The following is a 56,279-nucleotide window of genomic DNA, read 5'->3' on the forward strand; positions in this document are numbered from 1 at the left end:
GTTGGCTCCCGGCGCACGGCCGCGGTGGTCGGCGTCGCGCGCCAGGGCACGCCCGCCGGGGTAGCCCTGCTCGATGACGTCACGCTGTCCAACGCCGGGCTGCGCGAGGATGCGACGGTGGTGGTCTCCCCCGCGACCGTCTACGGCGCGAGACAGATCACGGTGAGCGGTTCGGTGCACGCCACCCGCACGATCCCGGCCGCGACACTGCGGCAGGCGCTGCTGGGGAAGGTCGTCACCGTCGGTGACGCCGTCTCCCTGCTGCCGCGCGATCTCGGCCCCGACATCAGCTCCACGGCGGCCACCCAGGCACTGTCGCGCACCTTCGGCATCGCCTGGACCACGGAATTGCTCACCGTCACCGGCACCGATCCGCGCGGACCGGTGAGCGTGCAACCGAATACCGCGGTGAGCTGGGGCGCGGGCGCGGTCGCCGCGCGGGACGCCGCCGATCTGGCCTGGGCCGGAACCCCGATCCCGGTGGGCGAGGCCTCGCGGGCCGCCACCGAAGCCGCCGCGTTCGACACGGCCGCGGGTAACAACGGCGCCGCGATGGTCCGGGCCACGGCGGCCGTCGACATGCAGAGCGTCTCGGTCGAAGTCCTGGCGGGCGGGCGCAGCCAGGCCGCGAAGCTCGAGGAGTGGCTCAGCCTGGCGTTGGACGAGCCCGAGCTGTTGCGCACGCTGGGCGCACGACCTCATCTCGGCGTGCTGATCACCGGCCCGGCCGGCGTCGGCAAAGCCACGCTGGCACGTGCGGTCGCGGGATCGCGGCGACTGGTGGAGCTGGACGGCCCCAGCATCGGCGCGGCCGAGAGCGGTGCGCGACTGCGCGAGGTCGCCGAGGCGGTGGCCGATATCGGCTGCGGCAGGGGCGGCGTCCTGCTGATCACCGACATCGACGCGCTGCTGCCCGCCGACCCCGAACCCGTCGCCACACTCATCCTCGACCAGCTGCGCGCCGCGATCGCGGGTCCCTGCGTCGCGTTCCTGGCGACCACCGCGCACCCGGCAGGCGTCGACCAGCGCCTGCGCGCCCCCGACCTGTGCGATCGCGAACTCGCGCTGCCGCTGCCCACCGCGGGCGTGCGCAAGGCGCTGCTGGAGTACCTGCTGCGCCGGGTGCCGACCGCGGAGCTGGAACTCGACGAGATCGCCTCGCGCACACCCGGATTCGTGGTGTCCGATCTGGCGGCGCTGTGCCGGGAGGCGGCGTTGCGCGCGGCGTCGCGGGCCAGAGAGCACGGCGAGCCGCAACTCACCCAATCCGACCTGCTCGGCGCGCTCGAGGTCATCCGGCCGCTGTCACGCTCGGGCATGGAGGAACTCGCCATCGGCAGCCTGAGCCTCGATGACGTCGGCGATATGGCGGAAACCAAGCAGGCGCTCACCGAGGCGGTGCTGTGGCCGCTGAAGCACCCGGACTCCTTCGCCCGCCTCGGCATCGAGCCGCCGCGCGGGGTGCTGCTCTACGGCCCGCCCGGCTGCGGCAAGACCTTCCTGGTGCGCGCGCTGGCCGGTACCGGTCAGCTCAGCGTGCACGCGGTCAAGGGCGCCGAACTGCTGGACCGATGGGTCGGCTCGTCGGAGCGCGCGGTGCGCGAATTGTTCCAGCGGGCGCGGGATTCCGCACCCTCGCTGATCTTCCTCGATGAGGTGGACGCGCTGGCCCCGCGCCGCGGCCAGAGCGCCGACGCGGGCGTGGGCGATCGGGTGGTCGCGGCACTGCTCACCGAACTCGACGGCGTGGAGCCGCTGCGCGACGTGGTGGTGCTGGGCGCGACCAACCGGCCGGAGCTGATCGATCCGGCGCTGCTGCGCCCGGGCAGGCTCGAACGGCTGGTGTTCGTGCCGCCGCCGGATGCCGCCGCCCGCCGGGAGATCCTGCGCACCGCGGGCCGCGCGGTGCCGCTGGCCGACGATGTCGACCTCGACGCGCTCGCGGAGGAACTGGACGGCTACTCCGCCGCCGACTGCGCCGCGCTGCTGCGCGAGTCCGCGCTCGCGGCGATGCGCCGGGACGTACACGCGGCCGACGTCACCGCCGCCGATGTGCTGGCCGCCAAGACGGTGGTGCGGCCCTCGCTGGATCCGTCGCAGATCGACACACTGCGCCGCTACGCCGACAGCCGCGGGTAGGTCGCGGGCGACCCGCTTCGGACAATCTCCGGCAAACCGGCTCTTGTTGCCTTTTTCGCACCGGAGACATTTTCGGGCGAATCGTCGGCAATCACAAGATCACGTCGCCACCACGGGTATGTTCGACAACCGTGCGCAGGGTCGGCGACATTGTCGACGCGACCACGGCCTTCACCGGAGCCGCGGTCGCGGGCGTGACGCTGTTCCTGCCGGTCACCGTCAACACACAGGGGCAAGCCACGTCGTACCGGATCGCCGGGCTGCTCAACAGCGTGCCGCGCAGCGCGGCACTGGGCGTGATCGTCGCCGTGGCGGTCGCCGTGCTGGTCGCCACCACCTCGCGACCGCTGACCGGGTGGGCGACGGCCACTGCCGCCGCGCTGGCGCAGCTGATCAACCACTTCACCGGACGCCACGTGGCCACGGCCGAGATACTGACCACGCAGAACTACATCGACTCGATCTGCGCCGCCGTGCTGCTCGGCGGGCTCGGCGCGGTGGTGCTGCGCAGACCCTTGCCCGCCGCGGCGTTCGCGGTGGGCGGCGTCGGCTTCTTCGGCTTCGGCGATCTCGCCGGCCTGCTGAACATCAACGCGGATCCGTACGCGGTCCTGGAGACCCCGACGCGCTGGATGATCGGCGTGAGCTTGATCCTGCTGATGATCAGCACCTTGCACAACTGGAAGCGAACCGAGGACGCGAAGGAGCCGCACATGGCGATCGCGCTGCCGGTGACGCCGATCCTCGCCGCCATGGTGCTCGCGCTGGTGGTCCTGGCCGGCACCGAATGGCTGGGCAGGCAGTACAGCAAACTGCCGGGGGAGAGTCACGCGGTCGAGATCGTCATCGTCGTCGCGGCGACGATCGTCAGCGCGACCGCGGCCGCCATGCTGCTGCCCGGCCGCGACGGCACCGGCGTGTACCTGGCCGTGAGCCTGACCGCGGCGGTCGACGCGGTCGGCTACGCGGTGCGGCCCGGCTGGACCGCGCCGGTGCTCATCGCGCTGACCGCGGCCGGACTCGTCATCGGCGCCCGGATGCCATCGACCGCCCTCGCCATCCTGCTGCTGCTGGGCATCACGGTCTTCGCCCTCGTCACCTCGACGTCCGCGAGCACCGTCGCGTTCGCCGTGATCAGCGGGGTCATCGCGTTGACGGCGGGATACTGCTGCGGCACCGCGCGGCCGCACTACGCGCCCAGCGGCGTACTCGCGCTCAGCGCGCTGTATCTGCCGTCGGCGGTCTCGGTGATGCCTGACCGCGTCAAGGACTGGCGCGAGGACGTGGCGGCGCACGACGCGACCCCGGGCGGCACCGCGCTCGCCATCGTCATCGGCAGCGCCGTCGGGCTCGTCATGCTGCGTAAATTACGGCCACGCAGCAGGCCGCAAACAAATGGGCAACCAGAGAGCGAATCATTAGCGGACATATAGCTTCGGTTCGGGCGGATGACGGACACCATACTCAGCCCTTCCACGGAAAAAGCACGCTTTCCGTAGGCTTGTGCCGGACACCCCGCCGCCCCTACCCGACGGAGTGAAGTTTGCTCGCAATCCTGCTCGCTCATGCCGCGGCCGCCCTGCTGGCTCCGCTGTGGGTGCGGGCACTGGGGCGCAACGCATTCTTTCTACTGGCTGTGGTCCCGCTCGGCGGCTTCGCCTGGGTGATCGCGAATTGGTCCGAGCCGCAGCGAGTTCGGCTGACCTGGGCGCCGAGCATCGCCCTGAACATCGATCTGCGCTTCGACACCCTCGCGGCGGTATTGTGCGCGCTCGTACTGGGCATCGGGGCGCTGGTGCTGATCTACTGCGCCCGGTACTTCGAGGATGACGAACCGCGGCTCGGGGTGTTCGCCGCCGAGCTGGTCGCGTTCGCCGGCGCCATGTTCGGGCTGGTCACCAGCGACAACATGCTCCTGCTCTATGTGTTCTGGGAAGCGACAACGGTGCTGTCGTTCTTGCTGATCGGTCACAACGCCGAGCAGGCGGCCAGCCGAAGGGCCGCGATCCAGGCGCTGCTGGTGACCGGAGCGGGCGGACTGGCGATGCTGACGGGCATCGTCGTGCTCGGCACCGTGAACGGCAGCTATCTGCTGTCGGATCTCCTTTCCGGGACCAACCCGAGCGGGACCGCGGTGAATGTCGCGGTGGCCCTGATCCTGGTGGGCGCGCTCACCAAATCCGCCGTGGTGCCCTTGCATTTCTGGCTGCCCGGCGCGATGGCCGCACCCACCCCGGTGAGCGCGTACTTGCATGCCGCGGCGATGGTGAAAGCCGGCGTGTACCTGATCGCGCGCCTGGCACCGGCGTTCGCGCAGAACCCCGTGTGGCATCCGCTGGTGCTGACCCTCGGCCTCGCCTCGATGCTGCTGGCCGGGCTGCGCTCGCTCCAGGTGGTGGATCTGAAACTGGTGCTGGCCTTCGGCACGGTGAGCCAGCTGGGATTCCTGATCGTGCTGGTCGGCATCGGCACACCCGATGCCGCGCTGGCCGGAGTCGCGCTGGTCGTCGCGCACGCGCTGTTCAAGGCGTGCCTGTTCCTGGTGGTCGGGATCATCGACCACGGTGCGGGCACGCGCGATCTGCGCCGCTTGTCCGGGCTCGGCCGTCGGGCTCCCGTGCTGTGCGCCACCGCGGTCCTGGCCGCGCTCAGCATGGCGGGCATACCGCCGCTGCTCGGCTTCGTCGGCAAAGAAAGCGCGCTGAACGCCGTACTGGACGCGGACGTGCTCACCGCGCCCGTACGCGGCGCGGTGTTCACCGGAGTGGTGCTCGGGTCGATGCTGACCGTCGGCTACAGCATCAGGTTCGTCTGGGGCGCTTTCGCGGACAAGGACCGCGAGCCGGAACCCGCGGCAGGCGCCACGCCCGTCGCACACCACCCGAGCGAAGTACCCGTCGCCGAAGATCAGCCGGAAGCCGAGCGTCGTCTCCGCTGGCATCCGCCGGGTGCTCTGTTCCTCGCGGCACCGGTGATCCTCGCCGTCGCGAGCCTCGCGGCCGGTCTCGCCCCGTCCTGGCTCGACGCACGATTGCGCCCCTACGCCGAAACGCTGGCCGCCGTTCCGTTTTCGCATCTGGCGCTGTGGCACGGTTTCGATGCCGCGCTCGCGTCGACACTGTTGATCGTCGCGGTCGGCGTCGTGTTGTGGCGGCTGCGCGGCCGCTTCGCCGAATCGGCGCACCCGCGCCTCGGCAACGCCGACCGCGCCTACGACGCCACGCTGCGCGCGATGGACACCCTCTCGCTGCGGATGACCGGCGCGGTGCAGCGCGGGTCGCTGCCGCTGAGCCAAGCCGCGATCCTGGTCACGCTCATCGTCCTGCCGACCGTCCTGCTCGCCCTCGGCACCCGCACCGGAGTCACGCTGCGGTTGTGGGACTCGCCGCTGCAAGCGGCCATCGGCGCGATCATGGCGGTGAGCGCGCTCGCCGCGACGGTGCTGCGCAACCGGCTCGCGAGCGTGCTGGTCGTCGGGGTGACCGGATACGGCAGCGGCGTGATCTTCGCGCTGCACGGCGCGCCCGACCTCGCGCTGACCCAATTCCTGGTGGAGACGCTCACGCTGGTCATCTTCGTGCTGGTGCTGCGCGCTTTCCCCGCGACGATCGAGCCGAGCCGGACGGCCGCGTTCAAGCTGCGCAGAGCGGTCCTGGCCGTCGGGACCGGGACGGTGGTCGCGGTCCTGGCCGGGTTCGCCGTGGCGGCCCGCACCGCCGAACCCATCTGGCTCAGAATTCCCGATGCCGCCTACGAATTCGGCGGGGGGAAGAACGCCGTCAACGTCCTGCTCGTCGACCTGCGGGCGTGGGACACCCTCGGTGAGATCTCGGTGCTCGTCGTCGCCGCGACGGGGGTGGCCTCTTTGGTGTTCCGCAGCAGGCGCTTCGGCAGCGCGCCGCGCGCGACGGACTCCCCCGACTACGATCCGGAGCTGGTCAGCTGGCTGCCCGCGGGCCGATTGGTGGCCCGGGCCGAACGCTCGATGGTCCTGCAGATCACCACGCGGCTGGTGTTCCCGACCATCATGGTGCTGTCGGTCTACTTCTTCTTCTCCGGCCACAACGCGCCCGGCGGCGGGTTCGCGGGCGGGCTCACCGCTGGGCTCGCGCTGACCCTGCGGTACCTCGCGGGCGGCCGCTACGAATTGGGTGAGGCACTGCCCGTCGACGCGGGCCACATCCTCGGCGCCGGCCTCACCTTGGCCGCGGGCACTGCCGTCTCGTCGCTGCTGCTCGGCGCGCCGCCGCTGTCCTCGGCGATCATCGAGGTTTCGCTGCCGGTGATCGGGCACGTCAAGGTGGTCACCGCGCTGCTGTTCGATCTCGGCGTCTACCTCATCGTGGTCGGCCTGGTGCTGGACGTGCTGCGCAGTCTCGGCGCGCGCCTGGACAGCGAGCTGGCCGACGCCGAGACCCCCTCGGCGAACGGAGGTTCCGCGACGTGACCGCGAATCTGACCCTATTGGTGGTGATCGGCATCCTCGTCGCGTGCGGGGTATACCTGCTCCTGGAACGCGCCGTGTCGAAGATGCTGCTCGGGCTGATCCTGTTCGGCAACGCGGTGAACCTGCTGATCCTCACCGCGGGCGGCGGTCGCGGCAAACCGCCCATCCGCGGCACGGCCGACACCGAGGAGATGGCCGACCCGCTCGCCCAGGCGATGGTGCTCACCGCCATCGTGATCACCATGGGCATCGCGGCATTCGTGCTCGCCCTCGCCTACCGCGCCTACATGCTCACCACCAGCGACGACGTCGCCAACGACCAAGAGGACGTGGATGTCGCCCGGCGTCGCGCCGGAGAGGACCCGGAGACGTGAACCTCTCGCCCGGCCTGCTGCCGGTTCTCACGCCGCTGCCGGTGCTCGTCCCCCTGCTCGGCGCGGCGGCCACGCTCGTCTTCGGGCGCAGGCCGCGCATCCAGAGCGCGGTCAGCGTCGGGGCGCTCACCGCTGTCGTGGTGATCTGCGGGTTGCTGCTTTTCCTGGTCGACCGGGACGGCACCACCGCGTTGCAGGTGGGCGACTGGGCAGCGCCGATCGGCATCACGCTGGTGGTGGACCGGCTGTCGGCGGCGATGCTGCTGGTCTCGTCCATCGTGCTGCTGTCGGTCAACCTCTACGGCGCGGGTCAGAACATCCGCGACGGCGACGAGCGGCAGCCCACCTCGATCTACCGGCCCACGTATCTGGTGCTCACCGCCGGTGTTTCGGCCGCGTTCCTGGCCGGTGACCTGTTCAACCTCTTCGTCGGCTTCGAGATCCTGCTCGCGGCGTCGTTCGTGCTGCTCACCGTGGGCGCGACCACCGAACGCATCCGCGCGGGCGTGGCCTACGTGATGGTCTCGTCGGTCTCGTCGCTGATCTTCCTCGCCGGCATCGGGCTCACCTACGCGGCCACCGGAACGCTGAATCTCGCCCAGCTCGCGGTCCGGTTCGGCGCCGTGCCGGAGGGCACGCGCACGGCGATCTTCGCAGTGCTGCTGGTGGCGTTCGGTATCAAGGCGGCCGTCTTCCCGCTGTCGAACTGGCTGCCCGACTCCTATCCGACCGCCCCGGCGCCGGTCACCGCCGTGTTCGCCGGTCTGCTCACCAAAGTCGGCGTGTACGCGATCATCCGGACCCACTCGCTGCTGTTCCCCGACGGCGGCTTCGACTCGGTGCTGCTGGTGGCGGGCCTGCTCACCATGCTCATCGGCATCCTCGGCGCCATCGCGCAGAGCGACATCCGCCGTCTGCTGTCGTTCACGCTGGTCAGTCACATCGGCTACATGGTGTTCGGCGTCGGCCTCGCCAACGCGGCCGGGCTGTCGGGCGCGGTGTTCTACGTGGCGCACCACATTCTGGTGCAGACCACGCTGTTCCTGGTGGCGGGACTGATCGAGCGGCAAGCCGGATCCACCTCGCTGCGCAGGCTGGGCGGGCTCGCCGCGGCCAGCCCCCTGCTGGCCGTGCTGTTCCTCGTCCCGGCGCTGAATCTCGGTGGGATACCGCCGTTCTCCGGGTTCATCGGCAAGGTCGCGCTGTTGCGGGCCGGCGCCGAACGCGGCAGCGTGCTGGCCTGGGTGCTGGTCGGCGGCGCCGTGCTCACCAGCCTGCTCACGCTTTACACCGTCGCCAGGGTATGGAGCAAAGCGTTCTGGCGGCCCCGCGAGGACGCGCCGGAGGGCCATCTCACCGCGGCCAGGCCGCCGACGCTGATCGAGGAAGCGACCGACGTGCACTACGACGAGCGCACCGATCCCGGCCGCATGCCGCCGCTGATGGTGCTGTCCACCGCGGCCCTGGTGACGGTGGGGCTGTGCCTGACGGTGCTGGCCGGGCCGATCCTCATGATCGCCGACCGCGCCGCGGTGGACCTGCGCGATCCCGGCGTGTACATCGGTGCGGTGCTGGGCGAATCGCCGGGAAGCCGACGATGAGCGCCGAGCGGGGCCCGGTGCGCGACACGACCGTCCGCGTCGGCATCCTCGTATGGCTCACCGTGGTCTGGCTCGCCCTGTGGGGCGATCTGAGCATCGCGAATGTACTGGGCGGGCTGGCGGTCGCCGCGCTGATCATGGTGGCACTGCCGCTGCCGCGCGTGCCGGTGTCCGGGCGGCTGAACCCGTTTCCCCTGCCCGAGCTGATCGTGGCGAGCGCGTATTACGCGCTGGAGTCGAGTCTTCAGGTCGCCTGGCTCGCGATCCGCCCCAAGCAGACCCCGGTGTCCGGCGTGTTGCGCGTGTACTCCGGCACGAGATCGGATCTGGTGCTGGTGCTGTGGGCCGACCTGCTCAACCTGATCCCCGGCACCATGGTGCTGGAGATCGACCGCAGGCGCTGCGTCGTCTACGTGCACGTTCTCGATGTCGGCAGCGATGCGGCGGTGGACAAGTTCTTCCGGACCACCCGGCGGCTGGAACGCCTGCTGATCGAAACGTTCGAACGCCCGACCGGATGGCCGTACTCCCGGCCGCCCTCTCCCCCGGAGGTGACATCGTGACCGTCGTCGCCGTCCTCGCCGCCGTCATCCTGACCGCGGCGGCACTGATCACCACGTATCGCGTCGTCATGGGGCCGAGCACGCTGGACCGGGTGGTCGGCATCGACTCGCTGATCGCCATCGCCGCCTCCGGGCTGGCCGTCTGGGCGGCCTACAGCGCCGACACCACCGTGGTGCCCGCGATCGTCGCGCTGGCGCTGGTCGGGTTCCTCGGCTCGGCCGCGGTGTCCCGATTCCGAGTGCGGGACGACACATGAACCTCTGGCACGTGCTCGCGGGCACCCTGATCCTGTTCGGCTCGACGCTGGCGCTCACGGCGGCGATCGGGATCGTGCGCTTTCCCGACACGCTGACCCGGATGCACGCCGCCACCAAGCCACAGGTCATCGGGCTGATCCTGGTGCTGGCGGGCGCCGCGATCCAGCTGGGCGGACACGGCAACGTCTGGGCGCTGGTGCTGGTCGGGCTGTTCACCCTGCTGACCGCCCCGGTGATCGCCCACCTGATCGGCCGCACCGCCTACCGCGAGCAGCGCCACCGCGACGGCCTGTTGCGCGTCAACGAGATGCGCGACGACGACGTCGATTAGCCGCGTGACCGGCCTCAGCGCGCGACGGGCTCGACCTCGCGGACGGCCTGCTCCGGCTGCCGCGCGGTCGCGAACCACGTCGCGTGGAACGCCGCGGCCAGTCCGGCCAGCAGTCCCAGCACGACCGTGCCCGCGAGCACCGGATACTCGGCCATCGGCACGGCGAGGTACCGGTAGGACAGCAGCAGCGTGGCCAGCACGACCGCGCCTGCGCCGACCAACCGGATCCGGAACCATCCCCAGCCGCGCTCCGGTGCGCGCAGCGCCGATTCGACGGTGAGGCACAGCACCGCGCCCGCGACCAGGTCGACGCCGTAGTGGTAGCCGAAACCGAGGGTGGCGGTGAGGGTGGCCAGCAGCCAGAACGCGCCGCCCCAGCGCAGCCAGCCCGGAGCGGGCTCGCCGTCGCCGTCGCGGCGGGTGTGCAGGAACACCGACAGCGCCCAGGCGGTGTGCATCGAGGGCATGCAGTTGCGTGGAACCGCCGCGTCGAACGGCAGCGGCAGCGGGTTGCGATCGATCGGCGGCACCACCCCCGGCCAGTAGTTGCCCAATTGCAGCCCGTTGCCGTCCGGGCCGTACGCGAACATCGGACCGACCACCGGGAAGAGGACGTACACCAAGGGACCGATCAAGCCGAGCACCAGGAAGGTGCGCACCAGGTAATGCGATGGCCACCGGCCCGACGACACCACTCGGCGCAGCTGCCACACGGCCACGACGATCGCCGCCACGGGCAGCTCGATGTAGACCCAGTGCAGCACCGCGTAGACCACCGGCCCGAGCGTGTCCACGGCCCGCCCGAGCACCCACGACGGATCGCCCAGCGCATGGTCGGCCAGGATCACGTATTCGTCGAGCACCGTCGGTCTGCCGATCACGGTGACGTGCAACCAGACATCGCCGACTTTGGTGGCCAGGACGAGCAGCGCGCCGAGCGCGGCGGCGTGCAGCGCGTCCCGCCGTTCGGTTCCGGACCAGCGCAGCCAGGCCACCAGCGCCAAGCCGGTCAGCACGATCACGGGGCCGTTCCCGATCGCGAACGGCTCTCCCGCCAGCAAGCGGACACCGGCCCACGCCACATCGATGGCAGCCGCGACACCCACCGCGACCAGCCTGCGACGGGCCGAAATACCCACCAGCGCAAGGACCAGTCCGGCCCACGGCACCGACATCGATTTCGGTGTGCCGATGTAGTCCCGCCCCAAGCTCTCCAGGGGGCCTTCGAATCCCTGCCAGATGGCTACGCCCTGCAACACGATCAGCAGGACCGGCACCGCGGCCACCGCCGCGACGACCCGGATCCGAGTCCGCGGTACGCGACGGCGCGAGACCGCGCTTCCTGCTCTGGAACCCGGGTATTCGACAAGCATCCGACCATAGTAAACGTGGGGTGAACGTCATCCCCCTGGCCAGCTGAACAGCAACCGACCTATACGCGGCCGATCGCTACTGTTTCAGCTCCTCGACCAGCGCGTCCACCACCGCGACCAGATCTCCCTGCGACGCTGCGGCAACCCGGCGCTGCCGCTGGTAGGAGGCTCCCCGCTTGGGGATCTCGGCGACCAGGGCGAGTTCGTCCGCGCAGCCCAGCCGCGCCGCCGTCGGCTCCAGCCGGTTCAGCAGATCCGCCAGGTCGTCGGTGACCAACCGCTCGTTGCTGTCGGCGTCGGTGATGATGATCGCATCCAGCCCGTAACGTGCGGCGCGCCACTTGTTCTCCTGCACGTGCCACGGCGGCAGGGTGGGCAGTTCCTCGCCGTTCTCGACGCGGCGGTCGAGGTCGACGATGAGGCAATGGATGAGCGCGGCCATCGCGGCGAGCTCGGCGCGCGTGGAGATCCCGTCGCACACCCGGACCTCGATGGTGCCCCACTTCGGCGCCGGGCGGATGTCCCAGTGCATGCCCCCGAGCTGCGTGAAGACACCGGTCTTGATCTGATCGTGCACGAAATGCTCGAACTGGGTCCAGTTCTCGAACTGGAACGGCAGGCCCGCGGTCGGCAACTGCTGGAACATGAGCGTCCGGTTGCTCGCGTAGCCGGTGTCCGATCCCGACCACATCGGCGAGCCCGCCGACAGCGCGAGCAGATGCGGATACGACAGCAGCAACGAGTTGAGGATCGGAAAAACCTTGTCGCGGTGGGAGACTCCGACGTGCACGTGCACGCCCCAGATCATCATCTGGCGACCCCACCACTGGGTGCGCTCGATCAGCTCGTCGTAGTGCTCCGATCGGGTCAGCTGCTGGGCCGACCATTGCGCGAACGGATGGGTGCCCGCGCAGAACAAGTCGACACCGAGCTGCTCGGCCGCACGGCGCACCGTGTTCATCGTGCCGGTGAGGTCCTCCACCGCCGCGCCGACGGTCTCGTGCACCCCGGTGACGAGTTCGACGGTGTTGCGCAGCAATTCCTTGGTGACCTGGGGTGTGCCGTCGTGGGCACGGAGCTCACCGAGTGAATCGAATACCGCCGCGGCGGTATTCGACAGGTCGCGGGTCACCTTGTCGACCAAGGCGATCTCCCATTCGACCCCGATGGTGGGCCGGGGCGAACCATCGAAGGGAACGTGTTCGATTCCTGCCCCGGCCATATGCCACCGCGCTATTGGATCACGCCACAAGCGACACGGCCGCCCGCGTCGCCCGTCGCTAGGGTCGTCTCATCGGGACCCGCGACGCCATCGGCACGGGAGTAACGGTTGGGAATGTTGCCGAAGTTGTCGGCGTCGGCGTGGATGATGAGGGCCTTGCCCTTCACGTCGTCCAGCGTCACCGCGTCGGTGGTGGTGATCAGCTTGGCGACGCCGTCGCCGCGCACCTCGAGCGAGGTCAGATCGCCGCTGGCCGGATGCGCGTTGGCGCTGCCGACCTGCAGGTGACCACCGGCGGACAGGAAGTCGCCCGCCGGGCCGCCGGTCGGCGCGACGGAGTTCGGCTCGCACTTGCCGACCTGGTGCACGTGCAGGCCGTGGAAGCCGGGGCGCAGGCCGTGCGCCTCGACGGTGAGCTGCAGGTGGTTGCCGTCCTTGGCGAAGTTCGCGGTGCCGACCGAGGCGCCCGAGGGGTCCTTCAGCTGCACGTTCACGCCCTGCTCGGCGTTCGGCGAGCCACCGTGCTCGGTGCTCGACTGCCCGGCCGGAGCGGGCGACCCGCTCCACACCGGCGGGGTCGTTCCCTGGACGTCACTCGACTCCTGGCTGTTCGAGCATGCGGCGAGGCCGAAGACCGCGACCGCGAGCACCGGGGTCACAGTCCGCCAGGACGGGCGTCGAGTTGTGGACGGGGCCATCGGGGAACTCCTTTACGAGTACCGAGTTTACGAGTAAGGGCGGGTGGACACGTTCGTTACCGGACAAGATGATGCCACGCCGTCCCGCCGTGCCCCCGACAGGGCGGCGCGCCCTCACGCGTGTTCGCTGGTCCGGGCGTGCGGCCAGCGGCCACATATGGGTCAGTTACCCGTGACGATCACCGTTACACCCGGCGCGGTATCCCCGATCGCACTCGACTTCGGTGCCACCGACGCGCCGAGCTGGTCCGCGATGGCCTGCGCGGCCTCCTTGTCGCCGGACGAATCGCCGTAGTACACCGTGGTTTTGGCGATGTTCGAGCCCGGGTAGTTGCCCGTTTCCGCGATCGTCCAGCCGCTCGCCTCCAGCTGGCCTGCCGTTTTCGCCGCGAGTCCGGCCACCATGCTGTTGTTGAGCACGCGCACCGGGACCGAACGCGCCGCCGTGGTGGTGGTGGTCGACGCGGCGGCACTGGTCGGCGTCACGGTCGCCACCGCGGTGGACGAGGTCGGCGCCTTGGGCGCGGTGGTGCTCGCCGGGACCTGCGGCGCGGCGCTCGCGCTCGAGGTCGGCGATGCGCTGGTCCCCGAGGCGTCGGTGTCGGCGTCGGAACTCGACAGCGACATCGCCCCGAGACCGGCGAAGACGATGGCCAACGCGATCAGCACCATCGCCAGGGCACGCAACGGTGGCCCACCGGAGGTGGGGTTCGGGTAGCTCACCTTCGCGAGCCTAGTCGCACGGGACGGGTCCGGGTCCGCATCGCCGGGTCAGACCTGGAATCCGAGCCGCCGCGCCGCGCGCGCCTTCTGCCTGCTCGCTCGCAGCCTGCGCAGCCGCTTGACCAGCATCGGGTCGGCCGCCAGCGCCTCCTGCCGATCGACCACCGCGTTCAGCACCTGGTAGTACCGGGTCGGCGACATGGCGAACAGCTCGCGGATCGCCTCTTCCTTGGCTCCGGCGTACTTCCACCACTGCCGCTCGAAGGCCAGGATGTCGAGTTCGCGACGGCTCAGTCCGTCGCCGTCGGCCTGTTCGGCCGAAGCGTGCTCCGTCGTGCCATCTTCGCTCGCGGAAGGGCCGTTGTGGGTCGCGGAAAGATTCCGTGCCGCTGCGCCGTCCATCTCGCTCCTCGCCGAGTGACCACCAGACGAAAATGGTGCTTGTACGTCGCGGAACATTCAACCACGCGGGCGAGGAATCGCCGGGCCCGCAGCGCGGCGTGTTCCCTACCGGCCGGTAGTCGCGGTCTCCACTTCGGCACCCGGGAAGCTGTGACGTGGCGCCCACGGCAATAATTGGCCCATGGCAATCCTCCCGATCGTGATCGTCGGCGACCCGGTTCTGCACAACCCGACCGAGCGGGTCACTCGATCGCCGGAGGAATTGGCTCCGCTCATCGCGGACATGTACGAAACGCTCGACGCCGCGCACGGCGTCGGGCTCGCCGCCAACCAGGTCGGCGTTCCGCTTCGCCTGTTCGTCTACGACTGCCCCGACCTCGGCGCGGACGGCACCGCGACCCGACGACGCGGGGTGGTGGTCAATCCGGTGCTGGAGACCTCGGAGATCCCGGAGACCATGCCCGACCCGGACGACGACGAGGAAGGCTGTCTGTCGGTGCCCGGGGAGCAGTTCCCCACCGGTCGCGCCGAATGGGCGAAGGTGACCGGCACCGACGAGAACGGCGAGCCGGTGGAGGTGGAGGGCAAGGGCTTCTTCGCCCGCATGCTCCAGCACGAGGTCGGGCATCTGGACGGGTTCCTCTACGTGGACGTGCTGATCGGACGGAACGCGCGGGCCGCCAAGAAGGCGATCAAACGCAACGGCTGGGGCACACCGGGTCTGAGCTGGCTGCCCGGCACCGACCCCGACCCGTTCGGGCATGACGACTGACCCCGCCGCCGGCCTGCCCGATATCCCGCTCGGCCGCCGCGTGGTGCTGCGCTATCAGCTGCCCGCGGGTTATCCACAACCGCTGACCGACGTGATCGGCGAACTCGTCTCCCTGGACCCGCCGACCGTGCGCGGCGCGGGCGGCGAGCTCGTCTCGGTGGCGCCGGAGCGCGTCGTCGCGCTGAAAGCCGTCGGGCCGAGGCCGATTCGCATCAGAGAGATCCGCGCGCTGGAGGCCGCGGCCGCCTATGGCTGGCCGGGCGTCGAACACGCGTGGATCGACGGCTGGCTGGCGCGCGCGGGCAACGGATACACCGGGCGCGCGAATTCCGCTGTGCCGCTGGGCAGCTCCGAGGGACCCGCCACCGTGTCGGCGGATACGCTGCACCGGATCGGCGAGTGGTACACCGCGCAGGGCCTGCCTGTGCAGCTCGCGCTGCCCGATCGGCTGGCCCCGGTGCCGCCCGGCTGGCACAGCTGGCGAGAGACGGCCATGCTGGCTCTCGATATCGACAATTTCGTGCTGCCCCAAGGCCCTTCGATGGTGCGGATCGCGCCCGCTCCCGACGCCGACTGGCTGGAGACGCACCGCTACGACGGCGAGGAACCCGGCGCGCGGACGATTCCCGCGCCCGATCCCGAGGTGCTGACCGCGGTCCTGAACGGTGAACTCGGCTTCGCCTCGCTCGGCCTGCCGCGTCCCATCGCGATCGGCCGCGGCGCACTCACCACCGCCCCGGACGGACGCCGCTGGATCGGCCTCACCTGCGTGGCCGTGGCCGCCGCGCACCGCAGGCACGGGCTCGGCTCGCTGGTCTGCGCCGAACTGATCCGCTGGGGCCGCGACCGCGGCGCGACGCACGCCTATCTCCAGGTGGAAGCCACCAACGAGCCGGCCCGCGCGATGTACCGCGAACTGGGCTTCATCGAACACCACACCTATCGCTACGCCGCGCCGGAACCGCTCGCCGGGCCCGGCGGCCTGCGGTAGAACAGACCTGTCACCCCCGAAGGAAGGCCGCAGTGCGTCTCGCCACCTGGAATGTCAACTCCATTCGCTCCCGGCTCGACCGCGTCGCGGACTGGCTCGACCGCCAGGACATCGACGTGCTGGCCATCCAGGAGACCAAGTGCCGCGACGACCAGTTCCCGTTCGAGCGCTTCGACGAACTGGGCTACGAAGTCGCCCACCTGGGGATCAACCAGTGGAATGGGGTGGCGATCGTCTCCCGCGTCGGTCTCTCCGACGTCGAGCTCGCCTTTCCCGGCCAGCCCGGCTTCGACAAGGACGCGGGTGAGTCGCTGATCAGCACGCCGGTCGTCGAGTCCCGCGCGATCGGGGCGACCTGTGGCGGCGTGCGGGTGTGGAGCCTTTACGTGCCCAACGGCCGTATGCTGGGCGACCCGCACTACGCCTACAAACTGGAATGGCTTGCCGCGCTGCGTGACAACGGCGCGCGCTGGCTGGCCGACGACCCGCAGGCCAAGATCGCGCTGGTGGGCGACTGGAACATCGCGCCGACCGACGACGATGTGTGGTCCGTGGAGTACTTCGCCGAGAAGACGCACACGTCGCAGCCGGAGCGCGATGCCTTCCAGGCCGTCGTGGACGCCGGATTCGCGGATGTCATGCGTCCGTTCGCGCCAGGACCGGGCGTCTACACCTACTGGGACTACACCCAGCTGCGCTTCCCGCGAAAAGAGGGGATGCGCATCGATTTCATCCTCGCCTCTCCCGCGCTCGCCGCCACCGTATCGGACGCGACGGTCGATCGTGAGGCGCGAAAGGGCAAGGGCGCCAGCGACCACGCCCCGGTGATCGCCGAGTTCGCCGACGAACCCGGGCGCTCATGACCCGCCCGGCGCAGCCGCCTTTCCCCCGCCGCAGCAGCGGTAACCGGGCCACCGGCGGCAGGCTGGGCGGTATGGGCGCCGACCCGGCCGTGCGGCAACGGCAGCGCGCACAGCATCTCGGCCCGGAGCGCCGCCGTCCGCAGGTGCTCGACACCGCGCTCGCCATCGCCGTGGAGAACGGCATCGCCGCGGTCACCATGGCCGCCATCGCGGAGCGGATGAAGGTGACCAGGCCGGTGGTCTACGCCTGCTTCGCCGATCGCGTCGAGCTGATCGAGGCGCTGATTCAGCGCGAGGAGGGCTACCTGGTCAGCGGCGTGCTCGAGGTGATGAAGCCACGGGACGTCGACGCCGACGAAACCGTGTTCGTCCAGGGATTCCGCGCCCTGCTGACGAAGGCCGCGAGCCGGCCGGACGCCTGGCGGCTGGTCTACGGCAATCCCGACCCCGCCGTCGCGAATTCCTTCGGGCGCGGGCGCGCGCTCGTCATCGAGCGCTGTACCAAACTCCTGCGCCCGACGCTGCGCGCCTGGGGCACGGCGGACGCCGAGCACAAGTTGCCGGTGCTGGTGGAGCAGTGGGTGTCCGCGGGCGAGGCCGCCGTACGCGCGCTGCTCGCGGACCAGGACGGCTGGACACCGGCGGATCTCGGCGCGTTCGTCGGGGCCGCGGTCTACCGAGCCATGCGAAACGCCTGATCGGGGATTCGGCCGCACTACGATGGTGATCAACTACCCGACCACCGGCTGGCGGAGGAACGGTCATGGCGTTCTATCGGCAAGTGGGTGCGGTACCGCCGAAGCGGCACACCCAGCATCGTGACGAGCAGGGGCGGCTCTACTACGAGGAGCTGATGGGCGAGGAGGGCTTCTCCGGCGACTCCTCCCTGCTCTATCACCGTGGCCTGCCGCCGGCACTGGTCGATTCGACGGTCTGGGAGCTGCCCGATCAGCGGACCACGCCGAACCATCCGCTGCGTCACCGCCATCTGCGCCTGCACACGCTGTTCCCCGGCGACACCCCGGCGGAGACCGATCCGGTGACCGGGCGCCGCCTGCTGCTGGGCAACGCGGACGTGCGCATCTCCTATGTGGTCGCGAAAGGCGGTTCGCCGCTGTACCGCAACGCGATCGGCGACGAGCTGGTCTATGTGGAGTCGGGCGCGGCGGTGGTGGAGACCGTGTTCGGCGCGCTGCCCGCACGGCAGGGCGATCAGGTGCTCATCCCGCGTGCCACCACACACCGCTGGCGGCCCACCGGCCCGGAACCTTTGCGGGCGTACGCGATCGAAGCGACAGGTCACATCACGCCGCCCAAGCGCTATCTGTCGAAGTTCGGCCAGCTGCTCGAAAACGCCCCGTATTGCGAGCGCGACCTGCACGGACCCACCGAGACCATCAGTGCGACCGGCACCGAAGTGGAAGTGCTGGTCAAGCACCGCCCCGGCGGCCAGGTCGTCGGCACTCGGATGGTCTACGCCGCGCACCCGTTCGACGTGGTCGGCTGGGACGGCTGCCTGTATCCGTTCACCTTCAATATCGCCGACTTCGAACCGATCACCGGCCGTATCCATCAGCCGCCGCCGGTACATCAGGCGTTCGAAGGCGGCAACTTCGTCGTCTGCAATTTCGTTCCGCGCAAAGTGGACTACCACCCGCTGTCGATCCCGGTGCCGTACTACCACTCCAACGTCGATTCCGACGAGGTCATGTTCTATTGCGGCGGCAATTACGAAGCGCGCAAAGGCTCCGGAATCACGCAAGGCTCGGTGTCGGTGCACCCCGGCGGTTACGCACACGGTCCACAGCCCGGCGCGTACGAGAACAGCATCGGCATCGAGTACTTCGACGAGCTGGCCGTCATGGTGGACACCTTTCGCCCGCTGGAGCTCGGCGAAGGCGCGCTGGCCTGCGAGGACCCGACCTATGCGTGGAGCTGGTCGGGGCGGGGCCCCGCGTGAGGACCGAGGTGGAGGTAGCGCCGGAGTCGCTGTTCGGTCCGGACAACCTGCCCTACGGGGTGTTCGCGCCGACCGGAGAAGGCCCCCGCGTGGGGGTGCGGCTCGGCGAACATGTCATCGATTTGGCTGTGCTGCTCGATGATTCGGTTTTCGCCGAACCGAGCCTGAACGCCTTCCTTGCGCAGGGCCCCGTGCGCTGGCGGACGGTGCGCGACCGGATTCGTGCGGCGGTCGACGGCGAACTGGACCACGCCGCGGTGCATCGGCTGTCCGACGTGGTGTTGCGGCTGCCCGTGCGTGTCGGCGATTACGTGGACTTCTACGCCAGCATCGACCACGCGACGAACCTCGGCCGCCTGTTCCGGCCGGACGGCGACCCGCTGCTGCCGAATTGGCGCCATCTGCCGGTCGGTTATCACGGGCGGGCGGGCACCGTGGTGGTGTCCGGCACCGATGTGGCACGCCCCTGTGGGCAGCGCGGAACAGACTCCGGCGCACCGGATTTCGGCCCGTCGCGGCGGCTGGACATCGAAGCCGAGCTCGGATTCGTGATCGGCGTCGGATCGCGGCTCGGCGTACCGGTGGAGATCGATGAGTTCGCCGACCGGGTCTTCGGCGTCGCGCTGGTCAACGATTGGTCCGCCCGCGACATCCAGGCCTGGGAGTACCAGCCGCTCGGCCCGTTCCTCGGCAAGTCGTTCGCGACCTCGATATCGCCGTGGATCACGCCGCTGGCTGCCTTGGAGTCGGCGCGGATACCGCTGCCCGAGCAGTCACCCGCGCCCCTGCCCTACCTGCTCGGCACCGAGCACTGGGGCCTGGACATCGAACTCACCGTGACGTGGAACGGACAACCGGTCACTTACCCGCCCTACTCCCGGATGTACTGGTCACCGGCGCAGATGCTGGCTCATCTCACCGCGAACGGCGCGTCGACGCGTACCGGGGACCTGTACGCCTCTGGCACCATCTCCGGTCCCGAACCCGGCCAGCGCGGATCGTTCATCGAGGTGTCCTGGGGCGGCAGCAGGCCGGTATCGGTCAACGATCAGCAACGCACTTTCCTCGAGGACGGCGACGCGGTGACGATCACGGCATCGGCCCCGGGCCCGGGTTCGGCCAGGATCGGATTGGGCGAGGTCACCGGCCGGATCCTGCCAGCACACCCGCGCTGAACACGTTCGGTCTCGTTCCCACCGCATACCGGGTTCGACGACAGCCGCGCTTGAGAACGGCGTTCTCCGGGTACGCCGCTACCCGAGCGCCTCGATCTCCGCTGCCCGGCCGGACCGCGGAGTTCACGGCCGCACCCATCCTCCGGACAAGGAGCGAGGTCATGACCGATCGCCCGGCCGCTCAACACCGTCGCCCCGATGGCGTCGACGACGGCACCGTCGCCGCCACCGGCAAACTCTCGGAGGCCCTGGAGATCGTCGAACGCGCCCGCGGCCACCTGTACTCCTTCCACCAACTGACCGGCGGGGCCGATCTGGCGCTCGACATAGCGGTGGAGCTGTTCCGCGCGGCGGGTCACGCGCACATCGCCGATCGGATCTCCGCCGAGTTGATCGGTCGCAACGTGTTGGCCGGACGCTGGACATTCCAGATCATCGAGGAATACGACGACAATTACTACGACCTGTTCCGCGACATCGAGCGCGCCGCCCGCGACGAACTGCTCGACGGCCGCCGCCACATCTACGAGGCCGAGATGAAAGAAGCTCGCCGCACCCACGGCGCGCCGGGACATTCGGCCACCCCGCAGCCAGCGGAAGACGCCTGATCCCAATGCCGCTGCCTGCGTCTTCACTCGATCCACCGAATCGCCGGGCAGACGCTCGGCGGGTCCAGGTATGGTCGGGCGGGAAAATTTCACAACCAACGGGGGCTCGCACCAGCGGGCTGAGAGGACGGCTAGCCGAGAGGCGTCAGGGCCGTCGACCGTATGAACCTGACCGGGTAATGCCGGCGTAGGGAGGAAAAATGGCACGCGCCGCTGCGTCCGACGGCGGATCCGCACCCGTCGACAGCGTCACCACCGGCCCCATCGAGGGCAGCGTCAAGCACTATCTCGAGGTCGATGACCTGCGCATTCCGGTGCGCCGGATCAATCTGACCAATGGCGAGCACTTCGACGTCTACGACACGTCGGGCCCGTACACCGACGAGTCGGCGACGATCGATCTCGAAGGCGGTCTACCGAAACTGCGCGACACGTGGAACAGACCCGAGGGGAAGGGCCCGCGTACCCAGCTCGCCTGGGCCCGCGAGGGCATCGTCACGCCGGAGATGCGTTTCATCGCCGCACGGGAAGGCGTCTCGCCGGAATCGGTGCGCGAGGAGGTCGCCGCGGGCCGCGCGGTGATCCCGGCCAACCACAAGCATCCGGAGCTCGAGCCGACCATCATCGGCAAGAAGTTCCTGGTCAAGATCAATGCGAACATCGGCAACTCGGCCGTGTCCTCCTCGATCGCGGAGGAGGTGGAGAAGATGGTGTGGGCCACCCGCTGGGGCGCGGACACCATCATGGACCTGTCCACCGGCAAGAACATCCACGAGACCCGCGAGTGGATTCTGCGCAACTCCCCCGTCCCGGTCGGCACCGTGCCGATCTACCAGGCGCTGGAGAAGGTGAACGGCGACCCGACCGCGCTGACCTGGGAAATCTACCGGGACACCGTGATCGAGCAGTGCGAACAGGGCGTCGACTACATGACCGTCCACGCGGGCGTGCTGCTGCGCTACATTCCGCTGACCGCCAAGCGGGTGACCGGCATCGTCTCGCGCGGCGGATCCATCATGGCGGCCTGGTGCCTCGCGCATCACCAGGAATCGTTCCTCTACACGCACTTCGCGGAGCTCTGCGAGATCCTGGCCCGCTACGACGTCACGTTCTCCCTCGGTGACGGCCTGCGGCCCGGCTCCATCGCCGACGCCAACGACGAGGCGCAGTTCGCGGAACTGCGCACCCTTGGCGAACTGACCAAGATCGCGAAATCCCATGGCGTGCAGGTGATGATCGAGGGTCCGGGGCACGTGCCCATGCACAAGATCGTGGAGAACGTGCGGCTCGAGGAGGAGCTGTGCGAGGAGGCCCCGTTCTACACCCTCGGCCCGCTCGCCACCGACATCGCCCCCGCCTACGACCACATCACCTCCGCGATCGGCGCCGCCATCATCGCGCAGGCGGGCACCGCCATGCTCTGCTACGTCACGCCGAAGGAACACCTCGGCCTGCCCAACCGCGACGACGTGAAGGTCGGCGTGATCACCTACAAGATCGCCGCACACGCCGCCGACCTGGCCAAGGGCCATCCGCACGCACAGCAGCGCGACGACGCGCTGTCCCAGGCCCGCTTCGAATTCCGCTGGCGCGACCAGTTCGCGCTGTCCCTCGATCCGGACACCGCGCGCGAATACCACGACGAGACCCTGCCCGCCGAACCCGCCAAGACCGCACACTTCTGCTCCATGTGCGGCCCCAAGTTCTGCTCGATGCGGATCTCCGCGGACGTGCGCGAATACGCCGAGCGCCAGGGCTTGAACGACGCGGAGGCACTGCAGGCGGGCATGGCGGAGAAGTCCGCCGAGTTCGCCAGCCACGGCAACGCTGTCTACCTGCCCGTGGTCTCGTAGTCACCGCCCCGCCCGCCGCATCGCGACGATGCGGCGGGCGGTGGGACGACAAAAGCCGGCTGAATTTCGACGCTGGATCTCATCTGCTCAGAAGTTCCAGGTAGAGACGTTCGCATGGCAAGCACTCTCGGGCTGGCGAGGATTGGGGCCGAGTAGCGCGCCTAGAGTCGACGCGTCGTCGGACCCCTAGCGCTGCTGGTGTCTGTAAGCCTGGCGTCGCCCTTGCACTTATAAGTGCAAGCGCCTACGGTAAGTAGTACCTGCGAGAGCAGAAAGGAGTTCGAGTCGATGAGTCCGTCACTGATTCACGACGAGAAAGCGGTCGTGTCGATCACCGCAAGCGAAATCGAGCAGGCTCGGGCGTTCCAGGCCCACGTCGAGCAGGCTCGCGGCGTCGCGTCGGATGATGCAGAGGAGACCATTACTGTCGGTCTCCGAAGTGGGGACTCCGTGGAGATGCCCGCCCAGCTGACGGCGCTGATCTCTCAGATTCTCGACTTCATCAGCCGTGGTTGCACCGTGACTGTCGGCAGTGTCCCGAACGAGGTGACAACCACCGTCGCCGCAAAGATGCTGAGCATCTCACGTCCGACACTGATGAAGCTGGTCAACGAAGGCACGTTGCCCGCGCACAAGGTCGGCTCGCACACTCGACTTTTCAGCAGGGATGTTCTCGCGCACAGGGAATCCCAGCGGGCTGCGCAGCGTCAGGCTTTCGATGACCTGCGCGCTCTCGAAGACGAACTCGGCGTAGTCGACTGACTGCTCACGATGCCTGTTTGATCCGGTAAGTGGTGCCCCGTCCGCTTGTACCATGTCCGTCATGGTCAGCGGGTGGGGTACGAATGTGCTTGTCGATGCGAACGTCTTGTACTCCCGTACGCTCCGGGATTGGCTCGCACTGCTCTATCTCGAGCCGGACAATGAGATGTTCGAGGTCATGTGGACTGACGACATCATGGCGGAGTTCCATTACCACCTGAGGAAAAACAACCCGCTGCTGGATGACGCCCAGGTCGGAGGCATTCGCCGCAGACTCGAGCACACGTTCGAGACGGGCCACATAACCGGCTACACGATCGATAAGTCGGCGACTTACCCCGACGTGGGCGATGCCCACGTCCACTGCGCGGCGGTTTACGCCGCCATCAACATCCTGCTCACCGACAATGATAAGCACTTCACTCAGATGGATGAGCTTCCCTACGAGATCTACACAGCCGATGAATTCTTCGAGCTTGTCGATGACTCGGCCCCCCATATGGTTCGAGCCGTCACCGCGAAGCAACTCGTCTACCACGTTCGCAATAGCGATACCAGCAGCGCCGCACTCCCCGAACGACTGAAGGCGGCTGGAGCGCCCGCTTTCGCAGAGCGCGTCCGAAAGCATCTGCTGACACTTGATATCAACGCTCTTCTGCGCGAACCGGACTTGTAAAGTACAACGCCTGATACTCCGGTAGGCACCGGTTGGCGTACGGGTGCGGCATGGAATCGTCGAACTACCTGGCGGTCAATAGGACTGGAGTTCGATGAGCGTGCCCTCCGGGTCGCGCAGGTGGGCGGTGCGCAGTCCGGGGCCCCACTGCGGGCGGTCGGTTGGGCCCGCGACAACGGTCGCGCCGTGGTCGGCGCACAGCTTCGCGCCCGCGTCGACGTCGGGCACTCGGCAGACGAACATCACCGTGTCCTGCGACGGTGCGGCAGGCAGCGTAGACGTGCCGATGACCTCCGCCATCGCGGCGCGATCGAAGAGCACTAATACGCCTTGGTCCGCCACGTCCCAGTTCGCGTATGGACCGGCGGCGGTTCCCTTGACGAGGGTCGCCCCGATCAGCTCGGGTAGCACCGCCGCGTAGAACCCGAAGCATTCGGCGAAGCGGGTGACCAGGAGTCTCGGGTGAAGTGCGTCCACTGTGGTCTCCAAATAGTTGGTTCCGACCTACTTTAGGCCCGCACCTACAATAAGCCGATGGACGACACCCGCGCACTCCCACCGAGCCTGCTCGGCCTCGACATCTACCTCCTGTCACGGGTCGGCAAGGCCGCGCGCAGCGGGTTCGCCGACCGCCTCGCCGCTCGCGGCCTGCGCCTGTGGCACATGGCGATTCTCGCGGCGCTCGCCGATTTCGGCCCGCACGCGCAGCGGGACTTGGCCGAGCGCCTGGCCATCCACCCCAGCGACGTGGCCAAGATCGTCGACGAACTCGAAGCCGCCGGTAGGGTGGAACGGGCGCGGGACGAGCGCGACCGTCGCCGCATCACCGTGCGCCTCACCCGGACCGGACGTACCGCGTTGCGTTCCCTCGATCGCGAAGCCGGTCGGGTCGGCGACGAGATCCTCGCCCCGCTCGACCCTGCGGAACGAGAGCAGCTGCATGCGATGCTCGAACGCCTCTTCGCGCATGCGTACCCGGAGTCCCGGCCCGAGTGATCGCCTCCGCGCGAGACCATCCGGGCACTACGATTGCCCCGCCCTCGTCGCAGAGCGAGTCGCACATGTGGGGCCACGGCCGTGCCGAGCAGCAGCGCCGCAAGCGTGGATACCCACGATTCCGCCTGTCCCGAGGTCACGGTCCAGCAGCGGCCGATCCGTTCGACTCACGATCGCCCCCGCCGTCACGGAACATTCAGCGCAGCCCGACGAACCGCAACAGCGTCGCTACCGGATTCCGCCGTCACCGGCCGCACCACCGCCCGGACGCCACTCACTGCCGATGCGCCGACAAACTGTTCAGAGCACCGTCTGTTCGATCAGGCGGCGGGCCGCGCGATCGGTGCGCTCGACCTCGCCGGTGATCAGCCGGTCTTGCAGAATTCCGCGCAGACCCGAAATCAGCAGTGTGGCGACAATTTCCGGGTCATCAATGGAATCGATGACGCGCAGCCCGTCGGCCAGCGCCGATACGAAGATCGCGATGGCCGAGTTGGCGTAATCGGCATACGGACTGCGCGGCGCACAAGCCGCGCCGAGCACCTGAAGCATCACCCTGACACTGGTGCGGCCCTCGCCCGAGGCGTTCGCGGTCCAGAAATCCCACAACCGGTCGCGCAGTTCCGCAGCGTCACCGATATCGGCGAACATCGCCGCGATGTCGGGGCGCTGCGTCGCCAGCGCTTGGACCAGCAATTCCTCCTTGGTCGTGAAGTAGTAGATCAGCATGCGGGAGCTGGTGCCGAGTTCGGTGGCCAGCGGGCGCAGCGACAGGTCCGCGAGGCCGTGATCGGCGATGTAGCGCACGACGGCGGCGAGCAGTTCGGCGCGTTTGGCGTGGTCGAGAGGGCGGGCCATGGGTTGACTGTAGCGATCGGTACAGGTATTCATGACATCGTGACTGTAACAATCGCTTCAGAAACTCGGAATTCGGTCGTGGTCACCGGATACGCGGCGACCACGTCGCTGGCCGACGACATGGATACGACCTGGTCCGGTTTGCTGGCGGGGCACAGCGGGATCGGCGCGTTGGATGACGATTTCGTGGCCGAGTACGACCTGCCGGTCCGCATCGGCGGCAAGTTGAAGTCACAGCCCGGCGGGGAACTGTCCCGGCTCGAACAGCGCAGGCATTCCTACGTCGAGCAGATGGCCCTGGTGCTCGGCCGCCGGGTCTGGCGCGCGGCGGGCGCGCCCGAGGTGGACGGCGACCGTTTGGCGGTGGCGATCGGCACCGGGCTCGGCGGTGGTGACGCGCTGATCTCCGCGGTCGACGCGATGCGCGCGGGCGGCTACCGCAAGGTGTCGCCGATGTCGGTGCCGATGGTGATGCCGAACGGTCCCGCCGCCACCGTCGGGCTCGAAATCGGTGCCAGAGCAGGAGTTTTCGCTCCGGTCTCGGCATGTTCGTCGGGTTCGGAGGCGATCGCGCACGCCTGGCGGCTGATCACCACCGGCGAGGCGGACGTAGTGGTGGCGGGCGGGGTCGAAGGACACATCGACGCCGTGCCCATCGCGAGCTTCGCCATGATGCGCGCCATGAGCACCCGCAACGACGAACCGGAACGCGCGTCCCGCCCGTTCGACCGGGACCGCGACGGGTTCGTCTTCGGCGAGGCGGGCGCGCTGCTGGTGCTCGAATCGGAGCGGCACGCACGCGCGCGCGGCGCGACCGTGCACGGGCGGGTGCTCGGCGCGGGCATCACCTCCGACGCCTATCACATCGTCGCCTCCGAGCCGGAAGGGCTCGGCGCTGCCCGCGCGATGCGCAAGGCCATCGAAACCGCGGGACTGCGGGCTTCGGATATCCAGCATGTGAACGCCCACGCCACGTCGACCTCCATCGGCGACGCCTCGGAAGCCAACGCGATCACCTCCGTCGCGCCCGACGCCTCGGTCTACGCTCCGGAATCCGCGCTGGGTCACTCGATCGGGGCGGTCGGCGCGTTGGAATCGCTCGTCACCATGCTCACCCTGCGGGATCAGGTCGTCCCGCCGACGTTGAACCTCGACAACCTCGATCCGGAGATCGATCTCGACGTCGTCGCGGGCGCGCCACGGACTCAACACATCGATTTCGCACTGAACAACTCGTTCGGTTTCGGCGGGCACAACGTCGCGCTCGCGTTCGGCCGGGTCTGATCCCGAGCCCGTTCCGGGGCGGGTTACCGTCGTTGTGCAAGCGACCGATCGGCCCGAAGGATGGACAGCGACGTGAGCGAGCGTCAGCGAAGCAGCCGAGGACACCGTGCGCGGGCGCGCACTGAGCCGAGCGCGGGCGAGGCACGGTCATGACTGACGCCTTCTACCTACCCGATCCCGATCGGCCGGACCGATTCATCTCGACCGAGTTCACCCGTGGCCCCTGGTCGCCGGACGCCCAGCACGCCGGTCCACCGTCGGCGCTGCTCGGACACGTGATCGAGCGGTGCGAGCCACGGCCCGGGTTCCAGGTCGGCCGAGTCGCCGTCGAGATCCTCGGCCCGGTGCCGCTGGAACCGCTCACCGCGCAGGCGCGCGTCGCGCGTCCCGGTCGCAGCGTCGAACTCATCGAGGCGACACTGTCGACCGAGCGCGGGCCGGTGATGCGGGCGAATGCCTGGCGATTCAAGCTGGCCGAACCGGAATTGCCGCTGCCGGAACGCTTCTTGCCGACGGGCTCGCGCCCCGGCCCGGAGCACGCGGACGCGCCCGAGCCGTTCCCGTCCACCCAGCCGATCGGGTTCCACACGGCCATCGATTACCGCTTCGTCAGCGGATCCTTCTCCGAACCAGGCCCGGCGATCTGCTGGATCAGGATCAAGCACCCGATCGTCGCCGGCACCGACCCGAGCCCGCTGGAGCGCACCCTCGCGGCCGCGGATTCCGGCAACGGCGTGAGCGCGGTCCTGGACTGGTCGAAGTACCTCTTCATCAACACCGACCTGACCGTCACCCTGTACCGCCAGCCGGCGGGCGAATGGGTCTGCCTCGACGCCGTCACCTACCCCCAACCCCATGGCATAGGTATGGCGGAATCAGCGCTCTACGACGAAAAGGGTCCCTTGGGCCGCAGCACGCAAACCCTCTTCCTCGGCAACCGATAACCGAGGCAGACCCACTCGGCGTTCGTCACCGCCGCGTTCACGGACGGGTCGAGATCTGTTGGACGGCCCAGCCGTTGCCGTCCGGGTCGGTGAAGAAGAAGAATCCGACGTTGTCCAAGGGGTCGGGCATGGGGGTCGGGTTTTCGCCGAGGACTTGGATTTCGGTGAGCTCGACGCCGCGGGAAGTCAGTTCCTCATGGGCTTTGCGCAGGTCGTTGACTACCAACTGGAGGCCTTGTTGGGATCCGGGGCGCATGTCCGGCACCGCGCCCTTGCCGATCACGATCGAGCAGCCCGAGCCGGGCGGGGTGAGCTGCACTATGCGCACCTCCTCGGCGATCTTCGTGTCATGGTCGACGGCGAAGCCCAGTTGCTCCGCGTAGAACCGCTTGGCTCGGTCGATGTCCGACACGGGCACGATCACGACCTCGAGTGTCCAGTTCACGGCACTTCCTTTCGGCGGACTGCGGTATTCGTACCAGTGCGGACCGGTTCACTCCGGGAAATTCATCGCCGTGCCCACCGCCAGGAGAACTCGTCCGGCGCGGGCGGTGGGCCGGGGAGCTCGCCGTCGGAGCTCAGTCCGGCGACGAGCATCGCGAGCACGCGGCGGCGCAACTGGACCGTGCGCTCGGGGTCGGGCACCGCGACCGCCGCGCAGGATTCCAGGATCAGGCCGAGGTCCTGCGGAGTGACGTCGAGACGCAACTTGCCGGTGGCGTGGGCGCGGCGCACGAGCTCCTCGGTGGCCTCGCCGGAGCGCAGGACGTCGGGGAGGATCGATTCGTCGGGGGTGAACGTGCCCGCGAGGTGCACGGCGAGGGAATGCACGTCCGCGTCCACCACGCGCTCCAAGAAGCCGACGAGTCCGCGCCATCCGTCCGAATCCTCCAGCGCCGCTTCGGCCTCCTCGTTGTATCGGCGCAGACCGTCATGGCAGAGCGTGCGCAGCAGCACTTCCTTGCTCGGATAGCGGCGGTAGAGCGCGCTGATCCCCACGCCCGCGCGTTCGGCGACGGCGGAGATCGGGGCCGTCGCGTCGGCGAGGAAGACCACGCGGGCGGCCTCCAGGATCAAGCCGTCGTTGCGGGCCGCCTGCGCCTTGCGGCCGGGCAGACCCTTCTGCGCTGGGGCGTCGGATGTTCTCGGCATGAATTCAGCGTAGCACTTGAAACGGAATGATCCGTTCTGTTACGGTTGAAACAGAACAGAGCATTCCGTTTCAATAGGAGCAGGACATGACCGCGATCACCCCCTTCCGCATCGACATCGCCCAGGCCGAGCTGGACGACCTGCGCGACCGGCTCGCACGTACCCGGTGGGCTCAGCAGATCCCAGGCTCGGGCGACACCTACGGGGTGAGCGTCGAGCGCGTCCGCCACCTGGTCGATTACTGGCGCGACGGGTTCGACTGGCGCGCGGTCGAGAACGCGCTGAACGCCTACCCGCAGTTCACCACCGAGATCGACGGTCAGAACATCCATTTCCTGCACGTGAAATCCGCACAGGAGGACGCGTTCCCGCTGATCCTCACGCACGGCTGGCCCGGCACTTTCGTCGAGTTCGTCGGCGTCATCGAGCCGCTCACCACGGCCGGATTCGATCTGGTGATCCCTTCGGTACCGGGATACGGCTTCTCCGGCCCCACCACCGAGGCGGGCTGGAACGACGCTCGCATCGCCCGCGCCTGGGCCGAGTTGATGCGGCGGCTCGGCTACGCCCGCTACGGCGCGGTGGGCAACGACGGCGGATCGCAGATCTCGCCGGAACTCGGGCGGGTGGCTCCGGAGAACGTCGTCGGCGTGCACGTCGCGCAGGTGTACTCGTTCCCGTCCGGCGACCCGGCCGAACTGGCCGATCTCGACGAGGACGAGCAGCGGTCGCTGGCCACCCTGGACTGGTTCGTGAAGAACAAGATGGGCTTCAACGTGCTGCAATCCCAGCAGCCGCAGACGCTGGCGCACGCGATCACGGATTCGCCCGCCGGATTGGTCGGCTGGAACGGCCAACTGCTCGGCCCGGATCTGGACGACGACTTCGTGCTGACCAATATCGCGATCCACTGGCTCACCGGCACCGCGGGCTCGGCGATCCGGCACTACTTCGAGAAGGACAAGGCCGAGCACCCCACCGCGCCGACCACGGTTCCGCTCGCGCTGTGCGGCTCCTCCGGCGATTTCCACGGCATCCGGCGCTTCGCCGAGCGCGATCACAACGTTGTCTCGTGGCGCACGCACGATGTGTTCACTCACTACCTGCACCATGTGGCGCCCGCGCTCATGACGGAGGAGATCACGGAGTTCTTCGCGAAGCTGCGCTGAGACAGTCGCTTATGGCATCGAGAGCCGCGGCCATGGTTCGTCTCGATTCCCGCTGATGTACTGGATTCATCAACAGCACAACAGCTTTCGAACAAGGAGAGAAACCATGCGAATCGCGGTCTTCGGAGCCACCGGTACCGTCGGGCGTCTCGTCGTCGAGCGGGCGCTGCGGGAGGGCCACGAGGTGACGGCCTTCACCCGCAGCGCCGTGAGCGTCACGCAGCGGCACGAGCGGCTGCGCGTCGTGGAAGGCGATGTGCTGGACACCGATTCGGTGCAACGCGCGGTGGAGGGACAGGAGGCGGTGCTGATCTCGCTCGGCAACGGCCGCAAGGGCGTGGTCCGGGCGGGCGGCACCAAAGCGATCATCGACGCGATGCGGCGCACGGGCGTGAAACGGCTGATCTGCCAGACGACGCTCGGCGTGGGCGACAGCAAGGGCAACCTGAACTTCCTGTGGAAGTACGTGATGTTCGGCTTGCTGCTGCGCCCGGCCTATGCCGACCACGTCGAGCAGGAGGAGTACGTCCTGGCCAGCGACCTGGACTGGACGATCGTGCGGCCGAGCGCGTTCACCGACGGACCGGCCACCGGCGGCTACCGGCGCGGGTTCCGGGCGGACGAGCCCGGACTCACCCTGAAAATCTCCCGCGCCGACATCGCCGACTTCATGATCGAGCAACTGACCGACACGACCTACCTGCGCCAGGCACCCGGAATCTCGAACTGAGCACGTCATCCGGCGACGCCGAGGCGGCCTGGAGCGACACAGCCATCAGGCGTGCTCGTGCAGTTCACCCCACACCGGGAAGGGATCGGGATACTCGGCCCAAGCGCCCGGGCCCGCGGCGAACTCCGCGTCGGTGAGCAGGGCTTCGTCCAACAACGCGCGCACCTTCGCGCAATCCAGCTTCACCCCGATGAACACGATCTCCTGCCGCGTCCGCGCCGCCTGCACCGCCACGCCAACTGGACATGAGCGCATACACCTCCGCCGAGGCCGAGCGAAGTCCGCTGATGAGGTTGGTGGCGGTCTGCTGCACGTAGAGCGCCCGGCATCGGACACTTCGTCCGGGACCACGGCGAAATGCGTCGCGCGGTGGCGGTGTCGGTCTCGCCCCGCACCGGCGGCTGGCCGTGCGCACCGTCGACGCCGCCATCCGCGCCGTCGGCGCCGACGCCGGCCTCGACATCTTCCCCGGCACGCTGCGCGCCACCGCCGAACAACGCATGCTGCGGGAAGGCCTCCCACCCGCGGTCGTCGCCGCCCGCCTCGGGCAGCAAGCACCCGACCGCGACCTGCTCGGCGGCGCCGCGGCGCCCGCGTAACCGCCTCGCGCTCACCGGCAGTGAGCAGCTCGACCTGTTCGGCGACATCGCCATGTAGCTCCTGAGCCGCGGGGCCAGGCAAACATGGTCCAGATCACTCAGAATCTCGAGCAGTGGTGGAACCGTTGTCCCGGCCGTGCCGTCCAAACTTATTGACGGACAACGACTCCGGGTTCTTCTAGTCGGGGCTGGGATTCGACGGCCGTCGCCATATCAGGACAGATCGCCGTCCGGTGGAGGGGTTTCCGCTGGATGAGGGTCGAGAGCAGACGGGGGATTACATGACAAGCACACGACTGGCATCGACGATCGCTTTCGCGGTGGCTGTGCCGTTCACCGCCGGTTTCGCGGACACCGCGGTAGCGGCTGCCGCGCCCACGGCCTACCAACTGCCCGCCACGACCGCCGCCACGCAGGTTCAACTGATCACGGAGGGGCTTTAGCCGGGGCAGCGCAAACCGAAGAAGGTCACGGTCACGGTGCGCTGCGACAAGGTCAAGAACGGCACGCCGGCCAACGGGCACTCCGAAGAGAAGATCGAGGGAACCGGCCGGGCCTACAACCGCAAAGACGCCGAGAAGCTCGCCGAGCAAGACGTCGTGGTCAAGGCGCATTTTAGGCTTCTCGATCGGCCTCTTTTGCACCCGTAGCAGGAGGAGCCGTGACCAGGGCTTCCACCTCGTCGTTTGCCGCGGAACCTCAAATCCGCCCGAAGTTCGGCGAGTCGGGAACCCGGAACCCACACTTCGACGGCGGTGGGACCGGATCGGTTCCACCGATTCGCTGTGAGCTATGCGACACCCGAGCATCGCGTTCAAGTGGAACCGATCAGGCCGACACCGCGTCCAACCGTGCATAGACAACAGTGCGGCCGACAACCATTCGTAGCATTTGTGGATCGGAATCTACTGCTGTACAGCAGATTCCGACTCACAGTTACCGCCGTTGTCGTTCGATGGTGAGAGGGGACACGAAGTGTGGGTAGATCCTGAACAACTGCGGGTGTTGGCCGGTTCGATGAGCGATATCGGTGTCGGGATCGAGGCGATCCGAACACAGGCCGACACTTCCGACATCGATGTGGCGCTTCCCGGCTCGGTCCTGGCACAGGCCGGGCTCACCGCGGGGTGTGTCGCGGCGCAGGTCTGGTCACAGATGGCCGCGGGGTGGACCGAAGTGGCGACACTCGTGGAGGCGAGCGCTTCGAGGTTGCAGGTGGTCGATGGCGTGTTCGCCGACGGAATCGGCGCTCTCGGTGGTGTCTCGTGAGGTCAGGGTCCACACCGACACCGACACTGTCGCAGGTCCGGTCGTGGCAGCTGGGCGAGGCCGGTAATGAAATGCAGCGTCGCAGTACCGAATGTGTGGCCTTGGTCGAGTACGCCGTCACCCGGATCCGTGACGCAGGCAGTTACTGGCAGGGCGATGCCTACTACGCGGCCTACGATCGCGTCGCCGGGGACCGCGACCAAGCCACGAAAGCCGCCCAGCAGATCGAAGCACTCGCGCAAACCTTGACCGACGGCGGTGACCTGCTGACTGGCTATCGGAAAACGTTGCGGGACAAGGTCACCGACGCCGCTACCGCCGGCTTCACCGTCGCGGAGGACTGGGCGGTCACCGGCACCGGCAGCCCCGAACAGTTACGCACCCACCAAAGCGCGGTGTCGACCGCGCTCAACGAGATGCTCGATGTCCAGACCACCGCCCTGACCAAGATCGAGCAGGCCAACACCGACGTCTCGGCCCTCGCAGCCGCGTCGGCGCCTGCGTCTCCGATATCCCAGCTGACCGGGAGCGCCCAAGCCGCCCCGAACAAGACGACCACGCCCGCGGCGACTTCACCCACATCGACACCGATGTCGACGGACACGAAAGCCGCCGACGCCAGCAAATCGAACAACGGCGCATCTAACACGGGCGACTCCAACACAGGCGCCGCAGCGCAGACCTCCGACAAAGGCAAGCCCGGGGAATGGCGGCCCGGTGATATCAGCGACCTGATCAAAGCGGTCGGCAGTATCACCGGCACCATCCCGAACCTGATCGAGAGCGGCGGGGAGTTCCTCAAGGACGCCGGCGAGCTGGTCAAAGACGGAGGCGAAGCCGTCGCCGAGGTCACCGACTCGGTCACCAAACTCGTCACCACCGTCGATCAAGTCACCCACCACACCAGCGCCATCTCGGACCAACCCGCCACGAACGATCCCGCAGGCAAAACCGGCGCAGCAACTGCCTCCCCCGACAAGAACACAGCAGCCCCCGCCTCGACACCATCGGACGGGACCGCCACTGCCGCACCAACCACCCCGACACCCGACAAAACCCACGCCGCGGACTGGAACCCCGAACAACAACCACCACCGCCAGCCCATCGGTCGCGCACACCACCAACACCCCGGCTCCGACCAGCGGTCAACCGATGTTCGCCACCAGCCTTCCAACAGCCACCACGCGCCGCAATCCCAGCAGCGAACGCACACGCCCCGCCTGGACCCTGGACCTCCCGAACCCAGCCCTACAGGAGCAGCAGCAACCACCACTCCTCGCAGGCGTCAGTGCCAATGGGGAACCACGCGAACGCTAGGGTGTTTTACAAGCCCTCTTCCACCTCGCCGTTCGCCACGAAAGCTCAAATCCGCCCGAAATTCGGCGAGTTCTACGGGAACCCCTATTCGGCACGATCACCACAGATTTCGGATCTTGGCCCGAGTTGTTCCGGCATCGTGAACATCGTTTCGCGGAGCGGATCAGCGGTTCTTCAACGTCCTCACGGTCAAAAAATTACCGCCTTGCTCAATGTTCATGATTGGGTCCAAGTGAGTTTTGGCGAGGGGCCTGACAGGCTACACACCGCGACCATTCGAGTGTTGTCGATTGCTGCGGATCGGACCACGAAGTCGCGGTGGGTGATTTCCATACCAGGGTAGGTGACGTTGTCGATAGTGAGCGCAGCCTCGACGGCGATTGCTTTTGCTGATATTTGGTCGAGGTAGTCCAATCCGGCGTCGGGGGCAAATCTGCTCAACGCACGCGCGGCGAAATCCGCCACCGTGTCGCTGTCGTCGATGAGGTAGGTTTCGACGAATACAGATGACAGGCTGCTGCGGATGGTAACTGACCGCGGCATCTGATTTCGTCCGTATATGCTTATTGAGAAGGGCTCGGGCCTCGCCGGTAGGGCGATGGGTACCCCCAATTGTGCTGCTGCGTGTTGTGGGCTTTGCGGGCCGGAACGACGCGAGGGCGGGTTGGGTGATATGTACATAGGTCCGCTGAATTCCGGCATGTCAAATACTTCCTTCGTGTTGTTTCTGCCGTGTCGAGCATCCACGATAGGCCCTGACTCACGTTTCGGTAAAGGCGAGCGCTCGTGGGCGTGGACCGAGCGTGGCACCTGAGTTAGTTACGAAGCAAGCCACAGCCAGCGCGGTGAACACCACGGTCAGATACGCTCGTCGGATTCGAGTCTGCGATGGTAGGTCGGCCGAACGGATGCGTCTGCACCGTAACCCACGATATGCCACAATCCGATTCAGCGGGTCAACCCGAAAGGGTTACGACTTTGGCCCAGCCCTGGAGTCGGCCCGGCGGACGACACAGGCATAAGGTGTGATGCAGATTACGAATTTACGTGGAACCTGTTGCGTCGCAAGTGCATCTAAACAAATGACAGAATCTCTCGTGCTCTCGCACCCAAAGGGGGACGTCGAATGCGGGGGATTCGCGTTTAGTTGATGTACCGACACGGACACAGAGGGACACACCATGTACAACAAATTCGCTACTCTGGCGCTCAGCTCTGCCAAATTCAGGCGGATCGCCGCAGTAGCTGTTATCTCGGCTGCAACCTTGGCATCAGGAACTGGAATTTCGGCCGCAGCCCCAGCGAAATGTGGACAGGCAACGTGGTCGGCCGTCGATCAGGGAAATGGTCGCGTCACGTTCAAATTTCAGTTCGTTTCAAGTATGGGGCCAATCACCGGGGGTGTGATGAAGTTCGGCTGGCAGAATCTGCACAATGGCCTGAGTGGCAGCCATACGTTTGATCACGCCGTACCGGTGTTTGCCCCCGATACCACATGGAAGGACTCATTTACCGATACGACCGGCTCCGGTGAAGTAATGGGATCTCTGACCGGCACGATGTATCTCGGAAAGACTGATTGCGAAACGCCCGCTGTCACGGGATCGTTCAAAGTCGGGTAAGGAGCCAGTCCAGTGCCCCATTCACTTTCAGAGTATGAATGGGGCACTGAGGCCCGTACAACCCCCTTGAGGGACCGGCGTAAGGGGGTCCCGGTAGTAATCGCGCGAAAAACAACACCAATCCGCCGATACGCGCCGTCACTGCGTGCAGATGCGCCAGATCCACGCCGAACGCGGCCGTCACGGCAGATCCAGCGAAGACGTGGCCGCGGTGGTGGCCCCCACTCGGGGGGTCTCGACCTCGGCCACGTTCGCGACCGAGACACCCAGTAGTTCGCCCATGCCGTCCAGCGCCTCGAGGATGCGTATCGCGCCCTGGCGGGTCTCCCCCCATGCCGCGGAGTAGGCGTCGGCGGCCGGGCCGCGCCACGTCGCCATCAGACCGGCTACTTCGGTGTCGGCCGAGCGGATTCCGTCGATAAGCGTTTGCGCGGCTTGCTGGATGTAGCGGCCCGCGTCGGACACTTCGGTCGGGACCATCGCGAAATCTGTTCCGGCGCTGGCTGTGTCGGTCATGCAATCCCCTGTCTGCGCAATGTGTCATGCGTTCTCGCATCTGTGATCTTGCAGGGTTGGACGCAGCGCCTACCGTTTCGGTTCCAATCGAGCCGATCTCGAAACCACTACTCGCCGCGAGCAAATTTCGGGCGTACTTCCGCCGGGCGGCATCGATCACAGGATCGATCCGGCCGGGCCGGGCGTAAGGGTGCCGCGCATGGCCTCTCCCTACAGCGACGCCGGTCTACCGGCTGAGCACGGCCTGGACCGGAGTGCGCCCGACCCAGCGCGGCCAGCGCCACGATTGTGAACGCCAGCGCGGCGGGCGCTGCGGGAGGGCTACGACGTGGACGGACCGGCCACCGGTGGCTACCGGCGCGGGTTCCGGGCGGGCGAGCCCGGACTCACCCTGAAAATCTCCCGCGCCGCCATCGCCGACTTCATGATCGAGCAACTGACCGACCCCACCTACCTGCACCAGGCGCCCGGTATCTCGAACTGAGCGCGTGATGCGGCGGCACAGAGACGTGTGGGTCGACGCAGCGCTCACATGTGCTCGTGCAGTTCATCCCAGGCCGGGAGAGGATCTGGATACTCGGCCCAAGCGCCAGGGCCCGCGGCGAACTCCGCGTCGGTGAGCAGGGCTTCGTCCAACAACGCGCGCACCTTCGCGCAATCCAGCTTCACCCCGATGAACACGATCTCCTGCCCTGGCGGCACCTCCAGCGACGACCACCAGGCGGCGGGTTCGAACACCAGGTTCGGTCCCGCTTGCGACCACACGGCGGCCAGCGTCGAGCGGCTCGCGATCCAGCAGAATCCTTTGCTGCGCAACAGGCCGCGCAACCGCTCCAGCGCATCGGCCAGACGCAGCGGATGGAACGGCCGGTCGGCGGTGTAGGTGAGGCTGCGAATGCCGTACTCCTCGGTCTCCGGAGTGTGGCCGCCTGCGAGTTCCTCCGCCCAACCCTCGGCCGCCGCGGCGACCAGCGGGTTGTAGCGGCCGGTGTCGAGCACCTCGCGCAGGTCGACCACACCGTTGATGGTCCGCAGCACGTGAGCGCGCGGATTGAGCCTGCGCACCGTGGCCTCCACCGCGCCCACCGCCGCGGCGCCGACCAGGTCGGTCTTGTTGACCAGCACGACGTCGGCGAACTCGACCTGATCCACCAGGAGGTCGGCGATGGTGCGCGCGTCGCCCTCCCCCGCTTCCAGATTCCGCTCGGCCAGCGCTTGGCCGCGCGCCACTTCCGCGAGGAAGGTCGAGGCATCGACCACGGTCACCATGGTGTCCAGCCGGGCGATGTCGCCGAGCCGGAACCCGTCCTCGAACTCCCAGTCGAAGGTCGCGGCCACAGGCATCGGCTCGGAGATGCCGGTCGACTCGATCACCAGCTGATCGAACCGTCCTTCCCGCGCGAGCCGGGCCACCACCTCGATCAGGTCCTCGCGCAGGGTGCAGCAGATGCAGCCGTTGGTCAGTTCGACCAGCTTCTCTTCGGTGCGGTCGAGGTGGCCTTGGCCCGCGACCAGCGCGGCGTCGATGTTCACCTCACTCATGTCGTTGACGATGACCGCGACCCGGCGGCCCTCCCGGTTGGCGAGGATGTGGTTGAGCAGCGTCGTCTTGCCCGCACCGAGGAAGCCGGACAGCACGGTGACGGGAAGCAGGTCGGAGTCCATGAAGTTAATGATAACGATTTTCATTTTATGTCTACGGGCGGGTCCGGTTGCCCGTAGCGGGAGAACGACGTCGCCGTAGGGTTTGGGTCGTGAAATTGCTGCCATTGCCCGCCGAGGGGCAGACCCCCGTCCGGGCGCTCACCATTGCCGGTACCGATTCCGGCGGAGGCGCCGGAATCCAAGCCGATACCCGCACCATGGCGCTGTGCGGCGTGCACGCCCTGGTCGCGGTCGCGGCGGTCACCGTGCAGAACACGGTGGGCGTCAGCGGTTTCCACGAGATTCCGCCGCAGGTCGTGGCCGCTCAGGTGCGCTCGGTCGCCGGGGACATCGGCGTCGGCGCCGCGAAGACCGGCATGCTGGCCTCGACCGCGATCATCGAGGCGGTCGCGGAGGTGTGCCGGGAGGTCGGCATCGGCCGCGATGGCGAGATTCCGCTGGTCGTCGATCCGGTGGCGGCCTCGATGCACGGCGACCCGCTGCTGCACGCCGAAGCGCTGGACGCGCTGCGCAACACCCTGATTCCGCTCGCGACCGTGGTGACGCCGAACCTGGACGAGGTCCGCCTGCTCACGGGCATCGAGGTAGCGGACGACGATTCGGCGCGGCGCGCGGCCGAGGCGCTGCACAAGCTGGGACCGCGGTGGGCGATCGTCAAGGGCGGGCACCTGCGTTCCTCCGAATACAGCGCCGACCTGCTGTTCGACGGCGAGCAATTCCTCGAATTCACCGCGCCGCGCATCGCGACCGGCAATGACCACGGCGGCGGCGACACGCTGGCCGCCGCGATCGCCTGTGCGCTCGCCCACGGCTATCCGGTGCCCGAAGCGGTCGAGTTCGCCAAGGAGTGGACCTACCGCTGCTTGGCCGCGTCCTACGATCTCGGCGCTGGCCATGGGCCGGTGTCCCCGCTGTGGCGGTTGCACCGGAGCTGATCGGCGCCATTTCTTGTCGGTGGGCGCTGCGATACTGAAGACGTCGCCGACACGGATGGCTTCAACGGCGAGGCGATCGGAACAATGACGTTCGGCGTGGACGCGGCACGACCTCGGCGCCCGGCCCGGGGGGCGCTCCGGTCACAACGTGGAAAAGGCGAGGTGCAGCGGACGATCGGCCGCGATGGCGATGCCGTGCAGCCGAGCGCTCGCCGCCACCAGCGCGAAGATGGTCTCGCTCAGATAGTCGGCGAGCTGCTCGGCCGTCATGGCGGGCGGCTCCAGCCGGTTCACTCCCAGCCACCAATCGGTGGCCGAGGCCACCGCGCCGAAGATCGAATAGATCACCAGCTGCACGTTTTCGACCCGCACCGACTCGTCGTCCACGACGCCTGCGAACAGCTCGGCGGCGCGCCGGGCGGACTGCCTGGCCGATTGCAGCGCGCGATCGGCGTCGTCGGACCGTTGCGTGAAGTGGCTGTGCAGCATGAACCGGAAGACGTTCGGCTGCCGCGACACCACCAGCACGTATTCGGACGCGGCGCGGCGCACCAGGTCACCGGCCGAGTCGCCGGTGAGGTCGAAGCTGGTCATGACCTGTTCCCAGAGCAGGTCGCGGACCCGGTCCACGATCGCGTTGTAGAGGTCGGTCTTGTCCTCGAAATGGCGATACAGCTTCGGCTTGGCCGCGCCCGCCTCTTTGGCGATGTCGCCCATGCTGACGGCGGGGCCGAATTTGTCGAGGGCGCGGAACGCCGCGTCCACGAACTCCTCGCGCACCTTTCTGCGATGCTCGCGCCAGCGCTCGGTGCGGGCGTCCACGCGTTTCGGCGGCTGGTCGTCTTCCGTCCGGCCGCGCAGCATCACGAATCCGGATGCTACCTGCACCGAGCAGCCCCGATAACCGGGCGTCCGCCAGGCATCCACCCGGCGATCCCGAGCTACCAGGAACCTCACAGCTGAGGCCCAGCCCGGTGGCAGTGTGGCCGTCGAGTCTGGTTCGCATGACCGAGACTTCCACCGTCGCGGCGACGGTACGGACCGAGACCACGGGCGCGCCCGTGCTGGACGTGGTGATACCCGTCTACAACGAAGAGACCGACCTCGGCGTGTGCGTGCGCAGACTGCACGCCCACCTGCGCGAGGGGTTCCCGTTCCCGGCGCGCATCACGGTCGCCGACAACGCGAGCACCGACGCCACGCTCCAGGTCGCCCAGCTGCTCGCGGAGGAACTGGACGATGTGCGCGTCGTCCATCTGTCCGCCAAGGGGCGCGGTCGGGCGCTGCGCGCGGTGTGGGAACACTCGGACGCGCAGGTGGTCGCCTACATGGACGTCGACCTGTCCACCGACCTGAACGCCTTGCTCCCGCTGGTCGCGCCGCTGATCACCGGGCATTCCGACCTGGCCATCGGCACCCGGCTCGACGCCGCGTCCCGCGTGGTGCGCGGACCCAAGCGCGAGATCATCTCGCGCTGCTACAACCTGCTGCTGAAGGCCTCGCTGCGCGCGCACTTCTCCGACGCGCAGTGCGGCTTCAAGGCGATGCGCACCGAGGTGGCGCGCCGCCTGCTACCGCTGGTGCACGACGGGGAATGGTTTTTCGACACCGAATTGCTGGTGCTCGCCGAGCGGGCGGGTCTGCGGATTCACGAGGTCCCGGTGGACTGGATCGATGACCCGGACAGCCGCGTCGACATCATCGACACCGCCCGCAAGGACCTGCTCGGCATCTGGCGGCTTGGTCGGGCGCTGGCGACCGGCGCGCTGCCGCTGGAGGAACTGCGCCGCTCGGTGGGCCGGGAACCGCTGGTGCCCGGGGTGCCGCTCGGCATGGTGGGTCAGCTGGTGCGGTTCGCGATCGTCGGTGTGTTGAGCACGCTGGCCTACCTGCTGCTCTACGTGGCGCTGCAACCATTGACCGGCGCGCAAGTGGCGAACTTCGCCGCCCTGCTGATCACGGCGGTGGGCAACACGGCGGCCAACCGGGCCTTCACCTTCGGCGTGCGCGGCTCGAACGGGGCCGTGTCGCACCAGTTCCAGGGTTTGGTGATCTTCGGCATCGGGCTGGCGCTCACCAGCGGTTCGTTGTTCGCGCTGCATCGGTGGGCGCCGGACTCCTCGGTGCATCTGGAACTGTTCGTGCTGGTGGTGGCCAATCTGGTGGCGACGCTGCTGCGGTTCGTCGGGCTGCGCTGGGTGTTCCGCGACAGCGGAGGCGATCGTGCGTCGAACGCATCGGGGCTCGCCGCGGAGGTTCGTCGATGACGGCGACTCTGACGACGCAACCGGTCGCGGCCGAACCGCGGCCTCGGACCAGAAGGAACTGGGAGTTTCCGGCGCTGGCGGCGCTGCTACTCGGCACGGCGGTGGCCTATCTGTGCAACCTGAGCGCCAACGGGTGGGCGAATTCGTTCTATTCCGCCGCGGTGCAGGCGGGCTCGGTGTCGTGGAAGGCGTTCTTCTTCGGGTCCTCCGACGCGGCCAACTCGATCACCGTGGACAAGCCACCCGCCTCGCTGTGGTTGATGGAACTTTCGGTGCGGGCTTTCGGCCTGAACAGCTGGAGCATCCTGGTGCCGGAGGTGCTGCTCGGCGTGGCGAGCGTGGCACTGCTGTGGGCGACGGTGCGCAGGCCGTTCGGGCCCGCGGCCGGATTGCTCGCCGGGTTGGCGCTGGCGGTGACGCCGGTCGCGGCGTTGATGTTCCGCTTCAACAATCCCGAAGCGCTCTTGGTGTTCTTGATGATCGCCGCCGCTTGGGCGATGACCCGGGCGGTGGAGGACGGCCGCTGGCGGTGGCTGGTGCTGACCGGCGCGCTGATCGGATTCGGCTTCCTCACCAAGCAATTGCAGGTGCTGCTGGCGGTTCCGGCGCTCGCGCTGACCTATCTGCTCGCGGGCCCGCCGAAACTCGGCAAGCGCATCCTGCAACTTTTCGCGGCCGGGGCCGCGATGGTGGTGGCCGCGGGCTGGTGGCTGCTCGCGGTGGAGTTGTGGCCCGCCTCATCCCGTCCGTGGATCGGCGGCTCGCACGAGAACTCCATCCTGGAACTCACCCTCGGCTACAACGGGCTCGGCCGGCTCAACGGCAACGAGCGCGGCAGTGTCGTACCGGGCGGCGGTGAGCTGCCGCGGGGCGGCAACGGCATGTGGGGGGAAACCGGCATCACGCGGATGTTCGAGCCGGCACAGGGCGGTCAGATCGCGTGGTTGATCCCCGCCGCGCTGGTCGCGCTGGTCGTCGGAATCCTCCTGCGCGGCAAAGCGGCTCGCACCGACCGGCAGCGCGCTTCGCTCGTCCTCTGGGGCGGATGGCTGCTGGCGACCGGGCTGGTGTTCAGCTTCATGGCCGGGATCTTCCACCAGTACTACACCGTCGCCCTGGCTCCGGCCATCGCCGCGCTGGTCGGCGCGGGCGCGGTCCTGGCGTGGCGGGGGCGGCATCGGCCGTGGGTGCGGCTTGCGTCGGCACTCGCGGTGGGTCTCACCACGGCGACCGCCTGGATGCTGTTGTCGCGCAGTCCGGAATGGCAGTCGTGGCTGCGCTGGACGGTGCTGGTCGTCGGCGTGCTCGCGACACTCGCCGTGCTCGTTCCCGCGCCGCGCAAGCTGGCCGTCGTGTCGGCGCTGGCGGTCGCGTTCACTTTCCTGGCCGGGCCCGTGGCCTATGCCGTCGATACCATCGCGACGCCACACGCCGGTTCGATTCCTTCGGCGGGGCCGAACGTCGCGATGCGCGGGCGGCCACCGTGGGGCGAAGGCATGCCCGGCATGGGTCGCCGCATGCAGAACGGAATGAGCACGGGCCGCGACGGCGCCGCGCAAGCCCCGGGTGACACACCGCCGGACGGAGGTTCGCCGGGTCCGCAGGGCACGGACGGCCGAATTCCACAGCCGGGCAGCCGACTTCCGGGTTCTGGACCGCAGGGCAACGCACCCGGCGGCCGGGCACCGAGCGGCGGACGCCAGGGCACCACGCCCAACGGGCAGGCCCCCGGCGGCGCGGGTACGCCGCCGGGCTTCCCGCCCGACGGGCAAGCTCCTGACGGCGCGGGTACACCGCCGGGTTTCCCGCCCGGCGCCGCGCCGCAAGGCACCGCGCCCGGCGGGCAGACACCGGACGGCACGGTGTTCCCGCAAGGAACGGGCGGTATGCCCGGAGACGGCGGTCCTGGTCCCAATGGCGGCGGTGGGATGGGCGGCCTGCTCGGGGCGAGCGAACCGAGCGCGCAGATCGTGTCCCTGCTCGAGCAGAACGGCGGCGACTACACCTGGGTGGCCGCGGCCATCGGCTCGAACAGCGCCGCGGGCTTGCAGTTGGCCACCGAACTTCCGGTGATGCCGATCGGCGGCTTCAACGGCAGTGACCCCTCGCCGACGCTGGAGCAGTTCCAGCAGTACGTCGCCGAAGGGAAGATCCACTACTTCGTCGGCGGCGGCCGTGGCGGGCCCGGTTCATCCAGCTCCTCCCCCAGTGCGCAGATCACGCAGTGGGTCGAGGAGAACTTCACCGCCATCCAGGTGGACGGGGTCGCCTTGTACGACCTGACCGCCACCCACTGAAACCACGCGATGCTGCCCTGTCGCCCTGCATCCCTCGGGGCCGCATCGCCTTCCGGTGTTCAGCGCATTCCCCTGCACTCGCTGAACACCGCATCCGCACCGGCGTCATACCTCGGCGCCGGTGCGGACCGCGTTTTCGATGCCTCCGGGTGGCTACCGGACGGACTCGATCCACTCGGCGAACGTCGGGCCTGCGAGCTTGGCGTGCGGGCCGGGGAGAAGTCCACCGTTTTCGTACACCTCACGATCGGGATTGTCCTGGTCGCTCACCTCGACGACGTGTGCGGGCGCGCCGCGGCGGGCGGCAAGCAGGGTTGCGGCGCCGGCCATCGTTTCCGGTTGCGGGCCCGCGATTTCCGGGAAAGGAGCCGCGGTGATCTCGGGAGCGAGCGCGAGGTGGACGAGTTCCTCGGCGACGGTACGCGCGGCGACCAACTGGGTGCGCATCTCGGCCACGTAGGCGGTGTCCCCCTGGGTGCCCCACCCCATCATCAGCTCGACCAGTTCGTGGAACTGCGCCGCACGCAGGATCTGCACCGGCAGCGGCCCTTCCAGCAGCGCTCGCTCGTGGGCCAGCTTGGCCGCGTTGTATCCGGCGGTGGTGCCGTCGATGCCGATGATCGACGCCACCACCAGACGCTCGACCCCTGCCTTCTGTCCCGCTTCGTGCAGATTGCGCGCGGTCGCGGTGAAGAAGGCCGTCGCCACCTCCCGGTCCGGGGACGGCGTGCTGGAAACGTCGATCACGACGCGCACACCATCCAGCGCATCGACCAGGCCCCGCCCGGTCTCGATGTCGACACCGTCGGCCCGGGAGAAGGCGACCACGTCGTGCCCCTGCTCGTTCAGCACATCCACCACGTGCCTGCCCAGCCGCCCGGTCGCGCCCGCTACCGCGATCTTCGTGCCCTTCGTCATGGTCCTCACTCCTTGTGTCGCTGCGTCGTTTCGCGTTCACAGGAAGGACGACGCGACGCAGGCGAGTGTGACATCGACGCGAAGAAGCTCGGAGTTGTCACCGGCGCAGGCTATTCGAGCGTCAGGTCTTGGCACACCGCAAAACTCCAGCGATGATGATCGGATGCGTGACAGCGCACGTTCCGGAGCGGGAACCCGGAGCGCATCAGGTCACGTGTCCACCGCGAACATTCAGGGAAACAGTTGAACGCTTTCACGAAGCTGGCCGTGACGGTGGTCAGCGCACTGGTCGCAACCGCGCTCACCGTCGGATTCGCCGCTACCGCGTCGGCCGCGCCCGTCGACCGCACCGAACCGATCGCCGCGGCGACCGTCGAGGCCCCGCAGGTGACCTACATCAAGGCGTGCCTGCCGCCCGGCGACACGATCGAACTGCGCACGGGAATCGGCGCGGCGATCGGCGCCGCCATCGGCGCGCTGGTCGGCCTGCCCGTCTTCTTCGTCGGCGCGATCCCCGGCGCGATCATCGTCGGCCTGATCGGCGCCGCCATCGGGGCCTCCTCCTATGCCATCGATTCCGGGCGCCTCGAGCAGCAAGGACTGTGCTGATCGGGCACAGCGCACGAGTGCGCCGATTTCGGTAGAGCCCTAAGCGAATTCGTTGAAGATGAGGGGCGCGAGTTGTCTGTCGCGCCCCTACCGATCCACGCGATCACATGCACCGGGACATCGGGACCCGGTAAGCGGCGCTTCCCACACAGGGAGGCCAAAAGTGACACATGTTACATTTCCTAATGGTAATACTACTTTGGTAGTAGCCGTATCGTTAGACGAGCTCACGGTTTCAGCGTTGCCCTCGGGACCGCGCCGATCATGTTGTCCGGCAACGGTTCCGCCGATCGATCGTCATCTGATGAAGGAAAGTTCATGGCAACTGTCGCACCGGCGACAACTGTCGTTGTCGCGCAGGCGACGGAACTATCGACCGCGCGTAGCCGACCGCCACGAGCCGCGCTCGCCCTGGGCGCGGCCATCGTGTTCACCGCGATCTCCCTGGCGGCCTGGCTGCTGTTCTTGCGGCCGAACTGGGAAATGTACTGGCACCAAATAGATCTGCAGGTCTACATGTGGGGCGGCAAGGCCGCCGCCCTGCACCCGGATCAGTTGTACGCCGCCCGCGGCCCGATGTTCCTGCCGTTTCTCTATCCCGTCTTCGCCGCGTGGATCTGCGCCGAATTGGCGCGGTTCCCGATCAACTACATCGGCACCGGCATGGTGGTCACGACGCTGATCTCCCTGTATGTCAGCGTGTGGTGCACCGCTGTACTGATGCGGTATCGGCGTGGGCTCGGCATGCTGGCGATGACGCTTGCCGTGGGCAGCGCCGCGCTCTGGCTCGAGCCGGTGCAGCAGACCTTCCGCTTCGGGCAGATCAGCATGATCCTGATGGCGATGGTCCTTGGCGACCTCGCCATGCCGAGACACCGCCGGAGTCGCGGCATCCTCATCGGTATCGCCACCGGCATCAAACTGACGCCCGCGGTGTTCGTCGTCTATCTGGTGATCACCCGCCAATTCAAGGCCGCCGCCGTCGCGATGGGCGCGTTCGCGGCCACGGTCGCGGTCGGTCTCTGGTATCGGCCGACCGAGGCGATCCAGTTCTGGACCTCGACCGTGGCGTCGCAGAACCGGATCGGCTTCGCATACGTGCAGAATCAGTCGCTCAACGGTGTGCTCGGCCGCCTGCAATGGACCACGTGGGACAGCCACGTGGTGTGGCTCTTCGGCGCCGGCGGGCTCGGGCTGGCCGGGTTGGCCGCGGCGCGAATCGCCTACCAGCGGGGAGACGAGATGCTCGGCGCCCTGCTCGCCGCCGGTGTGACGCTGCTGTGCTCACCGATCTCCTGGACCCACTACTGGGTGTGGGCGGTGCCCGCGCTCGTCTGGGCCGTGCGCGCACTGTCCCGCCGATCGTGGACAGCCGGCATCACCGTGCCCGGCGCGATCGCGTTGTTCGCCTTCGCGTGGCCGATGCAAGTCGACTCGATCGGAACATGGGATCAGACGCTGCCGCTGCTTCCGCAAGGCCTGATCTGGTTCGTACCCCAGACCAACGGCCGGGAATTCCACTGGACCGTCATGCAATTCCTGGTCGGCAACTCCTACGCTCTGCTCACTCTCGCCGCCATGGTCGCCGCGATAGTCCTGCTGCTGAGTGCGCCGATCGCGGACTCCCGATCAGCGAGGAGCGTGCAAAGCGGCGTGTAGCGTGGCCGCCCATTGCTCGACTATGCGCTTGCGGCGGGCCGAGTCGTCCGTGAGGACGTCGGCCAACCCCAGGCCGCGGGCCATGTCCAAGGTCGCCTGGACCAGGTGATGGGTGACCGGATCGGAGTCGTCCACGCCGAGAGCCTCGATCGCGCGACGATGCGACGCGCGGCCGAAGCGGGCTTCCAGCGGGACGATGCGTTCGCGCAGCACCGGGTCGGCGGCGGCGTGCGTCCACACCTGCAACGCGGCTTTGAACAGCGGACTGGTGTACGACTCGACCAGCCCCGCCACCACCGCCTCCGTACGGCCGACGCCGTCGCCCAGCTCCCCCAGCGACGATGCCTCTTGCACCGCCTGCCCGCTGCGCGTGTCGAACATGAACTCCAGCGCGGCGGTGATCAGATCCTCCCTGGTGGGAAAGTGATGCTGCGCCGCGCCACGCGACACCCCGGCCCGTTCGGCGACGACCGCGACCGTCGCGGCCGCCCAGCCCATCTCGGCCAGACAGTCGATGGTCGCCTCGAGCAGGCGCTGCCGGGTGGCTCGGCTGCGGTCCTGCTTGGGTTCGTGGGGTGTCGCCATGGTCGTTATTCTGCCCAGCTCGGCGGGCGGCGCTGCAAAAAGGCCAGCATGCCCTCGTGCACTTCGGGGGTGCCGAAGAAGCTCGCCGAACGCCGCGCGAGCTCCTCGGCGGAGGCGTCGAACTCCGCGAGGATGCCCGCGTTGACCAACCGCTTGGCCTCGGCCAGCCCCTGCGGGGAGCCCTTGCGCACTTCCCCGCACAGCCGCGCCACCTCGGCGGCCGGGTCGTCGGCGGTTACCGTGACCAGGCCGATCTGCTCGGCGACGGCGGCGTCGAACTTCTCGCCGGTGAGGTAGTACCGGCTGGCCGCGCGCGGATCGAGCCTGGGCAGCAGGGTCAGCGAGATCATGAACGGCGCCAGCCCGATCCGCACCTCGGTGAGCGCGAAACTGCTGCCCGGCCCGGCCACGACGATGTCGCAACCGGCCACGATGCCCATGCCGCCCGCCCGCACGTTGCCGTCGATCCGCGCGATCACCGGCTTCGGGATCTCCACCAGCCTGCGCAGCACGCCGATCATGACCCGGGTGCGCTCGTCGGCGGCCACGGCCGGATCGGCGTCGCTCGCCTCGCTCAGATCGGCGCCCGCGCAGAACGTGTTGCCGGTGTGCGCGAGCACGACGACGCGCACCTTCTCGTCGTCGGCGGCGTCGTCGAGTCCGCGCAGCAGCTCGGCGACCAGCTTGGACGACAGCGCGTTGCGGTTGTGCGGCGAGTCGAAGGTGAGCGTCGCCACGCCGCCGCTCACCTCGTAGCGGACGAACGGAGCCGTCTCGGTCATGCGCGTCCTCTCAGTACGACTTCGGCAGGCCCAGCGAGTACTGGGCGACGAAGTTCAAGACCATTTCCCGGCTCACCGGCGCGATGCGGCCGATGCGAGCGGCGGCGAGCATGGCGGCCAGTCCGACGTCCTTGGTCAGGCCGGAGCCGCCGTGGGTCTGGACGGCCTGGTCGAGCGCCTTGATGCTGGCTTCCGCCGCCGCGTATTTCGCCATGTTGGCGGCCTCGGCGGCGCCCATCTCGTCGCCCGCGTCGTAGAGGGTCGCGGCCTTCTGCATCATCAGCTTCGCCAGCTCCACTTCGACCTTCACCTGCGCCAGCGGATGCGAGATGCCCTGGTGCGCACCGATCGGCGTCTTCCACACCGTGCGCTCCTTGGCGTATTCCACCGCGCGTTCGATGGCGTAGCGACCCATGCCGACGGCCATCGCGGCGCCCATGATCCGCTCCGGGTTCAGGCCCGCGAACAACTGCATCAACGCCGCGTCCTCCTTGCCGACCAGCGCGGTGGACGGCAGCCGGACGTCGTCGAGGAACAGGTTGTACTGGTGATCGGGCTCGATGATGTCCATCTCCTGCGCCGTCTTGGTGAAGCCTTCGGCGTCGGTCGGCACGATGAACAGGGCGGGCTTGAGCTTGCCGGTCTTGTGGTCGGAGGTGCGGGCCACGATCAGCACGGCCTCGGCCTGGTCAACGCCGGAGATGAAAATCTTGCGGCCGTTGAGAATCCAGTCGTCACCGTCGCGGCGCGCGGTGGTGGTGATCTGGTGGGAGTTGGAGCCCGCGTCCGGCTCGGTGATTCCGAACACCATCTTTCCGGAGCCGTCGGCGAGTTTGGGCAGCCATTCCCGCTTCTGCTCGTCGGTGCCGTACTTGGTGATGATGGTGCCGCAGATGGCCGGGGACACCACCATCAGCAGCAGGCCCGCGCCCTGCGCGGACAGCTCCTCCATCACCAGCGACAGCTCGTACATGCCCGCGCCGCCGCCACCGTATTCCTCCGGCAGGTTCACGCCGAGGAACCCGAGTTTGCCCGCCTCCTGCCACAATTCGTCCAGCGGCTCGCTCTTGCGCGCCTTCGGCAGCACGTAGTCGCGGTAGTTGTACTTCGTGGCCAGCGCGGCGACGGCGGCCCGCAGCGCCTTCTGCTCGTCGGTTTCGATGAATGTCATCAGCTCTCCTGAGTTTCTACGGGTTCGACGACCGCGAGCACGGCGCCGACGTCGACCTGCTGGCCGACGGTGACGTTGACGGCGCTGAGCACGCCCGCGGCGGGCGCGGCGATGGTGTGCTCCATCTTCATCGCCTCCAGCCACAGGATCGGCTGGCCCTGTTCGACGTGGTTGCCGACCTCCGCGCCGAGCCGGATCACGCTGCCCGGCATGGGCGCGAGCAGAGAACCGGTGGCCACCTGGTCGGCCGGATCGCTGAAACGCGGCAGCCTGCGCAGAGCCACCGGGCCGAGCGGCGAGTCGACGTAGACCTGGTCGCCGTAGCGGGCGATCTCGAACTGCCTGCGCACCGGGCCGCGCTCACCCGGAACCGACAGCACGACGCGATCGGGAGCCGACTCGACGAGAGCGAGACCGTCGTGACCGTCCACGGTGACGGCGGTCCGGCCGAACCGGTAACCCACCTCGTGCGTTCCGGTAGCGCGGCTTTCGTAGGACTTGCGCTGTGACTGCGAGGGGAGATTGCGCCACCCGCTGGGCAGCCCGCCGCCCACCCGCGCGCTGCCCCGGTTGGCGGCGGCGTCGGCGAGCGCGGCGGCCACGATGGACAGCGCCTCGTCGGACTCCGACGCCAGCGGCGCGGCCAGGGCGGCCAGCCCATGCGTCGTGAAGAACGCGGTGTCGGTGTCACCCGCCAGGAACGCCGGATGACGCAGCACGCGCACCAGCAGGTCGCGGTTGGTGACCAGGCCGTGGATCTTCGCGCGGTGCAGCGCCGAAGCCAGCAATCGTGCTGCCTCGCCGCGCGTTTCGGCGTAGGAGATGACCTTGGCCAACATCGGGTCGTAGTGCACGCCGACCACCGAGCCGTCCACCACGCCTGTGTCGAGCCGCACGCCCGGGCGGTCCAGCAGGTCGAACTCGATGAGCACCGACGGGATATCGATCCGGTGCACGGTGCCGCTCTGCGGCTGCCAGTCGTGCGCCGGATCTTCGGCGTAGAGCCGGACCTCGATCGAATGCCCGTGCATGGCGGGCGGTTCTGCGGGCAACACGCCGCCCGCGGCGACGTCCAGTTGCAGGCGCACCAGATCCAGCCCGGTGGTGCACTCGGTGACCGGATGCTCCACTTGCAGGCGGGTGTTCATCTCCAGGAAGAAGAACTCGCCCTGCTCGTCGGCGAGGAACTCGACGGTGCCCGCGCCGGTGTAGCCGATCGCGCCCGCCGCCAGCCGCGCCGCCTCGAACAGCCGCGCCCGCATGCCCTCGGTGCGCTCCACCAGCGGCGACGGAGCCTCCTCGATCACCTTCTGGTGGCGGCGCTGGATCGAGCACTCACGCTCGCCGACCGCCCAGATGGTGCCGTGCGTGTCAGCCATCACCTGGACTTCGATGTGCCTGCCGGTCTCGAGGTAGCGCTCGCAGAAGACCGTCGGATCGCCGAAGGCGGATTCCGCCTCGCGCCGGGCGGCCTCGATCTGCGAAGTCAGGTCGGCCAGCTCGCGAACCACACGCATGCCGCGCCCGCCGCCACCGGCGGACGCCTTGATCAGCACCGGCAGGTGCGCCTCGGTGACCTCGGCCGGGTCCAGTTCGGCGAGCACCGGCACGCCCGCGGCGTCCATCATCTTCTTCGCGGCGACCTTCGAGCCCATCTGCTCGATCGCCTCGACAGGCGGCCCGATCCAGACCAGCCCGGCGTCGAGCACGGCCTTGGCGAATTCGGCGTTCTCGGAGAGGAATCCGTATCCAGGATGGATGGCATCGGCGCCAGCGGCGACCGCGGCCTCGATGATCAGCTCACCGCGCAGATAGGTCTCCGCGGGCGTGTTGCCGGGCAGGCGCACCGCGGCGTCCGCCTCGGTGACATGCGGCGCGGCGGCATCCGCGTCGGAGTACACCGCGACGGTGCCGAGACCCATCCTGCGGCAGGTCGCGAAGACCCGGCGGGCGATTTCGCCACGGTTGGCGACAAGGACATTCGTGAGCCCACCCGTCACCCGGCCGCTGCCCTTCATCGAATCGCTCTGCGATGCAGTCATCGTCGGCCTCACATTCGGAAGACGCCGAAGCCGTCGGCGCCTTTGATCGGGGCGTTGTGAATGGCCGACAGGGACATTCCCAACACGGTGCGGGTGTCGCGCGGGTCGATGACGCCGTCGTCGTAGAGCCGCCCGGACATGAACATCGCCAGCGATTCGGCCTCGATCTGCGCCTCCACCATGGCGCGCATCCCGGCGTCGGCCTCCTCGTCGAACGGCAGGCCCTTCGCCTCGGCGGCGGCCCGGCCGACGATCGAGATGACGCCCGCCAGCTGCGCACCGCCCATGACGGCGGATTTCGCACTGGGCCAGGCGAAAACGAAGCGCGGGTCATAGGCCCGGCCGCACATGCCGTAGTGGCCCGCGCCGTAGGACGCGCCCATCAGCACCGAGATGTGCGGCACCTTCGAATTGGAGACCGCGTTGATCATCATCGCGCCGTGCTTGATGATGCCCTTCTGCTCGTACTCCTTGCCGACCATGTAGCCGGTGGTGTTGTGCAGGAACAGCAGCGGGGTGTTCGACTTGTTGGCCAGCTGGATGAACTGGGTGGCCTTCTGCGATTCCTCGGAGAACAGCACACCGCGCGCGTTGGCCAGGATGCCGACCGGGTAACCGTGCAGCTCGGCCCATCCGGTGACCAGGCTGCTGCCGTAGAGCGGCTTGAACTCGTCGAAATCCGAGCCGTCCACGATGCGGGCGATCACCTCGCGCGGATCGAACGGGATCTTCAGATCCGACGGCACGATGCCGAGCAGATCCTCCGGGTCGTAGAGCGGTTCGATCACCTCGGCGCGCGGGGCGGGCCCCTGCTTGCGCCAGTTCAGCCGCTTGACGATGGAGCGGCCGATGCGGATCGCGTCCTGCTCGTCCACGGCGTAGTAATCCGCCAGGCCGGAGATCCGCGCGTGCATGTCCGCGCCGCCGAGGGATTCGTCGTCGGATTCCTCACCGGTCGCCATCTTGACCAGGGGCGGACCGCCGAGGAACACCTTCGAGCGCTCCTTGATCATCACCACGTGATCGGACATACCGGGGATGTACGCGCCGCCCGCGGTGGAGTTGCCGAACACCAGCGCGATGGTCGGGATGCCCGCCGCCGACGCCTGGGTGAGGTCGCGGAACATCCGGCCGCCGGGGACGAAGACCTCCTTCTGCGTCGGCAGGTCCGCGCCGCCGGATTCCACCAGCGAGATCACCGGCAGCCGGTTCTCCCGCACGATGTCGTTGATCCGCAACGTCTTGCGCAGCGTCCACGGGTTCGAGGTGCCGCCGCGCACGGTCGGATCGGGCGCGACGATCATGCACTCGACGCCCTCCACGATGCCGATGCCCGCGATGGTGCTGCCGCCGACGTGGAATTCGCTGCCCCAGCCCGCCAGCGGGCACAACTCCAGGAACGGCGAGTCCTCGTCGACGAGCAGTTCGATGCGCTCGCGCGCGGTCAGCTTGCCGCGCTTGCGATGCCGCGCCAGCTTGTCCGGCCCACCGCCCGCGATGGCCTTGGCGAACTCCGCGTCGACCTCGGCGAGCTTGGCCGTCATCGCCTCCGCGGCCGCCTCGTACTCGGGCGCGGCGGTGTCCAAGGTGCTGCGCAGAATGGTCATGACTGGTACCCCAATCGCTTCGCCGCCAGTCCGGTCAGTATTTCGGTAGTGCCGCCGCCGATCCCGAGGATGCGCATATCCCGATACTGGCGCTCGATCTCGGATTCGCGCATGTAACCGAGGCCGCCGAACAACTGGACGGCCTGGTTGGCCACCCACTCGCCCGCTTCCACCGCGGTGTTCTTCGCGAAACACACCTCGGCGATCAGGTCGGTCTCGCCTTCGGCGCTGCGCTGCACCACATCCCGGGTGTAGACGCGGGCCACATCGATCCGACGCGCCATCTCGGTGACCGTGTTCTGCACCGCCTGCCTGCTGATCAGCGGGCGGCCGAAGGTCTCGCGATTGCGCACCCACTCCAGCGTCAGTTCCAGGCAACGCTGCGCGCTGGAATACGCCTGCACCGCCAGCCCGACGCGCTCGCTGACGAACGCGCCCGCGATCTGGTAGAAGCCGGAGTTCTCCGGGCCGACCAGGTTCTCCACCGGCACCCGGACGTCGACGTAGGACAGTTCGGCGGTGTCGGAGGCCAGCCAGCCCATCTTGTCCAGCTTGCGGCTGACCGTGAAGCCCGGCGTGTCCTTGTCGACGATGAGCAGCGAGATGCCGCCGGAGCCCGGCCCGCCGGTGCGCACCGCGGTGACCACGAAGTCGGCGCGGACGCCGGAGGTGATGTAGGTCTTGGCGCCGTTGACGATGTAGTGGTCGCCGTCGCGGCGCGCGGTGGTGGTGAGGTGCCCGACGTCGGAGCCGCCGCCGGGCTCGGTGATCGCGAGCGATCCGATCTTCTCGCCCGCCAGCGTCGGCTTCACCCAGCGCTCGATCTGGTCGGCGTTGCCCGAGGCGATGATGTGCGGCACGGAGATGCCGCAGGTGAACAAGGAGGCGAACAACCCGCCGGACGCACCGGCCTGGTGCATCTCCTCGCAGACGATCATCGCGTCAACGCCGTCGCCGCCGGAACCACCCGCGGATTCCGGGAACTGCACGCCGAGCAGGCCGAGCGCGCCCGCCTTCTTGTGCAGCTCGCGCGGAATCTCACCGGCGCGCTCCCAGCCGTCCAGGTACGGCAGGATCTCGCGTTCCACGAATCCGCGCACCGTGGATCGCAATTCGCGTCGTTCCGGCGTTTCCCAGAGTTTCGTCATGTCAGCAGCTCCACTGGAATGTCGAGGTGACGAGACCGCAGCCATTCGCCGAGTCCCTTGGCCTGCGGGTCGAAGCGGGCCTGATAGGCCACGCCCTGGCCGAGCAGACCTTCGATGATGAAGTTCAGCGCCCGCAGATTGGGCAGCACATGCCGGGTGACGGTCAGCGAAGCCGCTTCCGGGAGTAGTTCTTTGATGCGCTCCACGGTGAGCGTGTGCACCAGCCAGCGCCATTGCTCGTCGGTGCGCACCCACACACCGATATTCGCGTCACCGCCTTTGTCACCGCTGCGTGCCAGCGCGACGGTTCCCAGCGGCGCGCGGCGCGTTTCCCCGGCGGGCAGCGGTTCCGGAGCGGGCGGCTCGTCGACGGCGGCGAGTTCGGCCGTCTCCGTCGCCGGGGCGATCTCGACGCGGGCGCCGTCGGGCAGCACCGCCGTGTGCGGCACTTCGGCGGCGTCGACGAACCCGGGCGTGAACACGCCGTAAGGAGAACCGTTGCCCGGCAAGGTGGTGAAGCTGCACCCCGGATAGCTGGCCAGCGCCAGCTCCACCGCGACGTTGGAGAACGCGCGCCCGACCTTGTTCGGGTCCGGATCGCGCACCACGCAGCGCAGCAGTGCGCTGGCCTGCTCCTCGGTGTCGGCGTCCGGGCGGTCCAGGCGGGCCAAGGTCCAGGTCAGCTCGGACGGTCGGCTCGGCAGCCAGGACTCCAGTTGCCGTTGCGCCAGTTCCGCTTTCGCTTCGATGTCCAGACCGGTGAGCACGAATTCCATCTCGTTGCGGAAGCCGCCGATGGTGTTCAGCGAGACCTTGAGCCGGGGCGGTGGGGCCTCACCGGTGACGCCGCTGATCCGCACCCGGTCCGGGCCGTCCTGGTCGAGCCGGATGGTGTCCAGGCGGGAGGTGACGTCGGGCCCGGCGTAGCGCGCCCCCTGGATCTCGTACATGAGCTGGGCCTCGACCGTGTCGACGGTGACCGCGCCGCCGGTGACCGCGTGTTTGGTGATGACGCTGCCGCCGTCGGCGCGGATCTCCGCGATCGGGAAACCCGGCCTGCCCAGATCGGCGAGCTCGGTGAAGAAGGCGTAGTTGCCGCCGGTGGCCTGGGTGCCGCACTCGATGACGTGCCCGGCCACCACCGCGCCGGCCAGGCGGTCGTAATCCGTTCGGCCCCAGCCGAAGTGCGCGGCGGCGGGCCCGACGATCACCGAAGCGTCGGTGACCCGGCCGGTGACCACGATGTCCGCGCCCGCGTTCAGGCATTCGACGATGCCCCACGCGCCGAGGTAGGCGTTGGCGGTCAGCGGCGCGCCGAAGCCGAGGTCACCGGCGCGCGCGAGGAGGTCGTCGCCCTCGACGTGCGCGATCTTGGCGTCCAGTCCGAGGTCGGCGGCAACCTTGCGCAGACGCTGCGCCAGACCGGCCGGGTTCAGGCCGCCCGCGTTCGCCACGATGCGCACGTTGCGTTCGAGCGCCAGCCCGAGGCAGTCCTCGATCTGCTTGACGAAGGTCTTGGCGTAGCCGAGGTCCGGGTCCTTCATCCGGTCCCGGCCGAGAATCAGCATGGTGAGTTCGGCGAGATAGTCGCCGGTGAGGACGTCGAGCTGTCCGCCTTCCAGCATCTCACGCATGGCGCCGAGCCGGTCGCCGTAGAAGCCGGAACAGTTGCCGATCCGGAGCACGTCCGGGTCGGCGGCCAGCATACTCATCAGCGGGAATGCCTCCTGTACGGCGAACCGTCAGGATGAGCCGCATGCCGCACCCGTGAAGTCCGCGTTCCGCGACCAGCATCACACCGGGGCCAGAAAAAAGCAAGCATGCGTGCTTGTTAATTGTCGCCCCGCCGCCCCGGCCACCGGGAGAGCGAGCGGGCTGGAGCAAGATGGCACCGTGTCCAGCGACGTCACCGTGATCGTTCTGTTCGCCCTGGCGGGCTTCCTGCTCGGCGGCGTTTACACCACCTGGAGGACGGCCCGGCCGCTGTCCATCGCGCTCGCCGTCTGCGCCGCCCTCGCGGCGGGTGGCGCGCTGGCCTGGTGGCTCGGATAGATCGAGCGGAGAGGCAGCCGCTCAGCCCCTCGACAACCGGAAGATTCGCAGGTCCTCAGGGACACCGTTGAGTGGCGCCGCGAAGAAGCTGCGGCGATACGGCTTGGCCGCCAAGCCCAGCTCCGCCAGCGTCTCCGGCCGCAGCCCCTGGAGCGTGGCCTCCGACAGCATGGTGTTGCCGTTGCCGCCCGCCTCCATGACCCGGGCCGCGATGGTGACGTCCACCCCGAGCCAGTCGCCCCCGATCTCACGCGGGGAACCGGTGTGCAAACCGATCCGCATCTGCGGGGTATA

General features: G+C 68.3%; 57 protein-coding genes, 1 pseudogene and 1 riboswitch (2 of these 59 cut by a window edge). Of the genes and pseudogenes, 36 read left to right on the forward strand and 22 right to left on the reverse strand.

Annotation, left to right across the window (positions count from 1 at the left end):
• From AB0L97_RS01245 to mnhG, 8 genes are all read left to right on the forward strand, one after another.
• Positions 1–2,139, forward strand: partial view of an AAA family ATPase gene (locus AB0L97_RS01245; protein WP_355071677.1) — the 3' portion only. It extends 126 nt beyond the left edge of the window; the window shows 2,139 of its 2,265 coding nt (coding positions 127–2,265); its start codon lies beyond the left edge, outside the window; it ends in the stop codon at positions 2,137–2,139.
• Between the two features lie 131 nt (positions 2,140–2,270).
• Positions 2,271–3,572: a hypothetical protein gene (locus tag AB0L97_RS01250; protein ID WP_364424534.1), complete on the forward strand. Its 1,302-nt coding sequence runs from the start codon at positions 2,271–2,273 to the stop codon at positions 3,570–3,572.
• Between the two features lie 110 nt (positions 3,573–3,682).
• Positions 3,683–6,586 carry a Na+/H+ antiporter subunit A gene (locus tag AB0L97_RS01255; protein ID WP_364424536.1) on the forward strand — a complete coding sequence of 968 codons (2,904 nt, stop codon included), beginning with the start codon at positions 3,683–3,685 and terminating at the stop codon, positions 6,584–6,586.
• The gene (locus AB0L97_RS01260) at positions 6,583–6,960 is read left to right on the forward strand and encodes a Na(+)/H(+) antiporter subunit C (RefSeq protein ID WP_364424538.1); all 378 of its coding nucleotides are present in this window, start codon (positions 6,583–6,585) and stop codon (positions 6,958–6,960) included. The genes AB0L97_RS01255 and AB0L97_RS01260 overlap by 4 nt, the downstream gene beginning before the upstream one ends.
• Entirely contained in the window at positions 6,957–8,561 is a 1,605-nt protein-coding gene (locus tag AB0L97_RS01265; protein WP_364424540.1) for a Na+/H+ antiporter subunit D, read from the forward strand. Before AB0L97_RS01260 ends, AB0L97_RS01265 begins: the two co-directional genes overlap by 4 nt.
• Complete coding sequence (locus tag AB0L97_RS01270) at positions 8,558–9,124, forward strand: Na+/H+ antiporter subunit E (protein ID WP_355071670.1); 567 nt, start codon at positions 8,558–8,560, stop codon at positions 9,122–9,124. The genes AB0L97_RS01265 and AB0L97_RS01270 overlap by 4 nt, the downstream gene beginning before the upstream one ends.
• A complete protein-coding gene (locus AB0L97_RS01275; protein ID WP_356962749.1) occupies positions 9,121–9,381 on the forward strand; it encodes a monovalent cation/H+ antiporter complex subunit F in 261 nt (86 codons plus the stop codon). Before AB0L97_RS01270 ends, AB0L97_RS01275 begins: the two co-directional genes overlap by 4 nt.
• Positions 9,378–9,713: a monovalent cation/H(+) antiporter subunit G gene (gene mnhG / locus AB0L97_RS01280; protein ID WP_355071667.1), complete on the forward strand. Its 336-nt coding sequence runs from the start codon at positions 9,378–9,380 to the stop codon at positions 9,711–9,713. Before AB0L97_RS01275 ends, mnhG begins: the two co-directional genes overlap by 4 nt.
• A 14-nt stretch (positions 9,714–9,727) precedes the next feature.
• Here mnhG and AB0L97_RS01285 read toward each other — a convergent pair whose 3' ends face one another.
• From AB0L97_RS01285 to AB0L97_RS01305, 5 genes are all read right to left on the reverse strand, one after another.
• The gene (locus AB0L97_RS01285; RefSeq protein ID WP_364424544.1) at positions 9,728–11,086 is read right to left on the reverse strand and encodes a DUF5933 domain-containing protein; all 1,359 of its coding nucleotides are present in this window, start codon (positions 11,084–11,086) and stop codon (positions 9,728–9,730) included.
• 76 nt (positions 11,087–11,162) lie between these two features.
• Positions 11,163–12,308 carry a glutamate--cysteine ligase gene (locus AB0L97_RS01290; RefSeq protein ID WP_355071663.1) on the reverse strand — a complete coding sequence of 382 codons (1,146 nt, stop codon included), beginning with the start codon at positions 12,306–12,308 and terminating at the stop codon, positions 11,163–11,165.
• 11 nt (positions 12,309–12,319) lie between these two features.
• Entirely contained in the window at positions 12,320–13,006 is a 687-nt protein-coding gene (locus AB0L97_RS01295; RefSeq protein WP_355071662.1) for a superoxide dismutase family protein, read from the reverse strand.
• A gap of 162 nt (positions 13,007–13,168) precedes the next feature.
• Positions 13,169–13,729: a LytR C-terminal domain-containing protein gene (locus AB0L97_RS01300; RefSeq protein WP_364424547.1), complete on the reverse strand. Its 561-nt coding sequence runs from the start codon at positions 13,727–13,729 to the stop codon at positions 13,169–13,171.
• 48 nt (positions 13,730–13,777) lie between these two features.
• Positions 13,778–14,131 (reverse strand): DUF3263 domain-containing protein, encoded by a 354-nt coding sequence (locus tag AB0L97_RS01305; RefSeq protein ID WP_356962756.1) that lies wholly within the window; start codon positions 14,129–14,131, stop codon positions 13,778–13,780.
• Between the two features lie 181 nt (positions 14,132–14,312).
• On the opposite strand from AB0L97_RS01305, the gene AB0L97_RS01310 reads away from it, so the two are divergent.
• The 10 genes from AB0L97_RS01310 (at position 14,313) to AB0L97_RS01355 (ending at position 23,791) form a co-directional block, all read left to right on the forward strand.
• Complete coding sequence (locus AB0L97_RS01310) at positions 14,313–14,903, forward strand: peptide deformylase (protein ID WP_355071656.1); 591 nt, start codon at positions 14,313–14,315, stop codon at positions 14,901–14,903.
• Positions 14,893–15,894 (forward strand): GNAT family N-acetyltransferase, encoded by a 1,002-nt coding sequence (locus tag AB0L97_RS01315; RefSeq protein WP_355071654.1) that lies wholly within the window; start codon positions 14,893–14,895, stop codon positions 15,892–15,894. The genes AB0L97_RS01310 and AB0L97_RS01315 overlap by 11 nt, the downstream gene beginning before the upstream one ends.
• Before the next feature lie 32 nt (positions 15,895–15,926).
• On the forward strand, positions 15,927–16,757 hold the full coding sequence (locus AB0L97_RS01320) for an exodeoxyribonuclease III (protein WP_356962759.1): 831 nt from the start codon (positions 15,927–15,929) through the stop codon (positions 16,755–16,757).
• A 71-nt stretch (positions 16,758–16,828) separates the two neighbouring features.
• Positions 16,829–17,455 (forward strand): TetR/AcrR family transcriptional regulator, encoded by a 627-nt coding sequence (locus AB0L97_RS01325; RefSeq protein WP_355072123.1) that lies wholly within the window; start codon positions 16,829–16,831, stop codon positions 17,453–17,455.
• 65 nt (positions 17,456–17,520) lie between these two features.
• Positions 17,521–18,717 (forward strand): homogentisate 1,2-dioxygenase, encoded by a 1,197-nt coding sequence (locus AB0L97_RS01330; RefSeq protein WP_355071651.1) that lies wholly within the window; start codon positions 17,521–17,523, stop codon positions 18,715–18,717.
• Positions 18,714–19,892, forward strand: a complete 1,179-nt coding sequence (gene fahA / locus AB0L97_RS01335) for a fumarylacetoacetase (RefSeq protein ID WP_355071649.1) — start codon at positions 18,714–18,716, stop codon at positions 19,890–19,892. Before AB0L97_RS01330 ends, fahA begins: the two co-directional genes overlap by 4 nt.
• Positions 19,893–20,053: 161 nt before the next feature.
• Positions 20,054–20,500: a hypothetical protein gene (locus AB0L97_RS01340; RefSeq protein WP_364424552.1), complete on the forward strand. Its 447-nt coding sequence runs from the start codon at positions 20,054–20,056 to the stop codon at positions 20,498–20,500.
• An 88-nt stretch (positions 20,501–20,588) separates the two neighbouring features.
• A riboswitch (TPP riboswitch) is annotated at positions 20,589–20,711 on the forward strand.
• Positions 20,701–22,353, forward strand: a complete 1,653-nt coding sequence (thiC, locus tag AB0L97_RS01345) for a phosphomethylpyrimidine synthase ThiC (RefSeq protein ID WP_364424554.1) — start codon at positions 20,701–20,703, stop codon at positions 22,351–22,353. It overlaps the preceding riboswitch by 11 nt.
• 288 nt (positions 22,354–22,641) lie before the next feature.
• The gene (locus AB0L97_RS01350; protein WP_364424556.1) at positions 22,642–23,115 is read left to right on the forward strand and encodes a helix-turn-helix domain-containing protein; all 474 of its coding nucleotides are present in this window, start codon (positions 22,642–22,644) and stop codon (positions 23,113–23,115) included.
• 52 nt (positions 23,116–23,167) lie between these two features.
• Positions 23,168–23,791 (forward strand): PIN domain-containing protein, encoded by a 624-nt coding sequence (locus AB0L97_RS01355; RefSeq protein ID WP_364424558.1) that lies wholly within the window; start codon positions 23,168–23,170, stop codon positions 23,789–23,791.
• A gap of 75 nt (positions 23,792–23,866) precedes the next feature.
• Here AB0L97_RS01355 and AB0L97_RS01360 read toward each other — a convergent pair whose 3' ends face one another.
• Positions 23,867–24,268: a VOC family protein gene (locus tag AB0L97_RS01360; protein ID WP_355071642.1), complete on the reverse strand. Its 402-nt coding sequence runs from the start codon at positions 24,266–24,268 to the stop codon at positions 23,867–23,869.
• A gap of 57 nt (positions 24,269–24,325) precedes the next feature.
• Between AB0L97_RS01360 and AB0L97_RS01365 the strand changes: the two genes are divergently transcribed.
• Positions 24,326–24,787 carry a MarR family winged helix-turn-helix transcriptional regulator gene (locus tag AB0L97_RS01365; protein WP_364424561.1) on the forward strand — a complete coding sequence of 154 codons (462 nt, stop codon included), beginning with the start codon at positions 24,326–24,328 and terminating at the stop codon, positions 24,785–24,787.
• 300 nt (positions 24,788–25,087) lie between these two features.
• On the opposite strand, the gene AB0L97_RS01370 is transcribed toward AB0L97_RS01365, so the two are convergent.
• On the reverse strand, positions 25,088–25,645 hold the full coding sequence (locus tag AB0L97_RS01370) for a TetR/AcrR family transcriptional regulator (protein ID WP_364424563.1): 558 nt from the start codon (positions 25,643–25,645) through the stop codon (positions 25,088–25,090).
• Positions 25,646–25,684: 39 nt separating this feature from the next.
• On the opposite strand from AB0L97_RS01370, the gene AB0L97_RS01375 reads away from it, so the two are divergent.
• Both AB0L97_RS01375 and AB0L97_RS01380 read left to right on the forward strand, forming a co-directional pair.
• Positions 25,685–26,929 carry a KasA/KasB family beta-ketoacyl-ACP synthase gene (locus tag AB0L97_RS01375; RefSeq protein ID WP_364424565.1) on the forward strand — a complete coding sequence of 415 codons (1,245 nt, stop codon included), beginning with the start codon at positions 25,685–25,687 and terminating at the stop codon, positions 26,927–26,929.
• A 149-nt stretch (positions 26,930–27,078) separates the two neighbouring features.
• Positions 27,079–27,873, forward strand: coding sequence for a thioesterase family protein (locus tag AB0L97_RS01380; protein ID WP_356962771.1), 795 nt, complete (start codon positions 27,079–27,081; stop codon positions 27,871–27,873).
• Positions 27,874–27,910: 37 nt separating this feature from the next.
• On the opposite strand, the gene AB0L97_RS01385 is transcribed toward AB0L97_RS01380, so the two are convergent.
• Together AB0L97_RS01385 and AB0L97_RS01390 are read right to left on the reverse strand one after the other, a co-directional pair.
• The gene (locus tag AB0L97_RS01385; RefSeq protein WP_355071635.1) at positions 27,911–28,318 is read right to left on the reverse strand and encodes a VOC family protein; all 408 of its coding nucleotides are present in this window, start codon (positions 28,316–28,318) and stop codon (positions 27,911–27,913) included.
• A gap of 62 nt (positions 28,319–28,380) precedes the next feature.
• A complete protein-coding gene (locus AB0L97_RS01390) occupies positions 28,381–29,025 on the reverse strand; it encodes a helix-turn-helix domain-containing protein (RefSeq protein WP_364424568.1) in 645 nt (214 codons plus the stop codon).
• A gap of 86 nt (positions 29,026–29,111) precedes the next feature.
• Here AB0L97_RS01390 and AB0L97_RS01395 point away from each other — a divergent pair, with 86 nt between their 5' ends.
• Together AB0L97_RS01395 and AB0L97_RS01400 are read left to right on the forward strand one after the other, a co-directional pair.
• Entirely contained in the window at positions 29,112–30,194 is a 1,083-nt protein-coding gene (locus AB0L97_RS01395) for an epoxide hydrolase family protein (protein WP_364424570.1), read from the forward strand.
• Between the two features lie 106 nt (positions 30,195–30,300).
• Positions 30,301–30,924, forward strand: coding sequence for an SDR family oxidoreductase (locus AB0L97_RS01400; protein WP_364424572.1), 624 nt, complete (start codon positions 30,301–30,303; stop codon positions 30,922–30,924).
• A 45-nt stretch (positions 30,925–30,969) separates the two neighbouring features.
• Here AB0L97_RS01400 and AB0L97_RS01405 read toward each other — a convergent pair.
• Positions 30,970–31,131 (reverse strand): annotated as a pseudogene (locus tag AB0L97_RS01405) (GTP-binding protein); the annotation flags it as partial.
• Positions 31,132–31,331: 200 nt separating this feature from the next.
• Here AB0L97_RS01405 and AB0L97_RS01410 point away from each other — a divergent pair.
• From AB0L97_RS01410 to AB0L97_RS01435, 6 genes are all read left to right on the forward strand, one after another.
• Positions 31,332–31,523, forward strand: a complete 192-nt coding sequence (locus AB0L97_RS01410; protein ID WP_364424574.1) for a hypothetical protein — start codon at positions 31,332–31,334, stop codon at positions 31,521–31,523.
• Positions 31,524–31,804: 281 nt separating this feature from the next.
• Positions 31,805–31,966 (forward strand): hypothetical protein, encoded by a 162-nt coding sequence (locus tag AB0L97_RS01415; protein ID WP_364424576.1) that lies wholly within the window; start codon positions 31,805–31,807, stop codon positions 31,964–31,966.
• A gap of 36 nt (positions 31,967–32,002) precedes the next feature.
• Positions 32,003–32,173, forward strand: a complete 171-nt coding sequence (locus AB0L97_RS01420) for a hypothetical protein (RefSeq protein WP_364424578.1) — start codon at positions 32,003–32,005, stop codon at positions 32,171–32,173.
• A gap of 325 nt (positions 32,174–32,498) precedes the next feature.
• Positions 32,499–32,792, forward strand: coding sequence for a hypothetical protein (locus AB0L97_RS01425; protein WP_364424580.1), 294 nt, complete (start codon positions 32,499–32,501; stop codon positions 32,790–32,792).
• A gap of 101 nt (positions 32,793–32,893) precedes the next feature.
• Positions 32,894–34,453 (forward strand): hypothetical protein, encoded by a 1,560-nt coding sequence (locus tag AB0L97_RS01430; RefSeq protein ID WP_364424582.1) that lies wholly within the window; start codon positions 32,894–32,896, stop codon positions 34,451–34,453.
• 838 nt (positions 34,454–35,291) lie between these two features.
• On the forward strand, positions 35,292–35,732 hold the full coding sequence (locus AB0L97_RS01435; RefSeq protein WP_364424584.1) for a hypothetical protein: 441 nt from the start codon (positions 35,292–35,294) through the stop codon (positions 35,730–35,732).
• Between the two features lie 180 nt (positions 35,733–35,912).
• On the opposite strand, the gene AB0L97_RS01440 is transcribed toward AB0L97_RS01435, so the two are convergent.
• Positions 35,913–36,248, reverse strand: a complete 336-nt coding sequence (locus AB0L97_RS01440; RefSeq protein ID WP_364424586.1) for a WXG100 family type VII secretion target — start codon at positions 36,246–36,248, stop codon at positions 35,913–35,915.
• 328 nt (positions 36,249–36,576) lie between these two features.
• On the opposite strand from AB0L97_RS01440, the gene AB0L97_RS01445 reads away from it, so the two are divergent.
• Positions 36,577–36,732, forward strand: coding sequence for a hypothetical protein (locus tag AB0L97_RS01445; RefSeq protein ID WP_364424588.1), 156 nt, complete (start codon positions 36,577–36,579; stop codon positions 36,730–36,732).
• Between the two features lie 44 nt (positions 36,733–36,776).
• On the opposite strand, the gene AB0L97_RS01450 is transcribed toward AB0L97_RS01445, so the two are convergent.
• A complete protein-coding gene (locus AB0L97_RS01450) occupies positions 36,777–37,913 on the reverse strand; it encodes a GTP-binding protein (RefSeq protein ID WP_364424590.1) in 1,137 nt (378 codons plus the stop codon).
• A gap of 89 nt (positions 37,914–38,002) precedes the next feature.
• On the opposite strand from AB0L97_RS01450, the gene thiD reads away from it, so the two are divergent.
• Positions 38,003–38,848: a bifunctional hydroxymethylpyrimidine kinase/phosphomethylpyrimidine kinase gene (gene thiD / locus AB0L97_RS01455; protein ID WP_355071616.1), complete on the forward strand. Its 846-nt coding sequence runs from the start codon at positions 38,003–38,005 to the stop codon at positions 38,846–38,848.
• A 141-nt stretch (positions 38,849–38,989) separates the two neighbouring features.
• Here the strand turns inward: thiD and AB0L97_RS01460 are convergent, their stop codons facing one another.
• On the reverse strand, positions 38,990–39,736 hold the full coding sequence (locus AB0L97_RS01460; protein WP_364424593.1) for a TetR/AcrR family transcriptional regulator: 747 nt from the start codon (positions 39,734–39,736) through the stop codon (positions 38,990–38,992).
• A 116-nt stretch (positions 39,737–39,852) separates the two neighbouring features.
• Here AB0L97_RS01460 and AB0L97_RS01465 point away from each other — a divergent pair, with 116 nt between their 5' ends.
• Both AB0L97_RS01465 and AB0L97_RS01470 read left to right on the forward strand, forming a co-directional pair.
• Positions 39,853–41,115 carry a bifunctional glycosyltransferase family 2/GtrA family protein gene (locus AB0L97_RS01465; RefSeq protein ID WP_364424595.1) on the forward strand — a complete coding sequence of 421 codons (1,263 nt, stop codon included), beginning with the start codon at positions 39,853–39,855 and terminating at the stop codon, positions 41,113–41,115.
• A complete protein-coding gene (locus tag AB0L97_RS01470) occupies positions 41,112–43,412 on the forward strand; it encodes a glycosyltransferase family 39 protein (protein WP_364424597.1) in 2,301 nt (766 codons plus the stop codon). The genes AB0L97_RS01465 and AB0L97_RS01470 overlap by 4 nt, the downstream gene beginning before the upstream one ends.
• Before the next feature lie 153 nt (positions 43,413–43,565).
• Here the strand turns inward: AB0L97_RS01470 and AB0L97_RS01475 are convergent, their stop codons facing one another.
• Entirely contained in the window at positions 43,566–44,330 is a 765-nt protein-coding gene (locus AB0L97_RS01475; protein WP_364424599.1) for an NAD(P)H-binding protein, read from the reverse strand.
• Positions 44,331–44,573: 243 nt separating this feature from the next.
• Here AB0L97_RS01475 and AB0L97_RS01480 point away from each other — a divergent pair, with 243 nt between their 5' ends.
• Positions 44,574–44,939, forward strand: coding sequence for a hypothetical protein (locus AB0L97_RS01480; RefSeq protein ID WP_364424601.1), 366 nt, complete (start codon positions 44,574–44,576; stop codon positions 44,937–44,939).
• A gap of 318 nt (positions 44,940–45,257) precedes the next feature.
• Positions 45,258–46,598, forward strand: a complete 1,341-nt coding sequence (locus AB0L97_RS01485; RefSeq protein ID WP_364424603.1) for a glycosyltransferase 87 family protein — start codon at positions 45,258–45,260, stop codon at positions 46,596–46,598.
• On the opposite strand, the gene AB0L97_RS01490 is transcribed toward AB0L97_RS01485, so the two are convergent.
• Genes AB0L97_RS01490 through AB0L97_RS01520 form a run of 7 tightly spaced genes read right to left on the reverse strand, consistent with a single transcriptional unit; the run spans position 46,569 to position 55,645 of the window.
• Complete coding sequence (locus AB0L97_RS01490; RefSeq protein ID WP_355071605.1) at positions 46,569–47,183, reverse strand: TetR/AcrR family transcriptional regulator; 615 nt, start codon at positions 47,181–47,183, stop codon at positions 46,569–46,571. The genes AB0L97_RS01485 and AB0L97_RS01490 overlap by 30 nt on opposite strands.
• A 5-nt stretch (positions 47,184–47,188) precedes the next feature.
• A complete protein-coding gene (locus AB0L97_RS01495; protein ID WP_355071604.1) occupies positions 47,189–47,965 on the reverse strand; it encodes an enoyl-CoA hydratase family protein in 777 nt (258 codons plus the stop codon).
• Positions 47,966–47,975: 10 nt separating this feature from the next.
• On the reverse strand, positions 47,976–49,136 hold the full coding sequence (locus AB0L97_RS01500) for an acyl-CoA dehydrogenase family protein (RefSeq protein ID WP_364424606.1): 1,161 nt from the start codon (positions 49,134–49,136) through the stop codon (positions 47,976–47,978).
• On the reverse strand, positions 49,136–51,178 hold the full coding sequence (locus AB0L97_RS01505) for a biotin carboxylase N-terminal domain-containing protein (RefSeq protein WP_364424608.1): 2,043 nt from the start codon (positions 51,176–51,178) through the stop codon (positions 49,136–49,138). Before AB0L97_RS01505 ends, AB0L97_RS01500 begins: the two co-directional genes overlap by 1 nt.
• Before the next feature lie 8 nt (positions 51,179–51,186).
• Positions 51,187–52,785 (reverse strand): carboxyl transferase domain-containing protein, encoded by a 1,599-nt coding sequence (locus tag AB0L97_RS01510; protein WP_355071600.1) that lies wholly within the window; start codon positions 52,783–52,785, stop codon positions 51,187–51,189.
• Positions 52,782–53,933 (reverse strand): acyl-CoA dehydrogenase family protein, encoded by a 1,152-nt coding sequence (locus AB0L97_RS01515; RefSeq protein WP_364424611.1) that lies wholly within the window; start codon positions 53,931–53,933, stop codon positions 52,782–52,784. Before AB0L97_RS01515 ends, AB0L97_RS01510 begins: the two co-directional genes overlap by 4 nt.
• Positions 53,930–55,645: an acyclic terpene utilization AtuA family protein gene (locus AB0L97_RS01520; RefSeq protein WP_364424613.1), complete on the reverse strand. Its 1,716-nt coding sequence runs from the start codon at positions 55,643–55,645 to the stop codon at positions 53,930–53,932. Before AB0L97_RS01520 ends, AB0L97_RS01515 begins: the two co-directional genes overlap by 4 nt.
• A gap of 181 nt (positions 55,646–55,826) precedes the next feature.
• Here AB0L97_RS01520 and AB0L97_RS01525 point away from each other — a divergent pair, with 181 nt between their 5' ends.
• Entirely contained in the window at positions 55,827–55,985 is a 159-nt protein-coding gene (locus AB0L97_RS01525) for a hypothetical protein (RefSeq protein WP_356962800.1), read from the forward strand.
• Positions 55,986–56,006: 21 nt separating this feature from the next.
• Here the strand turns inward: AB0L97_RS01525 and AB0L97_RS01530 are convergent, their stop codons facing one another.
• A protein-coding gene (locus AB0L97_RS01530; RefSeq protein WP_355072121.1) for an adenylate/guanylate cyclase domain-containing protein crosses the window boundary here: on the reverse strand, positions 56,007–56,279 show its 3' portion. Its footprint extends 504 nt past the window's final position; only the last 273 of its 777 coding nucleotides appear in the window; its start codon lies beyond the right edge, outside the window; it ends in the stop codon at positions 56,007–56,009.

This window comes from Nocardia sp. NPDC051911, from assembly GCF_040681035.1.
Classification (GTDB): Bacteria; Actinomycetota; Actinomycetes; order Mycobacteriales; family Mycobacteriaceae; genus Nocardia; species Nocardia sichangensis.

What these genes read in the sequence shown, in the direction of transcription:
- AB0L97_RS01465 (WP_364424595.1), top strand. Translation starts at nt 39,853, where the DNA reads ATGACCGAGACTTCCACCGTCGCGGCGACGGTACGGACCGAGACCACG.
- AB0L97_RS01380 (WP_356962771.1), top strand. Translation starts at nt 27,079, where the DNA reads ATGACTGACGCCTTCTACCTACCCGATCCCGATCGGCCGGACCGATTC.
- AB0L97_RS01290 (WP_355071663.1), bottom strand. Translation starts at nt 12,308, where the DNA reads ATGGCCGGGGCAGGAATCGAACACGTTCCCTTCGATGGTTCGCCCCGG.
- AB0L97_RS01355 (WP_364424558.1), top strand. Translation starts at nt 23,168, where the DNA reads ATGTCCGTCATGGTCAGCGGGTGGGGTACGAATGTGCTTGTCGATGCG.
- AB0L97_RS01510 (WP_355071600.1), bottom strand. Translation starts at nt 52,785, where the DNA reads ATGACCATTCTGCGCAGCACCTTGGACACCGCCGCGCCCGAGTACGAG.
- AB0L97_RS01505 (WP_364424608.1), bottom strand. Translation starts at nt 51,178, where the DNA reads ATGACTGCATCGCAGAGCGATTCGATGAAGGGCAGCGGCCGGGTGACG.
- AB0L97_RS01310 (WP_355071656.1), top strand. Translation starts at nt 14,313, where the DNA reads ATGGCAATCCTCCCGATCGTGATCGTCGGCGACCCGGTTCTGCACAAC.
- AB0L97_RS01395 (WP_364424570.1), top strand. Translation starts at nt 29,112, where the DNA reads ATGACCGCGATCACCCCCTTCCGCATCGACATCGCCCAGGCCGAGCTG.
- AB0L97_RS01285 (WP_364424544.1), bottom strand. Translation starts at nt 11,086, where the DNA reads ATGCTTGTCGAATACCCGGGTTCCAGAGCAGGAAGCGCGGTCTCGCGC.
- AB0L97_RS01330 (WP_355071651.1), top strand. Translation starts at nt 17,521, where the DNA reads ATGGCGTTCTATCGGCAAGTGGGTGCGGTACCGCCGAAGCGGCACACC.
- AB0L97_RS01515 (WP_364424611.1), bottom strand. Translation starts at nt 53,933, where the DNA reads ATGACGAAACTCTGGGAAACGCCGGAACGACGCGAATTGCGATCCACG.
- AB0L97_RS01495 (WP_355071604.1), bottom strand. Translation starts at nt 47,965, where the DNA reads ATGACCGAGACGGCTCCGTTCGTCCGCTACGAGGTGAGCGGCGGCGTG.
- AB0L97_RS01450 (WP_364424590.1), bottom strand. Translation starts at nt 37,913, where the DNA reads ATGGACTCCGACCTGCTTCCCGTCACCGTGCTGTCCGGCTTCCTCGGT.
- AB0L97_RS01370 (WP_364424563.1), bottom strand. Translation starts at nt 25,645, where the DNA reads ATGGCCCGCCCTCTCGACCACGCCAAACGCGCCGAACTGCTCGCCGCC.
- AB0L97_RS01340 (WP_364424552.1), top strand. Translation starts at nt 20,054, where the DNA reads ATGACCGATCGCCCGGCCGCTCAACACCGTCGCCCCGATGGCGTCGAC.
- AB0L97_RS01390 (WP_364424568.1), bottom strand. Translation starts at nt 29,025, where the DNA reads ATGCCGAGAACATCCGACGCCCCAGCGCAGAAGGGTCTGCCCGGCCGC.
- AB0L97_RS01440 (WP_364424586.1), bottom strand. Translation starts at nt 36,248, where the DNA reads ATGACCGACACAGCCAGCGCCGGAACAGATTTCGCGATGGTCCCGACC.
- AB0L97_RS01490 (WP_355071605.1), bottom strand. Translation starts at nt 47,183, where the DNA reads ATGGCGACACCCCACGAACCCAAGCAGGACCGCAGCCGAGCCACCCGG.
- thiC (WP_364424554.1), top strand. Translation starts at nt 20,701, where the DNA reads ATGGCACGCGCCGCTGCGTCCGACGGCGGATCCGCACCCGTCGACAGC.
- AB0L97_RS01500 (WP_364424606.1), bottom strand. Translation starts at nt 49,136, where the DNA reads ATGACATTCATCGAAACCGACGAGCAGAAGGCGCTGCGGGCCGCCGTC.
- AB0L97_RS01350 (WP_364424556.1), top strand. Translation starts at nt 22,642, where the DNA reads ATGAGTCCGTCACTGATTCACGACGAGAAAGCGGTCGTGTCGATCACC.
- AB0L97_RS01305 (WP_356962756.1), bottom strand. Translation starts at nt 14,131, where the DNA reads ATGGACGGCGCAGCGGCACGGAATCTTTCCGCGACCCACAACGGCCCT.
- AB0L97_RS01475 (WP_364424599.1), bottom strand. Translation starts at nt 44,330, where the DNA reads ATGACGAAGGGCACGAAGATCGCGGTAGCGGGCGCGACCGGGCGGCTG.
- AB0L97_RS01415 (WP_364424576.1), top strand. Translation starts at nt 31,805, where the DNA reads ATGACAAGCACACGACTGGCATCGACGATCGCTTTCGCGGTGGCTGTG.
- AB0L97_RS01325 (WP_355072123.1), top strand. Translation starts at nt 16,829, where the DNA reads ATGGGCGCCGACCCGGCCGTGCGGCAACGGCAGCGCGCACAGCATCTC.
- AB0L97_RS01315 (WP_355071654.1), top strand. Translation starts at nt 14,893, where the DNA reads ATGACGACTGACCCCGCCGCCGGCCTGCCCGATATCCCGCTCGGCCGC.
- AB0L97_RS01470 (WP_364424597.1), top strand. Translation starts at nt 41,112, where the DNA reads ATGACGGCGACTCTGACGACGCAACCGGTCGCGGCCGAACCGCGGCCT.
- AB0L97_RS01365 (WP_364424561.1), top strand. Translation starts at nt 24,326, where the DNA reads ATGGACGACACCCGCGCACTCCCACCGAGCCTGCTCGGCCTCGACATC.
- AB0L97_RS01520 (WP_364424613.1), bottom strand. Translation starts at nt 55,645, where the DNA reads ATGAGTATGCTGGCCGCCGACCCGGACGTGCTCCGGATCGGCAACTGT.
- AB0L97_RS01270 (WP_355071670.1), top strand. Translation starts at nt 8,558, where the DNA reads ATGAGCGCCGAGCGGGGCCCGGTGCGCGACACGACCGTCCGCGTCGGC.
- mnhG (WP_355071667.1), top strand. Translation starts at nt 9,378, where the DNA reads ATGAACCTCTGGCACGTGCTCGCGGGCACCCTGATCCTGTTCGGCTCG.
- AB0L97_RS01485 (WP_364424603.1), top strand. Translation starts at nt 45,258, where the DNA reads ATGGCAACTGTCGCACCGGCGACAACTGTCGTTGTCGCGCAGGCGACG.
- AB0L97_RS01400 (WP_364424572.1), top strand. Translation starts at nt 30,301, where the DNA reads ATGCGAATCGCGGTCTTCGGAGCCACCGGTACCGTCGGGCGTCTCGTC.
- AB0L97_RS01435 (WP_364424584.1), top strand. Translation starts at nt 35,292, where the DNA reads ATGTACAACAAATTCGCTACTCTGGCGCTCAGCTCTGCCAAATTCAGG.
- AB0L97_RS01295 (WP_355071662.1), bottom strand. Translation starts at nt 13,006, where the DNA reads ATGGCCCCGTCCACAACTCGACGCCCGTCCTGGCGGACTGTGACCCCG.